Source organism: Trichormus sp. NMC-1 (assembly GCF_001858025.1).
Lineage (GTDB): Bacteria > Cyanobacteriota > Cyanobacteriia > Cyanobacteriales > Nostocaceae > Anabaena.
Genome location: NZ_LZQD01000007.1, coordinates 97,879 through 155,549 on the forward strand (window position 1 = coordinate 97,879; position 57,671 = coordinate 155,549).

The following is a 57,671-nucleotide window of genomic DNA, read 5'->3' on the forward strand; positions in this document are numbered from 1 at the left end:
TACGCCCGTACAGGAGTCAGGAGTAAAACTGGCTTTGTGTATAGGTTTCAATTTAGATTTTGTACCTCCTAACTACGCAACCTGCTGTATGTCAACAAGTAGCTTGTGTTCAGCAATTTAAAACTGTTTAACTTCTGGCTTCTTTAAGAAAAATTAACAATTATTCGGGATAATAGCTGTACAGAGAATCGTGAATCCCATACACCATGTCACAAATAGAACGATTGCAAAAAATGGCGGAAGATGAGCTAACTGAGTACAGCACCGATGCCCGGAAGATGGAAAAACTCCGCCGGAAGATCGGTTTGTCAGTCTCATTAGCAGAACAGCGGCAAATTAGGGCTGAATTATTGGCTACCATGCAATCTAGTAAAATTGCAGAAATAGTGGAGGAACAAAGACAAGCAGCAGCTTTACCGTTTTGGGGAATTGCTGGATTGGGTTTGTTATTTGGGATTTCTCTCAATCAACCGATAGGCTTATTAGCAGCGGTATTGGGAACGGTGGTAGCTTTTAGAATTCAGAAATGGGGTTGGCAATTGCAAGCAACTCGTCTATTGTTACGCACATTGGAAGATATTGAAGCACGTATTGCTCAACCAAATAAGTAATGAAATAGATACATACCTGATTTGGTTTACAAAAAAATTTAGTCAACCTGATCTGGAGAATGTCCCGTGGGTTGCTAAACTAACAATTGTTACTTGTGCGTTATCGGTTATTACTAAAAAGCCCTTGATGGAGATAGAAATTATGACAAAGTATGATCAGGTATTTAACTCAAAAGAAACCACGGAAGAATCACTAAGTCCAGAAGAAGCAGTAGCAGCGATCGCAGTTATTACTGCCATAGTTGATTCTTCCATAGAAGACATAGATGCAGACAGTTTAGCCGATATTCTCTGGGAATTCGAGGTTTTCGACGAATACTCAGAAGAGGATATGACAGAGTTAGTTGATAGACTAATAGCGATCGCAGGACAAGAAGGACTCGGACCTCTGTTTAATACCGCTAACGCTAGTCTGGCAGATGATGTAGTACTGGATGGCTTTGCGGCTGGGGTAATTATGCTGTTAGATGAGGATCTGAGTATCCCCACACAAAAACAGTCTTACCTGAAAAAACTACAGATAGCTTTAGAGATGGAAGATGAAGAAGCGGAGGAAATTACCAAAGAGGTGATAGCCGCTATCCAAGAAGCCGAAGAAGACGAAGAATACGGAGAAGACGAATATCAAACAATCATAGTTGATGACCTGGGTCAACAGGTATATGAGTCACCCTTGGGTAATTTTATCGTTCCCATACCGGTTAATCCAGAGCAAGGGGGAAAAATTCAAAGTCAAGAAGGAATAGTTGGCTTTTCTGATGATGTCGGAACTTTGCTGAGAGTTGATTATTATCCTCTTCCTTCAGAATATGTAGAGGAAATCGAGTCTAAAGGACAGGAAAAATATTTGCACTCAATTCTTGTAGATAAGTATTTACCCCAGGCGATTTTTGCCAATGTCCCAGGTGCTGAGGTCAAGTATACCGAATATTTGCAAGATATTGCGGGGGGGTCTTACTATACCTTAGTCGATATGCCTAAAGGTTCAACGATTTCTAAACAAGAAAATAACGGAAATGCCATCAGATTAGATGCTTATCGAGGGCTTTTAGCCTTTGTCAATGGGGAATTTTTGTATATAGTTAGCAGCCAGCGCAGCTTTTTTAATGGCGACACTCCCGGTTCTGTTGAGGAGGAAGCTGAGGACATCAAGCAGCATATTTTAGTGTTTGTGGATACTATCGAGTTTAGTTAATTGGGAATTTTTGCAGTTGTAATTAGGGGTGATGTCTGTGGACAAAACCCTTTTTTAATTTTTTTCAGTGATCCAAATACAGTATCTTTAATCTTTAACCGCTGCTAACCAACCCTGTAAATCAGCCAAACAGGTGAAGTCTAACAGTGCTTCGCTCAAATTTTCTAGCACAGGTAATGGTAAAGCAGAAATTGAAGCGCGTATTTCGACCGATAGTTCTCCAAACCGCTTAGTCAATAGTCGGATAACCAGATTAACTGTTGCTTCTTCTACTCCTTCTTCCCGTCCTTCTTCTTTGATTTCCCGGTAAACTCGCGTTTCTTTGAGTGTAATTCCTAGCATAGATTCTACCTCCCTGCGGCTGAGTTGTTCAAACTTGTACACCATTATCGTCGTGATCATCTCTATTATGGCGCGACTTGATGGCGATGGTATTTCTTCACTGGTTCTTGTTAACAAATACCTTGCTTCTTCTGGTGCTTGACTTTCTTCTAAGGTAGTTAGTACCATCAATGCTACCCATACAGGTAATTGCCGAATATTTCCCAATTCATCTAAATATATTCGATGTACTTGGTCACTATTAAGCAATCCCCGATGAGGATAAATATCACTTTGTTCTGTATTGCGAGATGGATAAATTATCACTGCTTGCCAATCGCTAAATCTGGCACGGTTTCGGTAGAAATATAGTGAAGATTCAGCAAATACTCTTTCATAAAGTATTTCATCTTTTTGGAATTGTACCTCACAAAAATATACAATTCCTGCACCTTCTGTTTCTGGTGGTAAAAATACGCCGTCAATTTCAAATTTAGGTTCTTTGACTGCTACGGAATCAAATCTGTAAGTATCCGCATTGGTGGGAGGATTCGTCAATAGTTCAAATAGCAGGGATGGATATTGTTGGAATAGTTTGTAAAAGATTGAGTCTCGTCGCATAAAGGATTTTGTTTATTTTAAAATTCGTTGATATATTTAATCACACATCCCTTGAAAATTGGATTTTCTGTATATTATTTTCTCATAACTTGTGTAAAGTAAATTGGAAAAGTCTTTATGCAGCGATCTTTTCTATTTACCTCCAATCAAACGATTAAATTGAAGACCCTTAGGAGAGCTAATTTTTAGCATCCTTTCGGGACTGTCATGAGTAACCGTTTTTTCCTCACGCGTTGGTCTCTTATGAATGTTGATATTTCTGATAGTGACGAAGCGATAAACATAACTGTCAAGGAATGTCGGTTGCTCCCAAAACTCTTTGCCAATTTTCTGACAATAGGCGGCAAAACACTTTGCACCCTTAAGTTGCTCAATAATTTTCTTCTCTGTGGTTGTCGTTGTCTTCGCCTTCATCTCAATGCAGAGAATGACCTGTTGCGTATCAGTATCGGCGACGATGACAAAATCGGCACGCTTACACTCACCTTTTGAGCCAATAAACACTGTATCTGGTGACTTAAACTTATCTGCCTTGATAATAATGACATCATTATTATGGGGCATTTCATGAATTGTTACGAAACAGTCGGGGAGATCAGGCTCTATAAGCGTAACTATATTTTTGCCATTTTTCTTTTCTAATGGAACTGTAGCATCTTCCTTAATCATTTTTTTGAGGATAGCAATATCAGACATTAATCCTCACCCCAAACAATTGCTTCCTGAATCCGATTCATTGTTTCAATAGTTGTATCAAAACTGCGGGCTTCAATACCCAATTCTGGGCTAATGTCGGCTGGTATCAGAGTTTGTCCTTTAGTTCTTTTTGTCTTTCCCCCTACTGTTGTTCCTGTTGTATATGCTTCTTCTGCAATGTAGACTTTGATTTTTTCAGAAAAAATTAGTTCTTCTTGTCGATATCCTTCTTGTTCCGCAATTCGCTTGAGATGAGGTTTATCATGATTTAGCATGATCAGCGTATTCAGTTCTTTAATAATGTAATCACTGTGGGTAGTGATAAAAACCTTAATACCCAAGTTAACCAGTCGAGCAAAAAGTCGCGCAACTCGACGCTGATTTTCGGGGTGTAGGTTCAGTTCAGGTTCATCTACCATCAGCAAATCACCAGGCTGGGCTTCGTGTCTTAGGTAAAAGCCGATATCTAGTAAAGAACGCACGGCGCTAGAACTTTCATCCATAGAAAGCTTAACCCGTGTACCCTTCGGCTGATAATAAAGCTCATCGTTACGAGTTACGGTGTACTCACCACCTATAATGTCAGCGAAATCTGCCAGTACATCAGGGTGGTTCTCAGCAATGAAACTACTTTTTTTGACAATGCTTTCAAGTTGCCGGATAAAATCTACATTTGTTTTTATTGGCAGGGCATAATCTCCATAATCTTTAAGTAGAAGTTCCATTCGATCAATATTTTGTCCAGCCTGACCTATTTCTTCAAACAAGCGATTGCGATCAAAATTCAAATCTTTGCGAAAAATGGCCGCACCGGTTCGCTCACTACTGGCGATGAAAGGGTGAGGGAAAAGCGGATCGAAAATGATATCTTTGAGAGCGTCGGCAATGATACGCTCGATGATTTTAGTGGGGATTTTTATCTTATCTTTTTCAACCAGCAAAGTGACAACTAATTCTGCGCTTTCTTCACTTTTAGTAATCGAAAAAAGTGATACTTCGCCAGAGCCAATTTCCGAATCAAATCTCCTTGCTAAACGTATATTTTTCGTGTCCAGGATTACTTGAAATTCTGATTCCTTAAATCGTTCAGCCGATGCTGCAAAAATCTTTGGTAATTCCTGGGTATATGCCTGACAACCTTGAGTCACAATCTGCTCAACCTGATTAACATATTCTTGTATATCAAGACAAATTACACCGTCAGCAAGCAGTTGCTCAATCTTGTCGTCGTTGATTTTAATAGAAAACATCTTGCGCCAAGTATATAAAAAGCCGAACAGCGCGTAAGTTGCATAAGTTTTTCCAGTATTGTTGTATCCACAAATGATCGTTAGGTCGCCAAGTGTGAATTCGGCTTGTTTTAAAGCACCAAGATTTTTGACTTTAATTTTCATTGGCTTATAAGTAATTTATCTACGTTACAAAATGTAATTTTTAGCATTTGATTCCCTGATATACAGTATTTATTATAGTTACAGCACTTTTCTTTTTAAATTACCACACCTAAATATCCAAAAGGTTTATGAAGCAAGGGTTATAGGATTCCGTTTTGTACCAAATAGTTGAGCAAAGTGCTGTAACATCTTAATAATCTGATTTTTACGCTCTTAAAATTTCACCCGCCGATAAATTTCTGTCATGGAAATTTCTACATTTAAACTATGCAGACGAACTGACTTTTCAATCTGATCATAAACTTGCAATTGCCAAAGATTATTATTTTGCTCTTCCTGTTTATAATAATCCTCAATATAAGGTTCAGTTTGACTGACAAGCACATATTCACAAAAGCTAGAAAGAGAGCGATATTTTCTAAATTTCTCCCCCCTATCATAACCTTCCGTAGAAGGAGAAAGAACTTCAATAATCAGTAAAGGATTGAGAATTTCATCAGTACGATTGCCGTTAAATTCCGGTTCACCATTAATCACCAGAACATCTGCATAAGTTCCATGATTAAAATCAGGAATCCAGATTCTTAAGTCTCCATTATAAGTTTGAAAGTCAGTATCTCTGAGAGCTAAATTGAGCAAAGTAGTAATATTTACGGTAATACGGCTATGAACTTCTGAACCTCCAGGCATAACAATAATTTCTCCATTACAATATTCATGACGTTCTTCTGCGCTTTCCTCCATCACTCGATACTCATCTGGAGTGAAGTCAGTTTTTGTCACCTCTGTTGTAAGGTTTGGCGGGTTGGTTTGAGAAATAACCACAATCACACCTCCTAGAATGATTAGACCTGAAATAATTATGACTTAAATGGAAAAAACAAATATTACAAAATGCCTTTCCCTAATACCCTACGCTTTAATGCTACTATTCGAGGTCTTGCACCCTGACCAGAAAAACCTAAACCTTCTCGGAAAATTTCCGGTATATAAAATCGCGCTATTTTCTCTTGTTCTTTATCTTCATAAATTACCCCCATTTCTTCTAACATTCTTACAGTTTGCTGATCCATATTGAAGTCTTCTACAGCAAAAGGTATTTTTCTTTCAGAAGCAAAAGGAAGTTGTTCATCTACCCATGTTTTAAAAGCCGGATATTCTTCTCTAGCTTCTCTCACTTTTTCGTCACTACATGGTTTTAAAGCGCGGCGAATAGCTTTGGGAGGTAATAGTCGGTTTGTATACCACTTTTCAAATTGTACATCAGCATTATCTAATGTAATCTTAGCTGCATGATACAAAAAGCGGACAATATCTCTAGCCTGAAGTCTACCCTTGAAATCTGTTAAAGCTGCAAATACCCAAGAAGCGGTATATGCTTCTTTAGACCCTAGTCTTTTACCCCATAAATTTTCTAATTCAGTAATCAGATTCTCTTTAGTTAAACTATAAATACTTCCTTTTTTTGCCCCAATAACATTAGATTCACTACAAATCCAATAAACTAACCTCAAGAAAGACTCCTGATTCCAAGATAAATCATAGGAACGGTACAGATTTTCAAATTGTCCTAAATTTTGAGTAATTGTATATCTGAGAAAATCACGACGTAAGAAAATGATTATACCCAGATGAGATTGCCTAATTTCTGATAATTTCTTGGGTAAATCATCAATCAACGCCTTTAAAGCTGTACGCTGTTTTTCATTAGCAGCAATATCAGGGAAAATATCTTCTAATCCATCAAACAAAAAGATAATTTTTAATTCTTTATTTCTTAAATATTGATTTATATTACTCAAAGTAAGAGGACTATCTATATTTTCACTCATACCAATTGATCTAGCAATTTCACCAACCCAGAATTGAGTCCATCTTGGTTCATTCCAATCTTCAGAATCTAGTGTATTCTTTATCCTATCTACATATTCGGAATGTTTAAATTCAGGAACATGATTATCTAATGCTATTCTTACCTCATTTCTGGCTTCACTGATTACAGTATTAGCATTTTTTTGGAGTGTACGGGATTCCAAAAAAGGAAAAATATGTATTTGACTAACAGTTTCATTATTTTTGTCATGAGAAATTTTATTAATTGTATTGATAAAATCTTCCCAATATTTAAACCGTGAAAGTTGAATATAATTAAAAGTTTTTCCCGCCCCTTTAGCTCCAATTGATATTACATGAGGTAATTCATCTTGAAAATTAGTTGCTAAATTTTGCAAAGGTTCTGTAATTAGTAAATCTTCCCCTTCTCCTGATTCAGCATATTCATATTTTTGACATAAATCTCTCAGTCTGGTTACTTCTTGTTGCTTAGGTAATTTTATTTCCTCTATATTTTCTGTAAACGTTGCTTCCTCCTCACCTTTGACTAATTGCTGATTTGCCCAATCTAGAGCATTTCTTATTACCGAAGTTCCAGCTAATTTTGATCGTGCATCTTCCCAATTATTAATATAGAATAATTCCTCGGCAAAATAGGTTTCTTTAATTTCTATTCTTGTCTCATTTAATAATTTATTATCTTGATCTTGCCCATAAGCAGAAACTAATTCTGTTACAGCATTGTTAAAATTTGGTAATTCTTTAAATTCTTCTTTTAACATACTAATGATAATACTTGGATCATGGTATGTCTTATCTTTAAGTTGTGTTTCCAATGGTGCAACTTTACCAATTTGTTTTAAAACCAGACTTGTACCTTGAATAGATTGATCATTAATTGTTGTCACCAAAAAACGCTGTATTCGAGGATCAAAAATTATGGGACTTGAGATTTCACTTAAACCTGCTCTCAAATCAATAAAAATATAATCTACTTCCAAAACTGCACCTAAACTATACAGAGCATTCCCATATTCCCAAACTCCATCAATACCTCTCACCAAATGTTCAGGTAAAATAGGAGTATCTAATAACTCTTCATCTTTCAGAAATGCTGGTAGGAAATATATTGTTGATTTACCTTCATTTTTAGCTGATTTTTGAACTTCACGAGCAAATAATGAAAGTGTTTCTTCTCTTTCAATTGGAGAATAGTGATAAACTTCTAAAAAATCAATAAAAGAAACAGATGCTTGTTGTTTTTCTAAAGCATTCCAGTATGTAAGACCTGGTGCTTCTAAATCTGCATCTATCACAAGGATTTTGATCGGATTATTTAACTCCTTAGCTCTATCTAGTAAGGCGAAAAGATGTGCTGCTAAATTTAAAGTTCTCCCCACACCACCTTTAAAAGAATAGAAAGCTATCAAATTACAGTTATTAGAGGAAATTTCTGGCAGTTTAACAACCTGCTGAATGGCATTTTCTGTTTCTGATTCACTTTTTAAATACGCAATTTCTTCCCAAAAAGGACGAATTTCAACATCAGTTATATAAGGTTCTTCACCAATGATAAATTCTACAGGTAATGTTGCATCACTAATATCTAGAAAAATCACAGATTCTTCTTCTTGATACCAGTCTTTAAACCAATTCTTTAAAGCTATTTTAGCATTATCAATATTTTCGTCTGTAGGAAGATATATCTCTAAAGCATCTGAATAACAATAAATCTTCACTACACCATCTGGTAGATTAGTACCATAATTAGTTTTTGCACGAATAGTTCTTCTAATATCAAGCCACGTTAGGAATTTTTTTGCTGTATTCATAATCTTTCAAGTTCCTTTGCAATCCATTTTGATATTTCTAGCAGTTTATTTTCTATATCTTCATCATTCGCTTCTACTTTGCCATTACCATCTCTATTAACTATAGCAATAACTTTTCCTCCATAACGCCACAGTTCATTAATTTGACCAGGGTTTAATTTCCTCTCTTCTTCATTTTTCCTTGTATCCAATATTTCCTCTATAAATATTTCGTAGGGTAAACTTCGGGAACCTCCTGCACCTAATTTACTTAATAATTTGTTAATATTATGCTTGCATTCGCTAATATCTGTACATAAATCAGTACGATTTGTTTTCTGTCTTTGCATCAATACTGCTTTCAAACCACATTCAACGGCATAAAATAATAGTAAACGATGGGCATTAGTACGGGGTATTTTTTGATAAGCTGATAGATTACCATTCCAAGCTTTCTTCATTTCTTTAACAGTGAAAGGTATTGCCATTAAGTTATTTTTATTCCCTGTAACTAATATTTACTCAGTTATTTTACGTCAAAATTGCTCCACCCATTAACCGCGCATACCTATACTGCAACTCATCCTGCATCAACGGCCAACGCTCTAAATCTACATCCATATCAATCACTTTCTCTGCTGCTTGTCGCGCTAACAGCAAAACATCCTCATCTTCCACTAAACTAGCTAAAGTAAAATCTGCTACACCTGATTGACGAGTTCCCATCACTTCCCCAGGCCCCCGAAAACGCATATCCATTTCCGAGATAAAAAACCCATCTTGAGACTGTTCCAACACCTTTAACCGTTGTTGAGCATCTGCACTTCTGGAACTACTCATTAATAAACAATAAGATTGCGCTGCACCTCGGCCAACACGTCCCCGTAATTGATGCAACTGTGATAAACCAAATCTTTCCGCGTGTTCAATGAGCATCACTGTTGCATTTGGCACGTCTACACCCACTTCCACCACAGTAGTAGAAACTAAAATCTGCGTTTCATTATCGCGGAATTTCGTAATAGCTTCATCTTTCTCTGCGGAAGTCATGCGACCATGTAATAACCCAACTTGAAAGTCAGGAAAAATACTTTCTTGTAACTTTTGATGTTCATCCACCGCAGAACGCAAATCTAATTTTTCTGATTCTTCCACCAACGGTAAAACTACATATATTTGTCTACCTTGAGCAACTTCTCGACGCATTAAATCATAAGCTTGAGGTCTTTGTTGACCAGTTAACAAAGTAGTTTGAATTTGTTGTCTTCCTGGTGGTAATTCATCAATTTGACTAACATCTAAATCACCATGAACTGTTAAAGCTAAAGTTCGAGGAATGGGAGTTGCTGTCATGGTTAAAACATGAGGTTGTTCGCCTTTTTGTTGTAACTTTGCCCTTTGTTCAACCCCAAAACGATGCTGTTCATCAATGACAACTAAACCTAAACTTTGAAAATTGACTTTATCTTGAATTAAGGCATGAGTTCCCACTAACAAAGGTAATTCACCTGTTTCTAATTGAGAGTGAATTTCTCGCCTTTTGGCTATTTTTGTCGAACCTGTTAATAATTCAACGGGCAAATGTAGTAAATTAAACCAACTAACTAATTTGCGATAATGTTGTTCTGCTAATACTTCCGTCGGAGCCATCAACGCTGCTTGATAACCTGATTGAATTGCTGCCAAAATAGCCACAACAGCAACAACGGTTTTACCTGAACCTACATCACCTTGTACTAACCGATTCATGGGTGTAGATTTTTGCAAGTCGTTGAGAATATCGTTGATAACTCTTTGCTGTGCGCCGGTAAGTTGAAAAGGTAGTATTTTGTGGAAATTTTCTAATAGTTGTCCTTTGGGGGCAAGAATGGCGCTAGTTTGAATTTCTTTGGCTTTTTTCTGACGTTGCAATAAGCCTAATTGTAGATAGAAAAATTCATCAAATACCAAACGCCGACGGGCAGTTTTTAAAGCATCGCTATCTTCAGGGAAATGAATATTAGCGATCGCATCCTTCAATTCCATCAAACCATACTTTTCCCGCAAACCTTTAGGTAAGGGGTCTTTCAAATTAACGGCAGCAGGTAAAGCCGTAATTACCGCTTGACGTACCGTATTCGCCACCACTCCCTCAGTCAAAGCATAAATCGGCACTACCCGCCCAATCGTCAGGGAATCAATGGTATCCCCTGGATTTGCCAAAACTTCTAATTCAGGGTTATCCAGCGTTAACCCATATTTACCTCCCTTTACCAACCCACAAGCCGCAATTACACTACCCACCGGATAGCGGCGTTTTAAACCTTCTTGCCAACCACGACTGCTAAAACGCGCCCCCGCATAAAATCGACTAACTTTAATTTGACCTGTATTATCTTTAAGGATTAATTCTAAAATTGATAATTTCTTATTTTTAGGGCTAGTAAAAAAATTACAACGCTTCACCGTGGCTATTATCGTTACTGTTTCACCCCCCTGCAACTCTTGAATATTTACCTGACGCGCATAATCAATATGGTCACGGGGATAGTAAAACAGTAAATCACGCACAGTATGTAAATCCAACCGCCCTAAATTTCCAGCATTTTTGATGCCTATTTCTGGCAACTCACTGAGTTTTTGCTCAATTTTTGGAGCTAGTCGCCGACTAACTTCGGCCACAATTGGAGTTGTGAGATTTATGGTTTTACTTGGATATATTCTCCCCTGCTCCTCTGCTCCCCTGCTTCCCTGCTCCCCCTCCTCCAGTTCTTGCTGTAGTTGGTAGAGATATCTTCGGACTTCGGCAATTAAGTGTTGTCTTGCTTCTACTCCCAAATTTGGATAGCTGGCAAATTGCATCGCTATTTCGTGCCAGCGAAAGCGTTCTTTGGGGGGCAAAGCTTGGGGGAATTTCCCAAAAGTCAAACTCAGAAATTCACTGAAGCGGTATTGCTTACCCAGCAAATCCGCAAAGCCATGTTCAGCCTCTACCGCCAAGGCTTTATGCAATCTTATCCAATCGGGAGTGTCATTAGTCATTGGTCATTAGTCATTGGTCATTGGTCATTGGTCATTGGTCATTACTCTATTCAAACCAACTAGCACGCCATGCAGCTTCAGCTTCTGCAACTTTGAGTTCTCGCTGCTTTTTTTGATAGTCTCTTCCCAGTTTATTAAGCTGTAGTAAAATATTCCGAATTTGCTTGCGCCCTGACAAAAGTGTGGTATCAGCAAATTCAATTTCTCCTAGTCGCAAGTTAATAGTTATGATCTGCGTCAGGCTAGAATCTTCTGATTCTTGATCATTGCTAATTTCAATTACTATGTTCAATAAATTTGGTGGACCTGGCATAACCTCCGCAGACGCTTCAGATGCCGCCGCCGCTGCTAAAATTGGTTCTGGTAATTTTTTGGGTAAAATCCCAGCTTTTTGGAGCAAAAAATTAGCATCATGGGAAACTTTTTTTAGTGTTTCCACAATCGCTTCCTCTAAATCTTGCTGCCATTCTGCCAATTCTATCGGGTTAGATGGATCTAAGTATTTGGGCTTTTGGGTTTTGGATTTTGGATTGTTATCACTCTCGTTAACTTCCTCAACTTCCTCAACTTCCTCAACTTCTTCACCGTGAAGATAATTGAGCAACTGTTCAGCAGCTTTTTGACCTAGTTTGCGGATGCCTTGTTGCAATTGCTGCCGCTGATTCAGTGAAAACCTCAGAAAGTTTTCTGCATATCCCTGAGTACAGAGGTGGTAGGTTGCCAAAATCAACTGTTTCTGTAAGGCTGCTCCTAAAATAGTTAAATAACTGACATAAGCACTGTGAAGTTCTCTAGCGATCGCACTAATCGCTTCTTTCTGCATTGCAATATCCCGCTCTATTCGCTCAATTGCTCTGGCCATATCTTCTCGTTATTTTCCATCTGCACCTTATTTTGGTGCAAATGTACAACATTTGGGGCAAATGATTATTTATAGCAGTCAGCAGTCAGCTTTTTCAAACTCTTGTCTGACAAAGATTCCAGAATTTAAGATTGTCCTCAGCTACCTGGCAACTGCTATAGATAATTAAAAATTATAAATTATATCAAGTCCGGCTAATTGCTGATCAAAAAAGCTCTCCTGCCAATAAAATACAGGTCAGCAAAGCTTGCTAGACCTGTATTTTAACGGCTAACAGCCAACAGTTATCAGTTTCATTGCTGGGCAAAAACCATACCATAAAGCATCAGGACTGTCTACTGTGTAGTGATTTAAGTATTGATTAGTCACAAGTCTATAGTCAATAGCCACTAGTTAATTATATGTTCTTAACAACTGACTACTGACCATTGACTAATGACTAAATTACTTAACGCCCATTTGAGCAGCGACTTCATCAGCAAAGCTAATTTCGTTCTTTTCAATGCCTTCGCCTAGGACATAACGCACAAAGCGATTGACTTGAACTTCTTCACCTATTTTAGACTTAACTTGTTTCACCAAGTCTTCTACCGAGATACTTTGATCACGAATGTAAGGTTGATCCAGCAAAGTCATTTCTTTAAGGCGTTTGTCAATTCGTCCTTGAACAATCTTTTCTTTGATGTTCTCTGGCTTATTGGCTAAGTCATCCTTGCCCATTTCGATCTCTTTTTCTTTTGTGGCAAGTTCGGCAGGAATTTGATCTATGCTGACATACTCGACGTTAGGACAAGCCGCAACTTGCATAGCTGCGTTTTTAGCCAAGCTTTGGAATTCTTCATTACTGGATGCTTCCTTGGTTTGGGTGTTCAGTTGAACCAAAACACCAACTCGGCCACCAGTGTGAATGTAGCTATCTACTACTCCTGGTGTGTCACCAAGAGCAAAATTGACAAAGCGCCGCACCTGAATATTTTCTCCCAGGGTAGCAATAACTTGCTTAATGGCTTCGTCTACGGTAACGTTGGCATCTTCAACATAGGGTTGAGCTAGTAAAGACTCAACAGTATCAGCCGTTGCTGCTTGCTTGGCTAGGCTCTTAACTAAAGCTTTAAAAGCATCGTTACGGGCAACAAAGTCTGTTTGACAGTTGACTTCTATCAGTACACCCACTTGGCCACCTGGCTGAATGTAGGTGTCTACTAGACCTTCTGCCGCAATGCGATCGCTTTTTTTACCCGCAGAAGCGATGCCTTTTTGCCGCAACCAATCCCCGGCTTTTTCTATGTCGCCATCAGTTTCTTTCAGCGCTTTTTTGCAGTCCATCATGCCGGCACCAGTTTTTTGGCGTAGCTCTTGGACGAGTTTTGCAGATATTTCCGCCATGTTGCCTCAATTCCTAACTTGACAAGAAGATTTGTAATCGCTCACGGTGTTGAGTATTTCTATCTTACTCACGACAATACAAAGTATGAGCCATGAATTATGAATTATGAAGGATAAATACCTTGTCCAAATTGGAAAAAGCCTTGATTTGTAGGTTGGGTTGCGCTGTCGCTTAAACCAACCTACAGAAAATGGACAAGGTAAGGTATTGAAGGATGAAATCAGTTTTTTCATCCTGCATCCTTTCTCTACTTATGCTTCCTCTTCTTCGTCGGGAACCACTGCGTCAGCGTACTCACTTTCGTCGTAGTCGTAGTCTTCTTCAGAGTAATCTTCGTAATCTTCTTCCGCTTCCAGTTGACCGTGACGGCCTTCATAAATAGCATCAGCTAATTTGCCGACAATCAGCTTAATCGACCTGATTGCATCATCATTGGCTGGAATGGGAATATCTACTACATCTGGATCACAGTTTGTATCCAACATGGATACAATAGGAATACTTAATTTTTGGCATTCTTGAACTGCGTTATACTCCCGGCGTTGGTCAACAATGATCACAACATCGGGTACTTTTCGCATATTTTTAATACCGCCCAAGTACTTTTGCAGCTTTGTCATTTCCCGACGCAGCATGGAAGCTTCTTTTTTCGGCAACAAATCTAACGCGCCCGTTTCTTCACGGCGTTCTAAATCTTTCAACCTGTCTGCTCTGGTTTTGATTGTCGCCCAGTTGGTGAGCATTCCACCCAACCAACGTTGGTTAATGTAGTGAGAACCACAACGAGCAGCTTCTTGAGCAACAATTCCTGCTGCTTGGCGCTTTGTCCCCACGAACAGGAATTTCTTACCTTGCTCTGATTGGGTTCGCATATAGTTGTATGCATTATCCATCAACTGTGCTGTTTGCACCAAATCGATGATGTGTACACCATTACGAGAGGTGTAGATGTACGGAGACATCTTTGGGTTCCAGCGTCGGGTTTGGTGTCCAAAGTGAACCCCAGACTCCATCATTTGAGCCAATGAAACAACGGGCATTTTTGTAACTCCTATTCGGGTTAAACCTCCACCCAGGCGCATTTCCATTAAGGAAACACCCGAATCCCCGGATGTGCGGAATTTTTAGTCAACTGTTCTAGGGTAGCACAATTGTAGCGAATGTGAAGAAATAGACCAAATTTAACTGTAGATTAACAAAAATTGTTATTTGATGTTAGTAGTTTATAATTACTGTCTATACGTGATTTGGATAATAAAAAGGTATAATATAAGTATAAATGCTATGATACATTAGATTAGGGCTAAGAAATAATTTACATTGTTTTAACCAAATATAACAAATGGAACCAAAACAACAATTAGCAGAATATATTAAAGAATTATGTGAAGAGCTTGATGCTGATATTTTTATTTTCAGTGCATCAATCACAGATTCAAATGCAGATAAAGAATCTTATTTATAACTATCCCTCTCATAGTTTTGTTATAGACTATAAAGAAGCAGAAGAATTGTTTCAATGTGTACGAGAGCCGACGGATTTAGAGTCTAATATAGAACAATTGATATTTCATCTTGTGCGTAGACCAATAGACATCATAGATAAATTACAAGTAGATGGGAGCGAGGATGATGAAAATGAAGATGGAAATCACAGAAATAACGAAGGACTTGCGGAAGGATCAGTTCAACCAAACAATGGAAAGGATGAAGAGGTTGAGCAGAATAGATTACTCTTTGAAGAAAGAGTGTGAGATTAAAAAATCTACCAAAGAACTCACTGACAAACTATTTGACACTTTAAAGAAGTAGTAAAAACTTCTAAAATTGCTTGATTGTATTAAAACAGGTAACAGTATAACACATACTACTACCTGTTTTTTTATGCAGTTACACTAATGTAACCCTATGCTTGATGTTGCATCTCCTCATAAGCAGCATAAACACCCTTAACATTATACCAATTTAAGAAAATTCGCGCAATTTCCAAAGCCAATTGCGGCTTACCAATATTAATCAACCATTGCAAAAAAGGAGCCATAGTTCTTTCATTCAACAACCCATTTATAGAAAGAATCCCCCATAATAAACGATGAAACCAAGTCATTTGAATCATCATTTTTACTTCCCAAGTAGGATGTTTTTGATAAAACAAAACTCCCATGCGTCCCCGTTGAATTTCTTGATCAATTAACTTAGGAATTTGCTTTAAACTAAAAGGTGGATGCCAATGATAACCAACAGCTTCAGGACATTTAATTAATTGCAAACCTAATTTTTTTAACCTTACACCTAATTCTAAATCTTCCCAACCATAAAGTTGAAAACTATTATCAAATAAACCTGCTGCTTCTAACCAATGTTTGGGAATTGCCACATTACCTGTAGCAAAAAAAGCAGCCGAAAAATCTGTGATTTTATAAGGTTCTGCGGTGGGATTTTCAAAATTGCAAGTATTAATTACAGCACCGTAAGTAAAAAACCTATCGCTTCCTAATTTCTCCCTTTCCTGTACTAAAGCATTTGTATGAGCTTGGAGGAAATTAGGCAAAACCACTAAATCACTATCAATAAAAATAATTGTGTCACCTTGTGCTTTTTCAACCCCCAAATTTCGCGCAGCAGCAGGGCCAGCATGATCTTGTTCAAAACAGCGCACATGGGGAAACTCATCTTTGTGTGCCGCTAACCAGTCCAAAGTACCATCAGTAGAACCATCATCTACCAACACAACCTCATAACCTTTTATGTGTTTTGCGTTGCTTAACTCCTGTCCTTCTAAAGCACGGAGGCACTTTTGCAAAATTGGCAAGCGATTATAAGTTGGAATTACAATACTAAAAAACATAGTTTCACCCATATCACTATTATTCATATTTAGAATATGACAAAGAGAAGATAGTCATGGTTTCTTGAAAAAACATCTGTATAAGTACATCAACTTGAATTTTAAGATACCATATTTGTACGTATAATCCAGCCCCTAAATCAATAAAAAGCTTATAGAGTCAGGTTTTTTTAACTTTTAATTTTTAATTTTTAATTGGATAGCTGTTGCATTAGGAAAATATACGCTGGTTAAGTCAGATATAATAATGACTCATTCTTTGTTTTCCTAAGTGGAGAAACTAATGGGTCGCGCCAAAAAGGTTGTTCTGGCATATTCTGGTGGAGTAGATACTTCTGTTTGCATTCCCTACTTAAAGCAAGAGTGGGGAGTAGAAGAGGTAATTACCCTAGCAGCAGATTTAGGCCAGGGAGATGAATTAGAACCAGTTCGAGAAAAAGCCCTGAAATCGGGTGCAAGTGAATCGCTGGTAGCAGATGTTAAAGATATCTTCATTAAAGATTACGCATTTCCTGCGATTCAAGCCAACGCCCTCTATGAAAATCGTTATCCTCTAGGAACAGCCCTAGCTCGGCCGTTGATTGCTAAAATCCTAGTAGAAGCAGCTGCAAAATATGGTGCTGATGCGATCGCTCACGGTTGCACAGGCAAAGGTAACGACCAAGTACGTTTTGATGTTTCCTGTACAGCCCTCAATCCCAATCTGAAAATCCTCGCACCAGCGAGAGAATGGGGAATGAGTCGGGAAGAAACCATAGCCTATGGTGAGCGATGTGGTATTCCTGCACCGGTGAAAAAATCTTCTCCCTTTAGTATAGATAAAAACTTACTGGGTCGTAGCATCGAAGCTGGTACGTTGGAAGATCCAGCTAACGAACCACCAGAAGAAATCTATGAAATGACCAAGGCCATAGCCGATACTCCCAACGAGCCGGAATATCTAGAAATTGGCTTCCAAAAAGGGCTTCCTACCACAATCAACGGTACATCTAAAAACCCAGTTGAGTTAATCGAACAACTCAATCAGATAGTAGGAAATCACGGTATTGGGCGGATTGACATGATTGAAAACCGCTTAGTAGGCATCAAATCGCGGGAAATTTACGAATCACCCGCAATGGTAGTTTTAATTAACGCCCACCGTGATTTAGAAAGCCTAACTTTGACAGCCGATGTCAGTCAATACAAGCGGGGTATTGAAGAAACCTACACCAAATTGGTATACAACGGACTTTGGTACAGCCCACTTAAAGCCGCATTAGATGCCTTTATTCAACAAACACAAGAACGAGTTTCTGGTGTGGTGCGCTTAAAACTTTTCAAAGGTAACGCCACCATAGTAGGCCGTTGGAGTGATAATTCCCTCTATACTCCCGACTTAGCAACCTACGGAGCCGAAGACCAATTTGATCACAAAGCCGCAGAAGGCTTTATCTACGTTTGGGGTCTACCTACCCGCATTTGGGCGCAAAGCAACAAGTAAGAAGTCAGATCCCCGACTTCTTTAAGAAGTCGGGGATCTTAGTCCCCTACTCTTCCGTTTGATGTTTAACTTCGCGGGACTCCAACCAAATGGGTACAGCAATCACAGCAACTAAGATAAGTAACGCCAAAATTGCAAATTTACTTACCCAAGCAACTAATTGTTCTAGGGAAATAATTCTCCCCGCGAAAAAAGCTAAAGTCACCATCACACTAGCCCAAGTAGTCGCCCCAGCAACGTTATAAATCAGGAATTTGCCAAAGGGCATTTCCGCTATCCCCGCAAGTGGTGAAGCAAAAATTCGCAATAAGGCAAAAAAGCGCCCAAAAAATACAGCTTTAGCGGCATTTTCAGTAAATTGTTCTTTAATACTCAGTAGTCGCGCTTCAGATATGCGGAATATATTCCCCACTTGTAGCAAGAAAGGCCAACCACCAACCCTACCAATCCAATAGCCGCAATTACCGCCAATTACAGCACCTGCAACAGCGTCACCGAGAACCAGCCAGTAATTTAGTTCATCACTGCCAGCCAGAAAACCGCCTACTAAAGTTACGGTTTCACCAGGAAGAGGAATGCCCAAATTCTCTAGCAAAATTCCTAAAAAAATTGCCCAATAACCGTAATTACGAGCAATTTCTTGGATGTTTTCTAGTGAAATTAGCTCAAGAGACATCCAACACCGCCGACTTTACAAATTTTTACTTTTACTATATCTTTGCTTGTTTTTGGTTAGGGTGTCAATGAAAACGCTACAAGAAGTCATCGGTTTTGAGTTTTATTTGCCTTCAGCGGTAGGTTGAGGGTTGAGGGCAGAAGGAAATCTTGAAGAAGAATTCAGGAGTCAGAATTCAGGAGTCAGAATGCAATCAGTGCAGGATTCAGATCCGCCACTGATTGTTCGCCCTTGGCGTTCCCGTTCACGAAGTGTCCCTCCGGGAAGGGTAGACCACCAAATTTTCAATTTGGTGGGGGTCTTAAACCCGTTTATTCATGCGCCAGTCGGACAAAATACCCAACTGACTCCTGACTCCTGAATTCTGTTCGATAAATTTTTAGATCAGCCTACCTGGCTGCAAAAATATTGTTCCCGTTTACTTATCAAAAAAATTATAATAATTCTTACTTTTTATAAAAATTTCGTAACAGATAAATTTGCTACCGAAATTACCAGGATATTATGCTTATATTGAGAGAATCTATCATAAATTATACGAGATAAATACTGTATCAACTTAGATCGACTATAATTGCGATAAGTCCCGAACAATCGGTTTACATCAGTATATTTACTGTTGAGCAAAAACAGTATTAATGAAAACTCCTTTTTTCATAGCGTTTCAACTACACACTTAAATTCATGACTATTACACAAGAACGTCAAGTAATTTTGTTTAAACCCCAAGGAAGTATAGACTTAGAGGGAGGTACAGCCTTAAGCGAACAGATGGCTAGAGTGAATCCCCAGTCTCAGCAACTCTGGGTTATTGATCTAGCAGAAGTGGATTTCATGGATAGTTGTGGGTTAGTCCCCCTTGTTAAAGGGCTGAAAGCTGTGCGTGAAAGTGGTTGTCGCTTAGTTCTTTGCAACGTCAAAGCCCCTGTTAGGTTAATTTTGGAACTCACTCACTTAGATTCAGTGTTTGAGATATTTAACAGTTACGAAGATATATTCTCTGGCGTTAATTAACGGTTAAGTCTGGTACTATTTAGCTAAATCTCAATGTTCTTGACACTCTCCGGGCTAAAGCCACGGAGATTATTTTTGGTTCAACGAATTCACTTACACCATTTTGGATGGTGTAAGATTTGCTGGATAAGGTTTTCTCTCTTGGTATTAGTTTAACTTCCAGAGGCTTATATACCCTAAAGCGAAATCATTGCCCATTCCTAGATATTTCCGTAAGAAAGCGTTTAATTCTGATATGCGTTTTATACCAATTTAATGTGAGCTTGCATAGAATCATGAAACCCATTAACTCTTGTGTATTTATCTGCGTGCATCTGTGGTAGTTGTCCTTGAAACCTTATTCTATGCAGCTTCAGATTAAATTGGTGTTAGTGGAATGGTGTTAAAGAGAATACATTATGCATTCTGGGGAGCGGACATATTACTTTGTCCAGATATAGTACTAGAGAAGTTTGGTAAATCAATACCACTGTGACTTGCGTGACGAGTTTTTAGTGCTAACCTGTAACTCACACTTTGCAGTTCTGCCTGTAGTTGCCTATTTTCTCGTTGGAGAATTCCAACCTTATCTCTCACCGGAGCCATGCGTTCCTCAAATTTACGACGGTAAATTTGGGGCAATTCTTGCACAACTTGCTCTAACATTCGACTACGATCAGTTAGTTCTTGGACTGACTGTCGCAATTGGTGAATTTCGGTATCACGAGATGTAATTTGCTCTTGATAGAACGTTACCTGTTGTTCAACAGCTTGGAGTTGCTCTCTTAACGCCTCTAATTGACTCAAATCGCACTCAGACTCAGACCGTTGAGGGATAAAATTGGTATTACCCTTTACTAGCCGGAATAGTTCTTGAGATAGCTGTTGCACTAATTGATCTCGAAGTTGCAACTCTTGGTGCAACTGGGATATTTCAGTAGATAAAGCTTGGGTGTTGGGTGTGTCAGATTGGCTCACAGTGGATTACATCTTTTAGGTATAACTGCGATAATAGTTCCAAAAAACATAGACAAATATCTCATGCCTTTCGTTTGCCGGGAATAACCCCAACAGGGCGAACTACAACGCCCCCTATCCCTAGACTAAACGCTGTCGGGACTACTTTACGTAAAATATTCAAACTACCACCGCATTAATTTACGAAAAACATATCTCACTTAAGAGAAATTGACAAGTGTTAAAATACACAAATTTCCCTAAAAGTGAATTACACGATAGGACAGGTGTTTTGCCTGTCCTACAATGAATATCTATTCTTTAGCGTTTGATCGGGAAAATCCGGGAGGACTTATCACCAGAAGTTTAAGCGGCGACAGCCTCTGTAGCTGATTCTTCTTCCTTGATTTCTTGCTTAATAGTCAGATAGCGAATCACTTCTTCACTCAACCGCATGGCGCGTTCCAGGGGAGCGATCGCAGTTGCCGGGGCTGAGTAGTTAAATTGGATGTAGATGCCATCACGATGCCTGTTGATTTCATAAGCAAGACGGCGCTTACCACGATTTTGAATTTCTACCTTTTCAGCACCTTGTTCAGTCAACAAGTTCTGGTATTTGGTAACTGCTTGATCTACCTGCTCATCTCCCAAATCAGGACGCAGGATGTACATTGTTTCGTAAACTGTGGTCATATATTTTTGCTCACCTTATGGACAAAAAGGCCGCTAATGATATTTTTATACAAACATAGTAAAATGCTACTGATAAAAATAAACATAAGCAACAAGGAACTATAATCTTACCAGTTTTCAATTTAAATCATTAGCCAAAGAAGCCGAATTTTGGATCTCTAAGGATAATAATCAAGGTTATGGCGCAGCGCTATGTGCGAGTTAAAAGTCAAGAAGGACAAATTTATTATGGGTTGCTGCAATTGTCCCTCAACGTGGAGGTTCTAGACGCTCCACCTTGGTTGGATGGTCAACCCACGGATGTAATCTTGGAACCGGACAAATACCAAATCCTGGCTCCCTGTTCTCCCTCTAAAATTGTGGCCGTAGGCAAGAATTATGCAGACCATGCAGCCGAAATGGGAACTACCGTACCGGTTGAACCGCTGATTTTCCTCAAGCCGCCCACAACTATCATTGCTTCGGAAATAGAAATTAAGTATCCTCACCAGTCACAACGAGTAGACTATGAAGGCGAGTTGGCTTTAGTGATTGGCGATCGCACCTGTGACTGTACACCAGAACAAGCACAAACTAAGATTTGGGGTTACACCATTGCTAATGATGTTACAGCCAGGGATTTACAAAAAAACGACGCTCAATGGACAAGAGCCAAAGGTTTTGATACATTCTGTCCTTTGGGTCCTTGGATTGTCCGAGAATTAAATCCAGGAGCCAGATTACAGACATTTTTGAATGACGATCCCCATCCAGTCCAATCGGCCTGTATTGATCAGATGGTTTTTTCCCCAGATTTTTTAGTGTCTTATATCAGTCAAGTGATGACACTTTTACCTGGAGATATTGTGCTAACAGGTACACCCTTTGGCGTTGGTCCCTTAAATATAGGCGATCGCATCCGGATAGAAATTGAAGGTATTGGTCGCCTAGAAAATACCGTCGTAGCCCGTTAATACCAAGTTTCAGATTTTGGGAACAGCTTATTCTCAAAACTGTGAAGCCAAAATCAAAAATTGGTATTAACCCTAACGCACTTGCATATAAACAGCATCAGAAATGGCTGGTATTTCTGCATAGCGCCCCATCAGAGACTGGAATACAGAATAGACAACGGATGCCACTATACCTAAAAAGATGGTATTGGCTAGAGTTTCTATAGCAAACCCAGCACCAGGAACCGGAGTCAAAATTCGCAGTAGTATGGAACACAAAAATATAACAATATCTAAAAGAATTGCTTGCATTGTGTTGAAACGAATGAAGTGATTGATTTTTTCATTTCTCACCACTAAGATAAACAAAGCGAAAAACACAATTATTTGACCAATTTGCCCTAAACTACCGTAAATAAATAGGACTGGTTGCAGCGGTAGAAGCAAAACTGTGAGTATTGGAAATTGTCTCAACAAAAAGCTACCAAAGACTAAACTGTCAATTAGAGGCAGCAAATAAGGTAAAGAAGCAAAAATTCGGTCGGGAACCGTAGTAGATCCGCGTAAAGACATATAGCGTTATCCTGTAGCTGGAATTTCAATAGCTATTTGAGCCTAGGATAACGCAGCTGCTTGATATTGCTCAAAAATTAGATTATTTTACATTGGCAATCCTAAAACCCATTACACACTCATACTGCTCTGGGTGCTGTTCAGTTAATTGGCGAATCGCTTGACCACAGCGCAGTTGACCCCCACCCCAGCGGGGTTGACCGCTACCATTAGCAAGCAAACAAGACTGGCAAACCTGTTCAGGGGCAAGGATTTGCTCGTCCATTAAAATTACTAACATCTCAATCCCTCCTGTAAATCCTCATTGCTACCCACATTTAACTTCGGAGAGGGTCAACTTTGTAGATACTAAAAGGGTGATGTGCAACAGACCCGCCAAAGTCTACACATTTTACATTTTGATGATTTTCTTTGGTGGAAAATGCCAACTGAGCCGCCTAAATCGCTCTTTTAAGCACAACATGGATGTGGACAGCAGAAAGTTGCTCACCGCACCCTACTTTATTGTATATTATCTATCCTAGAGATTTAGTTTTTTAGTAAAAAGTAATACCAATTCTAATATCAACCTTGATTCGTGCCAAATGATTTAGGATTGCTATATTCAGACTGTTACTTCGATGTTGCTACCAACCAACATCTAGAATTTCACCAATTTGGACAAGGATAGTAAACGTGAATAAGACTAACTCAGACTTACTTAAATCTGCCGATCCTGCTATTAGCGAGTTAATTAACCAAGAACTCCAGCGTCAACGTGACCACTTAGAATTAATCGCCAGTGAAAACTTTACCTCTGCGGCTGTATTAGCGGCTCAAGGTTCTGTTCTCACCAATAAATATGCGGAAGGCTTGCCAGGTAAACGTTATTATGGCGGTTGTGAATTTGTTGACAAAATTGAACAAATAGCCATTGACCGTGCTAAACAGCTATTTGGTGCTGCTCATGCCAATGTACAACCCCATTCGGGCGCACAAGCCAATTTTGCAGTTTTCCTGACCCTACTAGAACCAGGGGACACAATTATGGGCATGGATTTGTCTCACGGGGGACATCTCACCCACGGTTCACCAGTGAATGTATCGGGTAAGTGGTTCCAAGTCCGTCACTATGGCGTGAGTCAGCAAACAGAACAATTAGATTATGACCAAATCCGCGACTTGGCTTTGAAAGAACGTCCTAAACTGCTGATTTGTGGTTATTCTGCTTATCCCCGCGTGATTGATTTTGCAAAATTCCGCAGCATTGCTGATGAAATCGGTGCTTACCTATTAGCAGATATTGCTCACATTGCTGGTTTAGTTGCCACTGGTCATCATCCTAATCCCCTGTCTTATTGTGATGTAGTCACAACCACTACCCACAAAACTTTGCGTGGTCCAAGAGGTGGTTTAATTTTGACCCGTGATGCAGAACTTGGTAAAAAACTGGATAAATCAGTTTTCCCTGGAACTCAAGGCGGACCACTAGAACACGTAATTGCTGGCAAAGCAGTAGCTTTTGGTGAAGCATTGAAGCCAGAGTTTACAACCTATTCTGGTCAAGTAATTGAAAATGCTAGTGCTTTGGCTAATCAATTACAAAAGCGAGGATTGAAATTAGTATCTAATGGTACAGATAATCATTTAATGCTAGTAGATTTACAGTCTATCGGCATGACAGGTAAAAAAGCAGATCAACTAGTTAGCACTGTCAATATTACTGCTAACAAAAATACAGTTCCTTTTGATCCACAATCACCTTTTGTTACTAGTGGTCTCAGGTTAGGTTCTCCGGCCATGACTACAAGAGGCTTGGGTGTGGCAGAATTTACAGAAATTGGCAATATTATTAGCGATCGCTTGTTATCTCCAGATTCCGATACAGTGACTCTAGAATGTCGGCAACGGGTGGCAGCATTGTGCGATCGCTTCCCATTGTATCCACACCTCGAAATTCCTGTTCCAGTTCTAGCCTAAGCGATTTTAGATTTCGGATTTTGGATTTTCATCTAAAACGTAAGTTGCTACTTAGGGAAAAGGTGAGTCTGTGCGGTCTTGGGGAGCCAGTCCGTAGGGGTTTCTCCTGCCCGTAGGAGGTGACTCTTGACCGGAAGACAACAGCGTTTAATCAGCAATTTTACCAATTACCTTTTTCCCTGCCTAAACTAGATAACTAGCAACTTGGGTTAAAATCTAAAATTCCATGAGTGCAGAAATTATTTGTGTTGGTACTGAATTATTGCTAGGTGATATCCTCAACAGTAATGCTCAATATCTAGCCCAGCAGTTAGCAAAATTAGGCATTCCCCATTATTATCAAACTGTGGTAGGGGATAATCCGGAAAGACTCAAGCAAGTGATAGAAATTGCCGCTGCTAGGGTGCAAATTCTGATTTTCACAGGTGGACTTGGCCCCACACCTGATGACCTGACTTGTGAAACTATCGCTGATTTTTTTGGCGTTCCCTTGGTAGAAGATCCAGAAATTATTGAAGATATAACTGATAAATTTACCCAACGTGGGCGTGTGATGTCTCCAAGCAACCGCAAACAAGCTTTAATTCCCCAAGGTGCCAAAGTTTTACCCAATCCTACAGGCACAGCACCCGGTATTATTTGGCAACCCCGTCCAGGTTTAACTATTTTCACTTTCCCCGGTGTTCCTAGTGAACTTTACCCAATGTGGCAAGAAACAGCCGTACCTTTTCTCAAAAGTCAGGGTTGGGGTAAGGAAATCATTCATAGCCGCAGTTTAAGATTTTGGGGAATTGGTGAATCAACTTTAGCGGAAAAAGTTTCAGACTACTTGAATTTACTTAACCCGACAGTAGCAACCTATGCAGGTAAAGGGGAGGTGAGATTGCGAGTTTCGGCAAAAGCAAGTTCAGAAACTGCTGCGAAGGCTTTAATTGCACCAATTGAGCAGCAACTGATAGAGATTGCTGGCTTAGATTATTACGGTGCTGATGATGACAACTTGGCTTCTGTGGTGGGTAAGTTGTTGCGGGAGTCGGGGGAAACTCTCTCAGTGGCTGAATCTTGCACCGGTGGTGGCTTGGGACAAATGTTAACGGATATTTCTGGTAGTTCTGATTACTTTTGGGGTGGGGTAATTTCTTATGATAATTCGGTCAAGGTTGGGCTGTTGGGGGTTAACCCAGAAGATTTAGATCAATTTGGTGCTGTGAGTAAAACTGTAGCGGCACAAATGGCTCTTGGTGTGAAAAATCGCTTAGGTACTACTTGGGGTTTAAGTATTACGGGAATTGCCGGTCCGACTGGGGGAACTAATGACAAGCCGGTAGGTTTGGTGTATATAGGTTTAGCCGGACCAGGATCTGAGGTGACAAGTTTTGAACATCGGTTTGGGACTATTCGTGGTCGGTCTTTAATTCGTCATGTGAGTGCAAATGCCGCGTTGGACAATTTACGGCGCAAGTTGTTGACGATGTAGGGGAAGCTTTAGGGAGATATTGCGGGAGTAAAGAGGATTTTAGCCTAGTTTCTCTATCTTTTAAATAGGTTGGTTTTTTGCGCTAATCTAGTTAGTTTGTTTGTTTGAGGAGTCAGACAAGGCACAAATAATACGCGGGAACTTTTATATCTCTTTGTGTTCTTGTATAAGTAAGCTCAGGACTTTATAAAGATGAGATGAAGATACTTTTAAGATATGCTTATTCTTTCAGGATTTTTTTATCATTACCTCTTATGTTTGTGTTGTAGTGAACAATTTAGTGCATACTAGTTTGGATAAATCACATCGTATAATTTTTTAAAAAGGAGCTTTCATTTAGGAAAATACCTATGAGATACTTAGTAATTTTAGACACGCAAAAGATACGCGATAGTAATTATCCTATTATCATTTACAATGTAAGCGTTTGATAATAGGTAATAAAAGATTCAAGAAATAACAGATCGGGATTTCAAAAATTTTTTTCCGAATCATCGCTGTCAATATTAAGGAGGTAGGCAATATCCATCTATGTTTAGTTTTGTAACTTTGCGAGAACTCATACAAAATGGGTACTGGAGTCAGATTTACAGACCTTTACATAACTTGGTTGTTCAAAGCCTACTTACCTGTGAGCATAAAAATTTTCTACGGGAAACTACACTCATGGCATTCTGGCCGAAAAAGTCAACCACTTCTGATCAAAAAACATCCCACAATCAAAATTTTAAAAATGATAAAAATTTACTAATAAAAAAGAAAGCAGATATTGACATCAAGAGACTTTACAACGAAAAGAGTGTGACGACATCAGCATTATCGTCGGCAGAGCTATCTGAGCCTACCGAAGCAGGGGAAAACTTGTATAATCAATTACTAAAAATATCTGTAACCTCTGAATTTTTCCCGCCTGACTATGCTGCAACCGGACAGCTGATAGAAGAACTGGTAAAACAGCTAGAGCAGCAAGGTGTAAATATTGAAGTATTTACAGGGCAGCCAGGGTATGCATTTTCAACTGATAAGGCTCCGGCAGTTGAACACTCAGGTGGTATACGCATTCAACGATCACGCTCTACCCAAGTCTGGTCTGGAAGGATTCGTGGCAAAGCAGTCAATGGTGTCCTCTTCACCTTACGTGCTTTTATCCATTTGGTAAAAAATTTCCGCAGGCATAATGTATTTCTGCTGACTTCAGCGCCGCCTTTTTTACCCATTGCCGGATATTTAGCTCACCTGTGTTTTAGAGTATCTTACGTTTGCTTACTCTATGATCTTTATCCAGATATTGCGATCGCACTGGGAGTAGTATCTAGAAATCACCCTCTTACAGGGTTTTGGCGGGAACTGAACCGTAAAATTTGGCGAAAATCAAAAGGGATTGTGGTTCTGAGTCCTGATATGAAGGAAAGAATAATCACAATCTGTCCAGATGTAGCGGATAAAGTATCTGTGATTCATAGTTGGGGAGATCCTGACTTAATTGTGCCAATGGCAAAAGAAAATAATTGGTTTGCCAAAAAACATAATTTAGTCAATAAATTCACAGTCCTCTATTCTGGTAATATGGGCAGGTGTCACGACATAGACACCATTCTAGAAACTGCCAAACAACTACAAGATGAACCTATTCAATTTGTTTGTATTGGCGACGGAGCAAAACGAGAACGTTTGATCCAAGAAGTCAATCAGTTAGGCCTAACCAATTTCCTATTTTTACCCTATCAGGATAAGCAAGTACTACCTTACTCTCTGACAGCTTGCGATCTATCTCTAGTGAGTGTCGAAGCAGGTATGGAAAGCCTCGTTGCCCCTAGCAAGCTTTACCCGGCTTTAGCCACCGGAAGACCAGTAGCAGTGATTTGTTCAAAGTACTCTTATTTGCGACAACTAATTACTGATGGTAAATGCGGTAAAGCTGTTGAGAATGGAGACAGTTTGGCTCTAGCAGAGTTTATTCGTCGGCTGAATAGCGATCGCAAACTAGCAGAACGCATGGGCAAGGCATCACGGCAGTATTTGCAGTCAAACTTTACGCCGCAAATCATCGCTAAACAATATCTCAGCGTCCTACGACAGTCTAATTTGTAATCAGTTAGCTGCACTATTTATGAGTAATCACCGTTCATGTGCTAAGATGTCACACTGACAAAACTTAGCTTTTAAAATTGAATACATCAACTTTAAAATTAGGAGTTGGGCTTTGATGGTCTTTTTGATCTCAGTCCCTCCCATGCAACCTTCTTGTGATATTTTTGTATCAAACTGATGCAGGAGGCCAAAGTGCAGAGAAGGTGTGACCGAAATCGGAATCGTTCTAAACGTCGAGCTATCTACTGTCCTGTACATGGCTGCGATATGAATAGCATGAGTCAAAAATATGGGCTGTTTGCTGAACGAGCCGGACAACTACAGCAAAGAGGGATGAGACGAAAACAAGCTCTGATGTTAGTAGCAGCAAAAACCGCAGTTGCTATAGAAGGAGAGTGGTTAGAGGCTTTTTGGTGTGATAACTGCCAAGAAACGAAGTGGTATCACGTTTGTAAGCATCAATCAGTATATGAGTTGTCATTAGCACCTGCAGAACTTTGGCAGCAGGCAACAGGAGTAATTAATCCACATAGAAATCCTTCTGTAGGAGAGTTTACCTTCAGGCAATCCCATGTCATTGGTGGCAACAGTATCAAGGATTTTTGGGTGATCAACTGAGGTAATTTTCAGGCATTTGCATCCTTGTATTTAGATTAGCCTAAATTTTCGATATGAAAGACACCATTTCTCCACCAGAATTACTGATTGAAGCAGGGCGGACAGAACAACAATATTGGAGAGACCTCTGGCGCTATCGGGAACTATTTTATTTCCTAGCATGGCGAGATATTTTAGTCCGGTACAAGCAAACAGCAATCGGCATGGCTTGGGCTTTGATTCGTCCATTTCTAACCATGGTGGTGTTTACAGTCGTGTTTGGGCAGTTAGCAAAATTGCCATCCCAGGGTGTACCTTATCCTATCCTTGTCTTTGCCGGAATGTTACCCTGGCAGTTTTTCGGCAATTCCCTCACGGAGTGCAGCAATAGTTTGATTAGCAATTCAAACCTAATTTCCAAAGTCTATTTTCCTCGCTTGATAGTTCCTACAAGTGCAGTGGTAGTAAGCTTTGTAGATTTTTTGATTTCAGGAATGATCTTATTGGCGCTCATGGCATGGTACAATTTCGTTCCTAGTTGGCGCATTTTGACTCTACCCTTATTTATTAGTATTGCTTTTGCCGCTTCCATGGGAGCAGGCTTATGGTTGGCTTCTTTGAATGTCCAGTATCGAGATTTTCGGTATATAGTGCCGTTTATTGTGCAGTTTGGTCTATATATCTCACCAGTAGGCTTTAGTAGCAGCCTGGTTCCCGAAAAGTGGCGATTTATCTACTCATTAAACCCGATGGTTGGGGTAATTGATGGTTTTCGCTGGGCAATTTTAGGCGGTGAGTCGCATTTATATTTACCAGGGTTTTTTCTATCCTTTGCACTTGTAATCTCACTCTTATTCAGTGGTGTTTGGTATTTCCGCAAGATGGAAAAGAAATTTGCCGATGTAATTTAGATTAGCTGATCAAATTAAAAAGTCATGAGAGCTAATCGTTTATTTCTGAGTTATATCTCTAATAACAAGATTTTTTGGCTGGTTTATCAGCAATCAGCCTGAGTTAAATGAAGTGTAGCCGCCATTGAGAGCCACAAATTAAATCAAATTCCTGTGTGATTGAGACCGTTTGTTTGCTAGAATTTTGCTAGAGAATTTTGTCGTATTTTTTCAGTCCCATTAGCAATGAGGCTGCTTATAGTATCGAAACTTAAAAAATACTAAAAACTAGATTACAACTACATTAATAATGAATGATACCGTTATTCGCGTTGAGAACCTAAGTAAAAAATATATTATTGGACACCAAAAACAAGAACGCAATACCGCGTTGCGGGATGTGATAGCTAATCAGGTTAAGTCTATTGGTAGTTTAATAAATCCCAAAGCAAAAACAGAAAACCCTCAATTTGAAGAATTTTGGGCGCTGAATGATGTTGGGTTTGAGGTTAACCAGGGTGATAGAGTTGGGATTATTGGTCGTAATGGGGCAGGAAAATCAACGCTTTTGAAGATTTTAAGCCGAATTACTGAACCCACCCAAGGAAGAATCAAAATTAAGGGAAGAGTTGCTAGTTTATTGGAGGTAGGTACTGGTTTTCATGGTGAGTTAACTGGAAGAGAGAATATCTTTCTCAACGGTGCCATTCTGGGGATGAGTAAGGTAGAAATTAAACGTAAATTTGATGAAATTGTGGCGTTTTCTGAGGTAGAGAAATTTCTAGATACGCCAGTGAAGCGTTATTCTTCGGGAATGTATGTAAGACTGGCTTTTGCAGTAGCGGCACATTTAGAACCAGAGATTTTGATTGTAGATGAGGTTCTAGCAGTGGGAGATGCAGCCTTTCAGCAAAAATGTTTAGGAAAAATGGAAGAAGTCGGAAGAGAAGGCAGAACAGTTTTGTTTGTAAGTCATAATATGGGAACTATTGAAAAACTATGTAATAGAGGGATTTATTTAAAATCAGGGCAGATTAACTGCAACGGGAAAATAGAAAATTGTTTAAACTCCTATTGGCAAAGCTTAGAAAACAGTGTTTTTTACCAACCTGGCACAATTTTTAAATTAGAAAATAGAGAAAATCTAAATAAATTTTCTATTCTAGAAATTACTCTTTTAGATGAAAAAGAATCTAATAAAGCAGTCGTCAGAACATGGGATTACTTGCGTATCAGAATTCGGTTCTTTTGCCCTGAAGATATCCCTAAAGGTGGCGTAGATTTATGTATTCATACATTTTCTGGAAATAAGCTAATGCATTATTCAACTAAACCATTAAGTGGGTTAGATATGTCACTTACAGAAGGAGATTCATACACTGATTGCATTATCCCTTGTCTTCCACTAGCATCTGGTAATTATAGACTGAGTGTAGGGTTATCTATCCCCAGAAGTAAGTGGTTGTGTTGGGAAGAAGGTATAGCCACGTTAGAGGTAAAAGAAAAAGATGTCTATAATTCTCTTGTACCTCCTGATCAGAACAGAACGCCTATAGCCATAGAACATTATTGGGAAATTCCTGCAACAGTTAAATAATGATGACAAATGATCAAACGGTTTATCCTTTAACATCTTTGCCTCAACCAGAAACAGAGCTAAATAATAGCTTAGGGAACAAAGAAATTCAAATCCCAGAACCAACTCAGGCTAGATCTGAACTTCCTCGAATTAGTATTATTACACCCAGTTATAATCAAGGGCATTTTATTGAACAAACTATCCGCTCAATATTATTACAGGGGTATCCCAATTTAGAATATATAATTATTGACGGTGGTAGCACAGATAATACAGTTGAGATTATCAAACAATATGAACCCTGGATAACCTATTGGATAAGTGAGCCAGATAATGGTCAAACTCATGCTATTAATAAAGGTATTGCCCAAGCAACTGGGGAAATCATAGCTTATCTAAACAGTGATGACTATTATTTACCAGGAACACTGTTTAAAGTTGCTGAATATTTTCGCCAATTTCCTGACACAGACTTACTGCATGGAATTTGTCGTTATGTAAATGAGGAAGGGGAAAAAATTGGTGAACAATTTGCCAATATACAAACTCTAGCAGAGATTTTAGATTTATGGGATGTATGGTGGAAAAAACGCCAGTTTGTACAGCCAGAAGTTTTCTGGACAAGACGCATTACTGAAAAAGTTGGCTTCTTTAAAGAAGACCTAAACTATGTGATGGATTATGAATACTGGTGTAGAATTTTGCTAGAAAATAGTATCGTTGGCAAAATTGATAGTGAATTATCTTGCTTTAGATTTACTAGTAATCAAAAATCGACTCATAAAACAAAAGTTGCCCAGGAACTGCTTAAGGTTGTATTTCCTCTGATTTGGAGCGACTCCAACAAATTAAAACTCAAAAGTCGTATGACTTTACAAGGCAAATGGTTGTATCATGTTGTTCTCGATCAAGAAGTTCAAAAATCATTGAACGCAGGAGAGAAAAAATATTTTCGATTCATAAAAATGTTAATTATCGTCTTTAGGAATCCCCAAATTTTATTAGTATCAAACCTTCAAGATAGAATTAAAAGATTTGTATTTCAGTCTAATGAAAGCTAAATAAAGCAATTATAAAGTAAAAAAGGGTTGCTTAAACAAGAAACTATATTTTTTAAATTATTTTATAAACCATGAAAATTGCGATTTTTGGATATTACAATGCCCTTAATGCTGGAGATGACCGCATTCAATACTGCATTACTAAATTACTTCAAGGTAACAATATTGTTTTTCTACCTCATTATCTATCTCCACCACAAGAATACCTTGAGAGTTTCGATTGGATATTAATTGGTGGAGGTGGACTGGTATTTGAAAGGGTAGGAATATGGGTTAATATAAAGCAATGGATTACAAGATGTAAGGCTAAAATTGGTGTCTTTGGTTTAGGAGTCAATCGAGTTTCTCAAGATTTACTACCAGAATTGTTGGCTTTAATCGAAAAATCTGATTTTTTTTATGTGAGAGATGAAATAAGTAAGTCATTGCTCAACCATCATCCTAAAGTAGAAGTCCATCCAGATTTAACTTGGTGTTTTCCTTTTCCACCAGTTGAACCAAATACCTCTAGTACCAACAATAAAATTGCTATTAATTTAGCACCATGTCACTGGAAAGATTTTGAGCCGGAAATGTGGATTAAAGCATTATCTCAATTTCAACTTAATCCTTTTCCTTTGAATTTTAATGTGAATAGAGATTTTGATTTACTGGAAAAATACTTAGGAAAAATACCTTTTCAAGAATTTTCATTGCAACCACTAATTGATAGTGAAATACTGGTTGCTAGTAGATATCATGCCATCATTTTTGCAATGCAAATGGGAAAACCTTTTATAGCTATCAATTATGATGATAAAGTAGAACGATTACTAAAAGAAAGTAATCTTTCAGACTGTTGCTTAGAAACTACAGAATATGCTGTTTTAGTAGAAAAAATAAATTTTATCCGTGAAAATCAGGGAGAAATTGAGAAAAAAATAAATGCATTTGCAGCTTTACAACAAGAACGATCAATATACTTAAAACAAGCTATTCAAAATCATCTTGCAAATAAAGAAAAAAGCGCAAGTAATTCATTTGCTACTTTGAAAGCAAGTGTCAAAAAAATCCTGATGAGGAGTTGAAAGAGTTATGTCTATTGGTTCAATAATTTATCAGATCCGCAAAAAGTATGAGCATGGACTGCCCACAGCTTACTACAGGGATTCAGTTAGAAAAAGTATATTGAGTTCCAAACCGATTACTAACACATCTGATACTAGTTGTGAAATTCATGTTTTTACTTCTGCCAATGATTGGCTAAATTTAGTCTGGGCATTAAAGTCTTTTTATCATTTTTCTCAGCGTCATTATGGTTTGTGTATTCATGATGATGGAACTCTGACTGATGAAAATCTAGCAACTTTGCAGCATCACTTTCCCAATGCTCGCATTATTGACAAAAAACAGGCTGATGAAAAGGTTTTAGCCTCTCTAGCATCCTATCCTCGCTGTTTAGAGTTTCGCAAAACAAATCTCCTCTCCCCTAAGGTGTTTGACTTTGCTTTATATTTGCAGTGCGATCGCTTATTACTGTTAGATAGCGATATCCTGTTTTTTACAGCACCTACAGAACTTCTGAACCGCATCGACAATCCAGATTATCAACTAAATACACTCAATGGTGATGTGGAAAGTGCCTACACAGTTGAAGCGGATGTAGTGAAAAATCATCTTGGTTTTGATTTGTCCGGGCGAGTAAATTCAGGATTGGGACTAATTCACAAGCGATCGCTTAATTTAGATTGGATAGAAGAATTTCTGGCGCTACCAAATATTATTGGACATTTCTGGCGGATTGAGCAAACTATCTATGCTTTATGTAGCTCCAAGTTTGGAGTAGAACTGTTACCACCTGCTTATGACGTACATTTAGAAGGAGGTATCAACGGTTCTCCATCTCGTCACTATGTCGGCAAAATTCGACACTTAATGTATAGCGAAGGAATTCGCCATTTAGTGCAGAATGGATTCCTCAAGGATTTACAGCGATGAATTCTGGTAATTCGTCAGATAAAACTTTGAGGGTTTTAATGATGCCAGATTACCGCATTATTAACCCCTATCAAACACTGTTATCTCAAGCCTTAGAGAATCAAGGAGTAGAAGTTTTATTTCCCTGTGGTTATCGTCGAGTATTTCCGATATACAGAGAAATTAAAGCTAGTACAAATAAAATAGATATTTTACATTTACACTGGACAACTCCCTATACCAAGGGGAAAAATCTAGTAATTAGATTGGTCTATACCATCAAATTATTAGTTGACATTGTGTTAACTAAATTAGCAGGTGTGAAAGTAGTTTGGACAAATCATGATCACATCGCTCATGATTCTCAGTTCCCATTTCTAGAACATTGGCTGAAACAAAATTTGCTCAAACTAGCCGATAAAATTATTGTTCACCATGCTTCATCTGTTCAGGACATTGGGCAAACCTATAAGGTAGAAAGTGACAAATTTGAGGTTATTCCTCACGGACACTATCGAGAAGTTTATAGTAGAGCAATTTCTCAAGTTCAAGCCAGAAAAGTTTTAGAAATACCATTATCTGGACGTGTTTACCTTAACTTAGGTATGTTACGCCCTTATAAGGGAATTGAAGGCTTACTAAAAGTTTTCGAGGGAAATCAGGAATTTCTAAAAGAAAGTATCCTATTAATAGCAGGAAAAGCATTAGATCAAGCCTATGGTCAAAAACTCAAAGAACAAGCTGCTAAAATACAGGGAGTTTTCCTTCATGATCAGTTTGTAGAAGATAGCAAAATACATCTTTTTTTTAGTGCAGCCGATGTCGTAGTTCTGCCTTTTAAAAGTATTTTAACTTCAGGTAGTCTGATTCTGGCAATGTCATACAATAAACCAATTATTGCTCCTCGCAGTAAAAGTATTATGGAAACATTGGATAGAGCAGATTGGTTGCTGTATGATCCAGAAGATGAGCAGGGATTATTACAGGCTTTGAAAGTTAGTACTCAGCTTGATTTACACAAATTGGGTTATTTAGTTGAGGAGTCATGCGATCGCTTGAGTTGGGAATATATAGGAATACAAACTCAAAAATTATATCAAAACCTAATTAATTGATTAATAGCTAAAAATTTACATATTCAAATTTAATGGCTCGATTCAATCAATAGAAATTATGTTTTCAAATTAAAACTAAATCAAATTATGCTACCAAAAGTTAGTATTTTAATTCCCTGCTACAATGCAGAACAATGGATTGCACAAGCTATAGAAAGCTGTTTAAATCAGAGTTATCCTCACAAAGAAGTAATTGTTGTTGATGATGGCTCTACAGATGGAAGTTTAGAAAAAATTAAAAGTTTTGGTAATTCCATTCACTGGGAAACAGGAGAAAATCGCGGGGGGAATGTTGCTCGTAATCGTTTATTAGAACTAAGTACAGGAGAATGGTTACAATATCTAGACGCAGATGATTACTTACTTCCTACCAAGATTGAACAACAAGTCAAATTTTTGGATCAGGTTCCCAGTATAGATATAATTTACAGTCCCAGTATTTTTGAATATTGGCAAAAAGATATATCTAAACAAGAAATTTTACCTATTCCTGAACCTCACGATGCCTGGATTTTACTAGCTCGTTGGTACTTACCTCAAACAGGTAGTCCCCTTTGGAGAAAACAGGCTCTTGTCGATGTGGGAGCGTGGAAAGCTAGTCAATCTTGCTGTCAAGAACATGAATTGTATTTACGACTGTTAAAAGCAGGAAAACAATTTGAGTATTTTGCCGAATCCGGTTCAGTTTATAGACAATGGAGTGAGTCAACAGTTTGCAAAAAAGATAAATCAAAAAATTATCGTGAACGCTTAAATATTACAGATCAACTAGAAGAATTTCTCGAATCTATTGGTGAATTAACAGAGTCAAGACAATTAGCAATTAATCAAGCAAGGTTTGAGTGCGCTCGAATTATTTGGTTATCTAATCCAGATTGGGCAAATAAAGTTATTCACCAAATTAAAATGAAGCAAAAAAACTTTATACCTCAAGGTAATTATGCTCCTCAAACTTATAGGTTAACTTACAAAATTTTTGGCTTTTCTGTAGCCGAAAAAATGGCAGATTGGAAAAGAAAATTTCAAACCAAATTTATGACATGATGGCTAACTGTGAGAAATGACATATTTCATTAGAAGATTAAAAGCTTGGCTACCATCCATTCTGTCTTGGCAGAAAATGTGAGGTAAATAAAAAATCAGCATATTTAAAGGATAACTTATGTCAAATAATGATTTTAAAATTCACTCAATTTGTTTAGTTAAAAACGAAGTCGATATTATTGGATACTGCTTAGAACAAGCTTCTCAATGGTCAGATTATATCTACGTTTATGATGGTGCAAGCACAGACGGAACCTGGGAAAAAGTCCTGTCTATGCAAAGCGAGAAAATTATTCCCTGGAAACAAGATGGTAAAGTGTTCCAGGAATCTCTACGAGGTGAAGTATTCAATGCTTTTAAGCATCAAGCCAAACCAGGTGATTGGTGGTGTCATCTCGATGCTGATGAATTTTATAGTCCATCTCCGCGTGAATTTCTCTCAAAAATTAGTCAGTTTAATCACGTTGTCTGGGGAATTCCTATTGAATACTATCTAACAACTAAAGATATAGATTTAATAGATTTCAATCAACCCATATCGGAAATATTATCATCCCTAAAGTTTTACAAAATCGAAAATTCTGAACCAAGATTTTTCCGACATCGTGATGGATTAATTTGGGATACTGGTTCCTGGCCACAGCACATGGGCGTAGTTAATAAAGAACGGATTTTATATAAACACTACAAGTACAGAACTCCTGAACAAATTCAGAAAAGACTAGATACTCGTCGTGTAGCTAGAGAACGAGGTTTTCCTGGATGGGATCATGCTGTAGAACAAGATTGGCGAGAAAAAATTGCCAATCCTGAACAATTAAATTACGATGGTCTAGATGGAAATTATGTGATTAATACAGATAATATTCCTAATCATTTAGAGTCTTTCGCTCGCAGAATCATGAAAAGATTTATGCATGGTGTTGGTATCTGGACTTAGTTATCATTTTAAAATTTATAACTGAGGAATAAAAATGAAATTATACTATGCCAACAAAACCAGAAGTTATGTTCCCTTTGCTAACTTTGGAGATGATCTCAATGGCTGGCTTTGGCCACAACTTTTACCAGGAGTCTTTAACGATAGTACTTCTGAGGCAGCATTTGTCGGATTTGGCACATTGTTAAATGAAAATTTGCCTAAATTTAAGCAAACTATTATTTTTGGTACAGGCCATGGATTTGGTAATCTTCCCCAGATAGATGATACATGGACAATATATTGCGTCAGAGGACCTCTAACTGCTTCTGCTTTAAACATCCCACCAGAGTTGGGAATTGCTGATACTGCTATTTTAGTTAACCGAGTTTATCGTCCTACTGATACGAAGAAAAAGTATAAATTGGCTTTCATTCCCTATGCATGGGAGATGGAAAGTAGCCCAGAAATATTTTTAGAAGTTTGTCGGCAATTAGATTACATTTGTATTGATCCACGCTGGGAGGTAGAAAAAGTTCTTCAGGAAATTAGCAAATCCGAACTTGTCGTCAGTGCAGCCATGCATGGTGCAATAGTCGCTGACGCACTACGTGTACCTTGGATTTCTCTAAAATCTAATGCGGGTATCCCTGATTTTAAATGGACTGACTTCTGTCAATCATTAAATCTGGAGTACAAAGTCAATCGATTTTATCGATTTAATAGTATTAGTGAAAAAATTCCCGGATTAAAATTTCTTGAAATCAAACGCATGGTTTCTTATATTCGTCAACTTGTTCACAAATCTCAGTTTCAGTTAAGTAAAGATCATGTTATGGAAAATAAATTGGATCAATTAGATGAAAAACTAGATCTGTTTAAACAAGACTTGAAAGCCGGGAAATTTAAATAAATAATTGATATTAACTTAATTAAATATGGTATTCTTCTCCGTTGTTATTCCTGTTTTCAATAGAGTGAGTATTATCAAAGCAACAATAGACTCTGTATTTAACCAAGATTTTGATGATTATGAAGTGATTGTTGTCGATGATGGTTCCACAGACAATACTATTGATGTATTAGCACAATATGGACAAAATATAAAAATTCTCCAACAGAACAACCAAGGCCCCGGAAAAGCCAGAAATATGGCTATTCAAATCTCTCAAGGAGAATATATTGCTTTCCTGGATAGCGATGATATATGGTTTCCTTGGACTTTAGGAGTGTACGCAGCAGTCATTAGAGAAACAAATAAGCCTGCTTTTTTGGCAGGTAAATCTATATTTTTTAGTAATGAAAATGAGTTAAATTTTGACCAAGTTTCACAACTTAACTATACTGCCTACAAAGATTTGTATGCATCAAATGAAAATGCTAATTCATTTCTCACTAGTTCCGTTACCATTCGGCGAGATATTCTCCAAGAAATAGGTAGTTTTACAGATAAATGGATTAATTCTGAAGACAATGATTTGTGGTTGAGATTAGGAACAGCAACGGGATTTATTTACATTAATTCTCCTTCTGTATTAGCCTATCGTCAGCATTCTAATAGTGCAATTGCTATCACCACCAAAACTTATGAAGGAACTTGCTACCTCATACAACAAGAAAAAAGCAATCAATATCCCGGTGGAAAAATACGAGAGAGAGAAAGACTAGAAATATTGACAAGACATATTAGACCGGTAAGTTTAGAGTGTCTACGTGAAGGTGAAATTAAAAAAGGTTGGGAATTATATCAAGCAACATTTTCATGGCATCTTTGGTTAGGACGGTTTCGTTATTTAATCGGGTTTTTCTGGCTGTTTTCACTAGCAAGACTGAGTGATAGCCGTAAATAAAATTAGCTAAGTTACACTCATCAAATCCTGACAAGATGTTTGACATAAATGATTAACAATTCATATAATGAATACTTGTAAAGTTACTGCAATAATTCCCACGTATAATCGATTATCCCAACTTGTAGAAACATTGGAGAAAATTTTAGAATGTAATCCTTGTCCCGATGAAATCATTATTCATATCGATGGTAATGACACCACAACTGAGCCAGGACTCAAAAACTTAAATTTGCCGTCTATCAAAATTATTAAGAGTTCTGTTCAAGTCGGTCCAGGTGGTGGGAGGAATATAGCCATCGCTCATGCAAATAACCCAATTGTAGCCAGTTTTGATGATGATTCTTATCCTCTAGATACAGACTACTTTGAACGCTTAACAAATCTTTTTAATTCTTTTCCCACAGCAGCAGTTATAGCAGCTAATATATTCCATATTCATGAAACAATTACACCAGCACAATTGACTGGTACATGGGGATCTAATTTTATCGGCTGTGGATGCGCTTATCGGAAAGAAGTATTTCAACAAACTACTGGATATGTTAATTTGCCAGTTGCTTATGGAATGGAAGAAGTTGATTTATCTCTGCGACTTCATGATATGGGGTGGGGTATTCTCGAAAGTTCATGGTTGAGAGTATTTCATAACACCCAATTAGAACACCATAACAACCCACGCATTACTGCTGCAAGCATCGCTAATCAGATGTTGTTAGCTTATTTGCGGTATCCTATCCTCTTCTTTTGGTTAGGCATTGGACAGTGTATGAGCCGTATTTTCTGGTTAATCAGGCACGGAAGAACGTCTGGCATTGTAGAAGGTTTGTTTCTTATCCCTAAACTGATTAGACAATATCATCAACAACGTCAACCGATTTCCGCCAAATCATTACTTTCTTATCTACATTTACGTAGAAATACTCTTCCTGTATCATCAGAGAAGATATTACTGTCATGAAATTATTACCTCAATATAATTTCCATGAATTTCAATAATCATAAGTTATACTCAATCAACAAAGTCAGTAGTTTAAGTAGACATTGGTAGATTTTTTGCAACTTTGCCGATGTGTAGTTTATACTGAATGAGTCTTAGCTCACAAGTTAAAATTCAGGTGATGATATTTTTTTAGATCCTCACCAAAGAGTAGCAAAATTGAGTTAAGTTCTAGACCTAGATCACAACAAGGAGTCTCTCGAATATGGCAATATCTAACATCTTTAACATCTTTAACGGCTATTACACTCTAAATGGAGTTAGATTTGAAAATCCTACCAATGCAACGATTATCGGTACAGGCGTTGACGATCTCTTTGTTACTTCTCGTCCCGATGTCACTAACGTTAAAATCAAAGCTGGAGCGGGAGATGATATTTTAAAAGGAGCAGCCGGTGCAAGACTCGAAGGCGAAGCCGGTAATGACATTTTTGATCTCACCGCTGGCTCAGGTGTTTATATAGGTGGTGCAGGAGACGATCTTTATAAGATTTATGATTTTGCATACACAGATTTAAAGATCGATGAAACAGGTGGTGGAATAGATACCGTCTTTTCACAGCAAAATTTTTCTTTGTCAACTGGTACAACCGGAGTTTCATTACTTGTAAGCGCAAATCTGATCGAGAACCTGACTCTTGATGCTTTCAGCGCAGCCATTACAGGTGAAGGCAATAACCTTGATAATCTGATTATCGGCAATCGGCAAGACAATATCTTAACTGGATTAGCTGGTGCTGATACCATTTATGGCAGTTTCGGCGACGATACAATCGATGGCGGTGCTGGTAATGATCAATTATTCGGTAATCAAGGCAATGACATCTTAATTGCTGGAACAGGCACAGATACCTTGACTGGTGGAGTTGATGATGATAGATACATTATCGATTCTCTTGACCTTGTAGTAGAGCTTGCTGGTGAAGGCACTGATACTGTTGATGTTACTCCTGCTGTTGTTGGCAGTACTTGGGCTACAAGTGCAGAGGTTGAATTCATTAATATTGGTGGAAATGTTGCTGCCAATGTCACACAGTCCAACGCTGTTAACACCACTATAATTGGCAACTCTGCTGCTAACACTCTTACAGGTGGCGCGGGCAATGACACCCTGAAAGGAAAAGCTGGCAATGATACTCTTGTCGGTAGTGCAGGTGATGACACTTTTGAATTTGGTGGTAATGCTTTAGCGTTAGATCCTGTAACCGGATTTTTAGGCGAAACAGGGACACTTTTAGGGTTAACAGGGACAGTAACTAATACCATCGGCAAGGATACAATTACAGGCTTCGTGTCTGGAACAGATGATATTACCCTAGATGTTAGCACCTTTACAGCTGTAGCTGGTTCTGTGGGGTTAGATTTATCAGCAGTTGCTGCTAATGGTTTTACCGTAGTCAACCAAGCTACCAATGCTGGTATTGATGCTCAAAACTTTTACTTTGTTTATAATCAAGGCACTGGAGACTTGTTCTACAATGCAAACTTGTCGGCTTTTGGTTCTGGTGGAGGCGGAATCTTCGCTAACTTGGGAGTCGGTACCACATTAGTAGCGACCGACATATCACTCATCGCTTAATAGCCATGCTTGACTAATAGTTAAGCGTCTTTCAAAAGTAAAAGTTAATATTTACTATTTCAGATCCCCGATTTCTTTGAGAAGTTGGGGATCTCATTTTTCAATAACCTCTGATTGCAACAGTCGAAAAAATAGTAATGTCATGGTCAATGAAATGAAGAATAACCCCAGATGTCAGAGGATGTCTAAAAAATCAGGTCGTATATAATAGAGTCTATATTAGGCTTAATAATTACAATTATCGTATAAACGCTTATATGTCTAAAAAAATATATCTATTTTGTCCAGAGGTTAGATGACGCGAAATAGGAAAAGATCATTTATAAGCTTGCATATGCATCATTTGTTTTTGTATATGCAATATTTAGTTTGTTAAACAACAAGTATGGTACACTCTCAGATGTAAAACCGAATCAGTACTCCAACAGGATTTTAAATTCAAATTAAGCTAGGGATATTTTTTTTTATCCTGAGCATGAGTACCAAAGTCGAATTAAGTTTTACACCTAGATAACAAAAGGATTCTTCCGAATATGCCAATATTCAATATTTTTGACGGATATTACACTGTCGATGGTACTGTAGTTCCCAACCTTAGCAATGCAACGGTGATCGGTACAAGCAGTAACGATGTGTTTGCCAGTTTTACCACTAACACGAAGGTTAAAGCTGGAGCAGGGGATGATATTTTAAGTGGAGCAGAGGGTGCAAGACTTGAAGGGGAAGCCGGCAATGACACTTTTAACCTTATTAGTGCTTCTGGTGTCTATATAGGCGGTGCCGGAGACGACTATTATCAAATTTTAGATATTACCTACACAGGCTTGTTTATCAACGAAACAGGTGGTGGAAACGATACCGTTTTTTCTACCCGTGACTTTTCTTTGTCAACAGGTGCGCCTGGAGTCACATTGATAAGTGGAACTCAGATTGAGAACCTGACTCTTGGTGGAGGCGCTGTAGCCGGGGAAGGCAATAACTTAGCCAATGTTATTACTGGCAACGGCAGCGATAATATCTTATTTGGATTAGCTGGTAACGATACCATTTATGGCGGTTTCGGCAACGACATCATTTTGGGCGGTGCTGGTAATGATCAATTATTCGGTAATCAGGGAGATGACATCTTAATTGGTGGAACAGGCGCAGATATCCTCAGTGGTGGACTCGGTGATGATAGCTATATCATTGATTCTCTTGATAATGTAGTAGAGATTCCCGGTGAAGGTATTGATAGTGTTGACGTTACCGTTCTTACTGCTGGCGGTACTTGGACTAATATGGGTAGTGAAATTGAATTTATCAATATCGCTGGAACCAATCTTGCCAATGTCAGACAGAATAGCAATGTTGATACCGTTATACTAGGAAATTCTGCTGCTAATACTATCACTGGTGGCGCGGGCGATGACACCCTGAATGGAAAAGCGGGTAATGATACTCTCATCGGTGGTGCTGGCGCTGATATTTTTGAATTTGGTGGTCAAGCTCTAGCTGTAGATCCAGTAACAGGGTTTTTAGAAGAAACAGGGGTTACTTTAGGGTTGATCGGACCTACGACTACTACTGTCGGTAAGGATACAATTACAGGCTTCGTTTCTGGAATAGATGGAATTGATTTGCAGGTTGACACCTTTGCAGCTGTAGCGGCTTCTGTGGGGTTAGATTTGTCAGCGGTTGCTAATGGTTTTATCTCAGTCAACCAAGCTAACAACTCTGGTATTGATGCTCAAAACTTTTACTTTGTTTATAATCAAGGAACCGGAGACTTGTTCTACAATGAAAACTTGTCGGCTTTTGGAACTGGAGTAGGCGGAGTCTTCGCTAATTTGGGAATCGGTACCGTATTAGCTGCAACAGACATATCACTCATCGGTTAATAGCCATGCTTGACTTATAGTTAAGCATCTTTCAAAAGTAAAAGTTAATATTCAGTTTTTAGATCCTCGACTTCTTTAAGAAGTGGAGGATCTCATTTTATTATTAGAAATAAATTCCTCATCCATGCCTACAGCACCTTATAATTGGATATCTTGCCAGATTGGAGCGCGTGAGCATTACACCATACCCAGAGCTTTACATCAGCAGGGACAGCTTGCTCACTTGATTACAGATGCTTGGGTATCACCTCAGTCTCCACTAAATTTTTTACCTAAATCTGTCTTAGCTAATTTACGGGAAAGATACCACCCAGACTTGGAACTAGCATCTGTTAGCGCTTTCACTAGTTCTTTAATTCGATTTGAATTAACTCAACGTCTACAAAAAAACACAGGATGGAATCGAGTTATTGCTCGTAATCAATGGTTTCAGCAACAGACAATCAAGACCTTAACAAGGCTATCTGACCAGATTACACATCCTCCCATACTATTTTCTTACAGCTATGCCGCTTTAGAGATTTTTCGATTTGCAAAACAACAGGGATGGTATACAATACTAGGTCAAATTGACCCAGGTTTGTGGGAAGAAAAAATTGTCACTCAAGAGTATCAACGATATCCTCAGTATCGTGCAGATTGGCAACCAGCACCTCCTGAATATTGGCAAAGCTGGAGAGAAGAATGTACTCTAGCTGATGCTATTGTGGTCAATTCTAATTGGTCGCGTCAACTCTTAGAAAAAACTGGTATTGAGCCTAAAAAAATTCATATCATTCCATTAGTATATACTCCACCACAAGCAGCTAGTAACTTTGTCCGCACTTCTCCAGAATTATTTTCTCAAGAGCGTCCTTTAAGGGTATTATTTTTGGGACAGGTAATTTTGCGAAAAGGAATTGCGGCTGTATTAGATGCTGTCCAACAGCTTGAGGGATATCCTGTTGAATTCTTGATTGTCGGCTCTGTGCAAATTGAGATTCCATCTCATTTCCAAAACCATCCGCAAATTCGTTGGTTAGGTCATGTTAATAGGAGTGAAACAGCACAATATTACCAGATGGCAGATGTGTTTTTGTTCCCGACTATTTCCGATGGGTTTGGATTAACGCAACTGGAAGCGCAAGCTTGGAAATTACCTATTATTGCTTCTCGTTCCTGTGGTGAAGTGGTTGTAGATGGTGAGAATGGTTGGATTTTGGAGGAAGTTAGTGGTAATAAAATTGCTGATTTGATACAGTCTATTTTGAGATGTCCCAAATCTTTAGAATATCTGACAAGCCACTCTCCTTATAGTTTAAGTTCTTTATCAGAACATACTTTGATAGAAAAGCTTTTTGAAAATTTATTATCATGTATGATATAAATATTTAATACTTAAGGAAATGTTTACTATGTTCAAATTTATTAAATTCTTGCTTGGTCGTAAAGTTGCACAAATACAAAGGAATTTTCCTTGGCCTATCAAGCAAGAAATTCTCAAAATGCCTCCTATTGAAACACGAAAGCAAGAAACCAATCTAGTTGTTTTGGTTCAACACAAGACCTTTATTGAGGGATTATGGACAGCATGGAGTTGGCTATATTTTTTAAATAATTATCTGGATATAACTTTTGTAATAGATGGTGAAGTAACAGAAAAAGAGCTTAATATTTTTATGCGCCTTTTCCCTAATGGTACAATTGTTAGTCTCAAATCTCAAATAAATAATTGTTTTTTATCAAATGAATTTATTAATCAATTTTATAATCAACATCCATATGGCAAAGTTTTTTTGCTGAAACTATCATTGCAGGAAAAATTTAATGTTCTTTTCTCCGATCCAGATATACTAGTTTTCTCTGATCCTGTTGAGATTCGAGAAAGGTTAAAAATTCAACAGGGCTTCTACTGTACTGAACCTGGTTGTTATTCTTTTGATCAAAGGATATTTGATCGAGCTAAATCTTTAGATATACAGCCAATTCGAGATTTTAATTCAGGGTTACTATACATTCCGAAAAATCATTTGTCTAGCACTCTTTGCTACGAATTAATGAAAGGGTGGACTTTAGCAGATTATCACCATTTCACGGAACAGACTATTTTGGATGTAATGATGAGTTCCTCTGGTGCTACAGCTTTACCTGTTAGCAAGTACGTTGTGAATAGTCAGGGAATGTGGTTTTGGCAGCAAGACATGGACTATACAGGAGTTAAAGTCAGACATTTTGTTGGTAACGTTCGCCATCGTATGTACTTATACGGCTATCCAACAATTACAAAAACATTGTTTAAAAATGTCCCAACTAAATAGAGAAACAATTCAAAAAATAAAGGTTATTTGCTATTCTATTCTGCCATCTCCTTATCAAAGAGACTTATTCTTTGAAATTTCTCGGTGTTCACAAGTAGACCTCACTGTATATTATCTAGAACCTGCTTGTGCCGATTCTCCTTGGCCAGAAAAACCCTTGCAACCTTATGAACACATATTACCAGGGTTTCATTTAGCTTGGGGTTTATCCCGATTTCATTTTAACTGGCATTTGCCATCAACGACTGAAGTTGATGTGGTGGTGCTAAATGGCTATATGAATGTAACTACTCAATTGTTACTCAGATTGCAAGCTCAAAAAATTCCTTGTATTTTTTGGGGTGAAAAAATGGTGGGTAGTTCACAGGGAATTAAAGGAAAATTACAAAAATACTTAGCCGATAGTTTAAAATATTGTCGAGCGATAGCTGCCATTGGCACTAAAGCACAAGAAGACTATCAACAACGTTTTCCTGATAAACCTATTTTTAATATTCCTTACTATTGCGATTTAACTACTTTTAGCCAAGATTTACCCCAGCGTCCACGCAATCCCATTACTATTCTATTTTGTGGTCAGATGATTGCCCGCAAAGGAGTGGATGTTCTGATTCAAGGATTTGATCATCTGATTCAAGCTGGTTTAAATGCTCGTTTACTGCTGGTGGGAAGAGAAGCAGAACTTCCTCAATTGTTAGAAGTATTACCCATTATGACTCGGCAAAAAATTGAATATGCAGGATTTCAAGCTCCTGAAAATTTGCCGCATTTTTTTCGAGAAGCTGATATATTTGTCTTACCTAGTCGATATGATGGTTGGGGAGTAGTTGTTAATCAAGCTCTTGGGGCTGGATTACCTATTATTTGTTCTGATACAGTTGGTGCTGCTTATGATTTAGTTGAACCTGGTAAAAATGGCTTTCTATTTCCATCAGGTGATGTTGTTAGTCTGACTGAAATTTTAATAAATTATTTAAACAATCCAGAAACAATTGCAGCCGCAAGCGAAGAATCACTCAAAAAATCAATTAATTTTTCGCTCCAAGCCGGTGCAGAAAGTTGGGTTGAAGTGTTTAAAAAAGTTGCTCGGTAGTTTGTTTGGTTGATTGATGTTAGAGATTGTTCAAAAATTAATTATCACAATTTAATGCGAATCTTATTTGTTAGCAGCAGTTCTGGGTCACGAGGTGGAGGTGAACTCTATTTAATTTATCTGGGGCAAGAATTAGCAAACCGGGGCTATTCTGTGGGCTTATGGTGTTCTCAACATCCAATCATGGATGAACTTGCTAGTTCATTTAGTCGGTTTGGAGAAGTATTGCGATCGCCCTACATCAATACATATAATCGTAAATTGCGCTCCTTTTCCGATGTTTTCCCTCGCTCTAATCATGCTTGTATCTCAGATTGGCAAGCTTTTCAACCTGATATTATTCATCTCAACAAGCAAAACTTAGAAGATGGGTTGGATTTATTAACATGGTCTGATTCTCTACAAATACCGAGATTAGCAACTATCCATATTACCCAAACTCAGGCCAGTTTAGGAGCAGTTTTAGGCACATGGCGGGACAAAATAGCTAAAAGAGCATTAAATAATTTTAGCGGTTCACTTCTAGCCATTTCCGAAAATCGTGGTAGAGAATTAAAAAAGTTTCTCCCTTCTTTTGAGCAGCAAATAACAGTCATTGACAATGGAGTTTGCATTCCTGAAGATACAGAACGTTTGACAAAGCGTCAAGCTGCTCGTTCACAACTAGGAGTCCATGCAGATGAATTACTAATAGTAGCAGTGGGAAGAATGGAAGCACAAAAGCAACCGCTGCTATTTTTACAATGGGCTACTCACCTCAAGCGGAACCTTCCGGCTGCGCGTTTTTTATGGGTTGGAGATGGGCGTTTAACTCCCATGTGGGATCAATTGGTTGTCGAATATAATGCCCAAGAATACATTCAACGCTTGGGTTGGCAAAAAGACGTGACACCATTTTTAGCAGCAGCAGATGGATTTTTTCATCCTGCTCAGTTTGAGGGATTACCATTTGCTTTGTTGGAGGCAATGGCTTGGTCTTTGCCATGTATGATTAGTTCATCTCTAGCCGATGAGCTAAAGTTTCCCTCAGAAGTTTGTTTGATAGCTTCTGGAAAAGACAACTTGACTGGGTTAGACGCTTTTGTTAATCCAGATTTACGGGATTCTGTGGCTAGTGCAGGTTATCAATTAATCAAAGAGCGATTTTCTTTAGCAAATATGGTAGATAGTTATGAATCTCTTTATCAAAGCCTCAGTCGTACCATATCTGGCAAATCACCCATAATGTAGAGATGTTGTATGCAATGTCTATTAATTCGCAGATTCACAGTTTTTTATCACTGATTTAACTGATTTAAGGATTTTACGGAATGAAGGATATGACAGTCAATGAAAGGGTTTAATACCCCTACCTCTACAGGTAGCAAGTTTTTTGTTGGGGTTAAATCCCCATTCCAAAACTTAATTACGAATTACGAATTATGAATTATTTATTGGACATGATATCAATCTCATGAACATCTCCAGCAATCCCTACTATCCACCTATCGTCAAAAAACGCATCACAAAGGCAACATTTTTGGGAACAGTTGCCTTGATATCTAGCTTAGTCATAGCATTTGTAAACATTAGTCTAGAGCAAACTCCTAGCTTCATGGCTAATCAGGTAGCTATTACTGTAATAATAGGAATAGCGCTCAGTATCTGGAGTGACAGTCGTCGCGGGTTGGGAAATTTGTTTCGAGCCGATTTAGCTTGTATCGTAGCTCTGTATTTTTTAACACTGATTGAGTTTCTATATCCACAGACAAAGTTTGATCAACTTTTGACATCTGAGCAAACATCCCATGCTCTCTACGCTCTTTTGGTTGGGTTTGGTGGACTAGGAATAGGTCGCCACATAACTTTGTTTAAGCCAGCACCTCCCAGTTTGTTAGATTTCGGTAATATTCCTGATAAAGCGTTGTTTCGGATCTTTTGCATATCAGCCTTTCTCGCATACTTGTATGTTTTTATGTCAGTTGAGTTTAATCCTATCAAGCTAATGGAAGCTCAACTTGGTCCCCGGTTTGCTGTGCCGTGGGGACGAGGGCGTTTAGGCGACTGGCGAGTATTTTTATCGGAACTGAAGCTATTTTCTTACGCCATACCACCCTTAGCAGGTATTATCTGGAATCGTCGTCAATCTTTTCGCAGTTGGCAGATATTTTTGGTTGGTATCGTCTTTGCGTTCACTTTTTTTGATGGATTTGCCGGCGGAACACGCAATATCTTTGGTGCCTATATTGCCACATTCTTGGGTGGCTATTTACTCACATTACAGCGTCCTAATCTGTTCAATGTCACTGCGCCTATTGCTGTAATGGCATATGCCATGTTGTTTGCCACCCGTCATATGCTGGGGTTTAGAGAGATGGGCATCAGCCGATATTTAGCAACCGCAGCCTACGCTTCTCAAAAAGTGCAAGGAACTCTAGCAGTGGACTACAACCTGCATAGCATCGGTTTATTAGTCGATGCCTTCCCGATTAAGCATGATTTTCTGGGACTAGAATTGTTATTTGTATTTGCCACTAAACCCATACCTAGAGTATTGTGGCCTGATAAACCGGAAGGTTTAAGTATATCCATTGAGGAAGTGGTGGGTGCTGATGGTTGGACAGTAGCTTCAACTTATGTCGGCGAAAGCTACATGATGGGGGGTCTGTTGGCAGTGTTATTAATATCTCTGTGCATAGGTATATTAGCAACTTGGTGGTCTCGGACAGCCGCATTTCATACTACTGGTTACGGTCTAGTAGTCAACGCTTTAGGCTTTTTTACAGCAGCAATTTCTATGCGAAGTCTGATTATCTTTACAACTTCACTCCTACCAATTGTGGGGCTAATTTTCTTTGCCAAGACTTTTCCTCGTTTATTGGGTATTAAACGCTTACCTAAGCTGTATCCGCGAAGTTAATTACAGTGAGATATATTATACAATGAAAGTTTTACACGTAATTCCTTCTATCAGCCCTAAGCTAGGGGGTCCCACTCAGGTAGTTCTCAATTTGGTACGAGCCTTGAGAGCAGAAGGAATAAATGCAGAGATTGCAACTACTAATGATGATGAGGGAATGCTGCTGGATGTGCCATTATTTGAGCGAGTGGAATACCAAGGACTACCAGTTTGGTTTTTTCCCCCTGCGGCTCGCATCAAAGCATTTCTACCTTCACCCGGATTTACGCAGTGGCTATGGCAAAATATCAAAAATTACGACATTTTAGATAATCACTATTTATTTTCATACCTTCCTAGCTGTGCGGCTATTTTTGCCCAATGGCAACAAGTTCCATACACGGTGAGAATCATGGGACAATTAACACCTTGGGCATTGGCGCAAAGCCAGTTAAAAAAGCAAGTTTACAGCACTTTAATTGAGCGACGTAATTTAAATAATGCTGGGGCTATCCACTGTACATCTGTGGGTGAAATGGAAGATGCACTGCGGTTTGAGGTTAAGCCACCTAAAATAGTTTTGCCTTTGGGAGTGAATCCACCTGTATTGATTCCTGATGCTAAATACAAATTGCGCGATCGCTATCATATCTCTATTGAAGTTCCCATTGTGCTGTTTCTTTCCCGTCTACACTATAAGAAACGTCCTGAATTGTTGATTCAAGCACTGGGTGAGTTAGTAAAAAAAGAACAGAAGTTTCACTTACTTATTGCCGGTTCTGGAGAAGATTTATACGTTAAATCTTTACAGCAAATAGTGGCATCCTTGAATCTCACAGAGCAAACTTCATTTGTCGGGTTTGTCAGTGGATATGATAAAGATTTGCTATTGCAAGGTTCGGATTTGTTTGTACTGCCCACTTATTCCGAAAATTTTGGTATTGCTCTAGCAGAGGCGATGGTGTCGGGTTTACCAATTATTACAACGCCGGGTGTGCAAATTGCGCCGGAAATCGCTGAAGCTCAAGCTGGAATTATTGTAGAAGGAGAAATAGAAGCTTTGCAAGGAGCGATCGCTAATTTTTTAAATTCTCCCCAATTGCGGGAACAAATGGGTCAAAATGGACGTTCATTTGCTTTAGAACGCTATTCATGGGAGACAATTGCTAAACAGTTAGCCACTGCGTATCAAAAAATTATTAATCAATAACAGCTGTTAAATTGTATGATGCTAGTGTGATCAGGGTGGGCGAATTCATGTTTCTTGTGTACGCTTTGTGGAAGACAGTCCAAATAAACCAACTGAAAACACATTGATTTTACTCATGAAGTGGTTATATCGCCAATTCAAAAAATATTGGGTTTTAAGTTTAGTCGGCTTGATCCTGGTGCTTCTCAGTGTTATTCCGATCAGAATAGCGATCGCTTCCTATCAAGCACCCCATCCCCAAGCTATCCTTACCCTTGGTGGTGGTCCAGAGCGAGAAGAATTTACTGCCGAATTTGCTCAAAATCATCCCCATCTAGACATCTGGGTTTCTAGTGGTATACTCCCAGCCCAAGCCTTGGCTATTTTCGGGGCTGTGGCTATTCCCACCAATCGCATTCACCTTGACTATCGTGCTGTTGACACAGTTACTAATTTTACTACCCTGGTTGACGATTTCCGACAACGTCATATTCAGCACGTCTACCTGATCACTTCCGATTTTCATCTACCGAGGGCAACAACTATAGCCACCCTAGTTTTAGGTAGCCAAGGCATGACTTTTACCCCTATTTCTATTCCCTCCAAACGACCTAGCGAATCAGTTGTCCGTATTATCCGCGATAGTGGACGTTCTCTATTGTGGATTGTATCAGGTCGTACTGGAGCCAGTTTCAACCCTCGTTTTCGTCCCCCAGTTTATGCGTCTAGATAATTACACTGTCGGCAATTATACTCCAGGTGCGCCCTACCTTCAGCAACTTTTGTGGTACTTTCTCGGTTCACCTTTAGTTGAAAGTTATTTGCTACCGATATCATCAGTAAAAATTGGTGTTCTCCGGATTTTTGGTGCAAATATCGGTAAAGGAGTCCGCATAAAACCGGGGGTGCGAATCAAATTTCCCTGGCGTTTGAGTATTGGTAACTATGTTTGGATTGGAGAAAATACCTGGATTGACAACCTTGCACCTGTCGTGATAGAAAATCATGTCTGTCTGTCCCAAGGGGTTTATCTATGTACTGGTAATCATGACTGGAATCATCCAGAATTTCAATTGATTCCTGCTCCCATTCATATTGAAGAGAGTAGTTGGATATCAGCAAAATCCGTAATTGGTCCAGGAGTCACAATCGGACAGGGCGCAGTTTTAACTCTAGGTAGTGTAACTGGAAAATCCTTAGAGTCAATGATGATTTATGCAGGTAATCCTGCTCAACCCATTAAGAAAAGGAAAATGGGACAACAAGCTGAAGTATCTTTTCCTATTCCAGCAAAAGATGAATAGTTCCCCCATATCAAAATCTACATATTCTTGAAGAATTACGCAAATTATATAGTAGGATTCCTATTTGATTTTTTTGTATCCCTTACGGAAGCTAGAGCAAAAGTCGCCTAGCGCTTAAAAAACTCAGTACCTTTCTTGCCTTTTAAGAGTTAAGATTATCCATAACGGATAAGTAACTATGACTACTACACCATGCACGTTATTCAGTAATCAAACCGGATTGCTATATCATCAACAAAACACACAACAGAGAAGCTAGGGTGTAGAATGTAAACAAATTTTTTTTATCTTCCCATGATGATACAATTCACACAAGACTATAATGGTAGAAAATTGACTCAGGGATAAAAAATGCTATTACGTAAAGATACTGAAAAAGAAAACAAAGAAGGCCTCTACGGAGTGGGTAATTTTGATAAGTTTAAAATTTTAAGTTTACTCATTGGGCATTTTAAAAATTAGTTCGGTACAACTGAGACCGAAGAATCATAAAATATTTACCTAGATAATTCAACGATAAAAATCCATGATAAATCATAATTCTAATCTAGTCTCAAATGCTCATGAAAATGGAAAGGTAACTGTTGCACCAGCATTATTGCCATTTCAGCCTTTTTCACCTTTGGAAACCGAGGATGAAGATTGGAATCCAAGAGAATTATTGGGGGTTCTGCAACGACGAGCCTTAGTGATATCAGTGGTTGTTGTATCTGTTATGGGTGTTGTTGCTTATTCAACATTGAACCAAGAAAAGATATATCAAGGCAATTTTCAGCTTTTAGTTGAACCTGTAACAGGAGACAACACTTTACAAGCACTCGATCTTCCAGACTCGGTAGGTACTAAATCAGGACTAGATTACGACAGTCAAATTCAGGTTTTGAAAAGTCAGGAAGTCATAAAAAATGTTATCAATGAGTTGCCCCCTAAATCTCCATCTACAGATATTACTTATAATCCTAAGAAGATTACTTATGAGTACTTGATCAGAAATTTAACTATCCGTCGATTAGGTTCCACAAAACTTATAGAAGTGAGCTATAAAAGCAAATATCCTCAGGAAATTAAAAGAGTATTAGATACAATTTCTGAATATTATTTAAAGAACAGTTTGGAAAAGCGTCAAACGAAGTTACGTCAGGGGCTTGAGTTTATAAAAAAACAACGGCCCATACGTCAAAATATTGTCACTCAGTTAGAACGAAAACTGGAAATTTTCCGACAAAGATACGAGTTTATTGATCCAGAAAGCAAATCTACTTCAGTTGCTCAACAAATGCAAACCTTGGATCAGCAACGACTAGATGTTAATCAACAGTTAGCCACAGCGCGTGCTGCTTATATCAGTTTATCAACACGAGAAGGAAAACTAGCAACATTAAATAACGCACCTATATATGGGCAGTTAGTAGTCCAATTACGCCAATTGGAAACTCAACTATCTGGAGAATTAGTTCGTTTTCAACCTGACAGCCCAATCATAGAATCACTACAGGAGAAAAGACGAAATCTTCTGCCTCTTCTGGAAGAGGAGGCAAATCGGTTTTTAGGTCTAAGAGTAGCAGAAGCGACTACTCAGATTCAGAAACTAGAGGTAGAAAGCCAAGAACTGGCTAAGGTTGAACAGCAATTAAAGCGCAGATTTCAGGAGTTACCAATTTTAGCTAGAGAATACAGCGAAATTCAAAGGGAATTGCAAGTCGCAAATGATGCCCTGAATAAGTTTTTAACTACCGAACAAGAACTTTCAATTGGAGTAGCACAAACAGAAGTTCCTTGGGAATTAATACAATCACCCTCTCAGGGTGAATTGCCTATATCTCCAGATATTCCACGTAGTTTATTGTTGGGATTAATGACCAGTTTGGCTGCGGGAATTGGTATTGGCTTGCTCTTAGAAAAAATGGACAACACCTATCATAGCGTCGAGAGCATGAAAGAGAAATTAAAACTCCCATTTTTGGGATCTCTTCCTCTTGATAAACAAATTTCCACTAATCCATTATCTAATCCTAACAACGGCGTTGCCGGAAAAGAAAATTTGTTAGATAAACTTTCCCAAAATATAGGTTGGTTTTCTAATCTCTTCCGTAATCGCAAAGCAGGTGATGGCTATTATGGACAAGGAATATTTTGGGAATCTTTACAGGTTCTTTATTCCAATATTCAACTACTCAATTCTGATCAACCAATTCATGCCTTAGTTGTTTCCTCTGCTATGCCCGGAGATGGAAAAACTACAGTTTCATTCCATATCGCCCAAATAGCCGCCGCCTTGGGAAAACGAGTACTACTTGTAGATGCGGATCTCCGCCGCCCCCAGGTTCACAAAGTATCAAATTTACATAATCTATCGGGATTGAGTAATTTAATATCTAAAGATATGCCAGTTGAGGACTTAATTCAGAAAATGACTTCCATGCCTCTATTATCTGTGATTACTGCAGGACCTACACCGCCTGATCCTGCCCGGTTGCTCTCATCAGAGAAGATGAAGAACCTGATGGAATATTTTAAGGAAAACTTTGATTTGGTGATTTATGATGCCCCTCCAATGCTGGGATTAGTTGATGCCAGACTCCTAGCACCGCAAACTGATGGTATGATACTGGTGGCAAGGATCGACAAAACAGATAAATCGGCATTGATACAACTTCAGGATACTCTCAGAACTTCTCCCATCAACGTCTTAGGTGTTGTTGCTAACGGGGATAATAAGAAATTAAGTGGTTACAATAATTACTATTACACTAAGAGAAAAAAAGCGCTAGTTGGTTAGAGATCGGTAGTTCAGGATGCTTGGCGGTGTAAGTGTAGCCAGCCCCAGGCATCGCTCCACTAACTTCAATATTTTGTTTAATATTTTGTTTGTCGAGTAGGGTGCGTATAGCCCTTCGGGCATGGCTAAGTGCAAAGCACACGCTGTGCGAACGCTAGAGCAGTAGTTAGTGTAACGTACCAATTTATTGATTTCAGCAATAACTAAACTTAATAGACAGAACACTGATGTTGGGTTTAGTACCTTAACCTCACTTCACGGACGGAAAAGACCAAACTTTAACAGCTTTGTCAATCTCAACTTTCACGGAAAAGTTGTAACATCCGACACATTTATATATCAACCATCAGTTATCCTGCACACAGCTATCAGAACATTAAATCTGGGGATCGCTTGCACAATTGTTGACAATTTGTTACAAAAGTACAAAGAACTTCTAGAGACCCAGAACCTAATGTTAGGCGGACTTACTGGTTTAACAGATCCCAAAGGCAGCGATTGGGGAGAGCGAATGCTCAACACAGTCGCCAGCCAAACGATTCGCCACCTGTTTAGCATGAGCGAGTCAGTAGAAGTCTTTGTGCGCTGCTATCCCTCCAGCAAACTGTTGCAAGGCAGCATTGATAGCTTTAAAATGAGCGGTCGTGGCTTAGTAATTCGTAAAGACTTCGCAGTTGAAGAAATGTCTTTTGAAACCGATGCAGTCTCCATTGACTTCGGCTCGGTTTTGAGTGGCAAACTCAGCCTTAAGCAACCCACCCAAGCGGTAGCGCAGGTAGTACTATCAGAAACAGGCATCAACGAAGCCTTTAAGGCAGAACTGGTTAAAAAGCGCCTGCTCAACCTTTCTGAACCAACTTTAATGGCAATATCTGGTGGGGAACCAGTTTCGTTTACGGAAGTCCAAATACAGCTATTACCGGGAAATCGGTTACATCTTGTAGCTAAAGCCGATTTAAACAACGGCGAAATCATACCCCTGAGTATGACCATAGGTATCGGGATTGAAAGACGACGACGGGTTTCTTTTAAAGATCCGAAAATTGAACTTGAGCAAGTTCCAGAACCGCAGCGAGAAATTTCCCAAACTTTAAGTATGGCGTTGGTAGAAATTTTGGATAACATGGTCGATTTAGATCGCTTTGACCTTGATGGGGTAAAAATGCGACTTAACCGTTTAGAAACTGAAGGTCAAAGGTTAATTTTTAGCGGTTATGCAGAAATAGAACGTATCCCTCGTAGTCCTTGAAATGGAAAAAAAATTAAATGCCGCCTAGTCTACTCTGGGCGGCGATGTCATTAAAAATTAAAAAACACAAGTTGCATAAATTTTTTAATTTTTAATTTTTAATTTTTAATTTTTAATTTTTTATCGTCCCACACCTACATATTGAAACCCAGCCCTGACCATTCTTTCGGGGTCTAAGAAGTTACGACCATCAATCATCACGGCGTGACTCATCAATTTTGCCATCTTCGCATAATCTAAAGTGCTGAACTGTTGCCATTCAGTGACGAGTACCAAAGCATCACAGCCATCAGCTAGTCTTTCAGCATCAGTTTCTACCAAGACACCAGAAAGACCATGACGCAAACCAGTTTGGGAAACTATGGGGTCATAAGCTTTAACTTTAGCTCCCAGTCGGTTGAGTTGCTCAATTAAGTTGAGCGCAGGTGCATCACGTAAATCGTCCGTATCTGGCTTGAACGTAAGGCCAAGAAGTCCCACAGTTTTACCTTTGAGGATTTTCAGGACTTGCTGGAGTTTTTCCAAAGCAATCAAACGTTGGCGTTCATTCACACTCACAGCGGCTTTCATGAGTTGGGCTTCATAGCCATAATCATCGGCTGTATGAATCAGCGCCGAGACATCTTTAGGGAAGCAGGAACCACCCCAACCAATCCCAGCTTGTAAGAACTTGTTACCAATCCGGGAATCTAAGCCGATACCTTTGGCTACTTGGGTAACATCTGCACCAACGCGATCGCAAATATTAGCAACTTCGTTAATAAAACTAATCTTGGTTGCCAAAAAAGCATTAGCAGCGTATTTGATCATTTCTGCGGAACTCAGGTCTGTAACCAGTACTGGTACAGGGGGTAAAGACTGGTCAGCAGCAAACTTGCGTTCCACAATTGGGGCATATAGTTCTTTCATCATCCCCACTGCTTGTTGACTATTGCCCCCTAAGACAATCCGATCCGGGTTAAAGGTGTCATAAACTGC

At 38.7% G+C, this 57,671-nt stretch carries 52 protein-coding genes (1 of these 52 running past the window's edge); 35 read left to right on the top strand and 17 right to left on the bottom strand.

The window, feature by feature from the left end; translation table 11 throughout:
• Positions 1 to 206 precede the first annotated feature (206 nt).
• Positions 207 to 611, top strand: coding sequence for a hypothetical protein (locus A9Y75_RS20130; RefSeq protein ID WP_071191318.1), 405 nt, complete (start codon positions 207 to 209; stop codon positions 609 to 611).
• 142 nt (positions 612 to 753) lie between these two features.
• The gene (locus A9Y75_RS20135; protein ID WP_071191463.1) at positions 754 to 1,806 is read left to right on the top strand and encodes a hypothetical protein; all 1,053 of its coding nucleotides are present in this window, start codon (positions 754 to 756) and stop codon (positions 1,804 to 1,806) included.
• An 87-nt stretch (positions 1,807 to 1,893) separates the two neighbouring features.
• Here the strand turns inward: A9Y75_RS20135 and A9Y75_RS20140 are convergent, their stop codons facing one another.
• The 10 genes from A9Y75_RS20140 to rpsB form a co-directional block, all read right to left on the bottom strand.
• A complete protein-coding gene (locus A9Y75_RS20140) occupies positions 1,894 to 2,748 on the bottom strand; it encodes an Rpn family recombination-promoting nuclease/putative transposase (RefSeq protein WP_071191319.1) in 855 nt (284 codons plus the stop codon).
• Positions 2,749 to 2,880: 132 nt separating this feature from the next.
• Positions 2,881 to 3,444: a hypothetical protein gene (locus A9Y75_RS20145; protein WP_071191320.1), complete on the bottom strand. Its 564-nt coding sequence runs from the start codon at positions 3,442 to 3,444 to the stop codon at positions 2,881 to 2,883.
• Positions 3,444 to 4,838, bottom strand: coding sequence for an AAA family ATPase (locus A9Y75_RS20150; RefSeq protein ID WP_071191321.1), 1,395 nt, complete (start codon positions 4,836 to 4,838; stop codon positions 3,444 to 3,446). Before A9Y75_RS20150 ends, A9Y75_RS20145 begins: the two co-directional genes overlap by 1 nt.
• 213 nt (positions 4,839 to 5,051) lie before the next feature.
• Positions 5,052 to 5,663, bottom strand: coding sequence for a Uma2 family endonuclease (locus A9Y75_RS20155; protein WP_071191322.1), 612 nt, complete (start codon positions 5,661 to 5,663; stop codon positions 5,052 to 5,054).
• A 62-nt stretch (positions 5,664 to 5,725) separates the two neighbouring features.
• Positions 5,726 to 8,503 (bottom strand): hypothetical protein, encoded by a 2,778-nt coding sequence (locus tag A9Y75_RS20160; protein WP_071191323.1) that lies wholly within the window; start codon positions 8,501 to 8,503, stop codon positions 5,726 to 5,728.
• Positions 8,500 to 8,970, bottom strand: coding sequence for a hypothetical protein (locus A9Y75_RS20165; protein ID WP_071191324.1), 471 nt, complete (start codon positions 8,968 to 8,970; stop codon positions 8,500 to 8,502). The genes A9Y75_RS20160 and A9Y75_RS20165 overlap by 4 nt, the downstream gene beginning before the upstream one ends.
• 43 nt (positions 8,971 to 9,013) lie before the next feature.
• Positions 9,014 to 11,503, bottom strand: coding sequence for an ATP-dependent DNA helicase RecG (gene recG, locus A9Y75_RS20170; RefSeq protein ID WP_071191325.1), 2,490 nt, complete (start codon positions 11,501 to 11,503; stop codon positions 9,014 to 9,016).
• 46 nt (positions 11,504 to 11,549) lie between these two features.
• Positions 11,550 to 12,365, bottom strand: coding sequence for a hypothetical protein (locus tag A9Y75_RS20175; RefSeq protein ID WP_071191326.1), 816 nt, complete (start codon positions 12,363 to 12,365; stop codon positions 11,550 to 11,552).
• Positions 12,366 to 12,809: 444 nt separating this feature from the next.
• On the bottom strand, positions 12,810 to 13,751 hold the full coding sequence (gene tsf, locus A9Y75_RS20180; protein WP_071191327.1) for a translation elongation factor Ts: 942 nt from the start codon (positions 13,749 to 13,751) through the stop codon (positions 12,810 to 12,812).
• A 252-nt stretch (positions 13,752 to 14,003) separates the two neighbouring features.
• Complete coding sequence (gene rpsB, locus A9Y75_RS20185; RefSeq protein ID WP_071191464.1) at positions 14,004 to 14,792, bottom strand: 30S ribosomal protein S2; 789 nt, start codon at positions 14,790 to 14,792, stop codon at positions 14,004 to 14,006.
• Positions 14,793 to 15,094: 302 nt separating this feature from the next.
• Here rpsB and A9Y75_RS30255 point away from each other — a divergent pair, with 302 nt between their 5' ends.
• Positions 15,095 to 15,217: a hypothetical protein gene (locus tag A9Y75_RS30255; protein ID WP_269086319.1), complete on the top strand. Its 123-nt coding sequence runs from the start codon at positions 15,095 to 15,097 to the stop codon at positions 15,215 to 15,217.
• Positions 15,192 to 15,506: a hypothetical protein gene (locus A9Y75_RS20190; RefSeq protein WP_071191328.1), complete on the top strand. Its 315-nt coding sequence runs from the start codon at positions 15,192 to 15,194 to the stop codon at positions 15,504 to 15,506. Before A9Y75_RS30255 ends, A9Y75_RS20190 begins: the two co-directional genes overlap by 26 nt.
• A 152-nt stretch (positions 15,507 to 15,658) precedes the next feature.
• Here A9Y75_RS20190 and A9Y75_RS20195 read toward each other — a convergent pair whose 3' ends face one another.
• A complete protein-coding gene (locus A9Y75_RS20195; RefSeq protein WP_071191329.1) occupies positions 15,659 to 16,627 on the bottom strand; it encodes a glycosyltransferase in 969 nt (322 codons plus the stop codon).
• Between the two features lie 256 nt (positions 16,628 to 16,883).
• Here A9Y75_RS20195 and A9Y75_RS20200 point away from each other — a divergent pair, with 256 nt between their 5' ends.
• The gene (locus tag A9Y75_RS20200; RefSeq protein WP_071191330.1) at positions 16,884 to 18,083 is read left to right on the top strand and encodes an argininosuccinate synthase; all 1,200 of its coding nucleotides are present in this window, start codon (positions 16,884 to 16,886) and stop codon (positions 18,081 to 18,083) included.
• Positions 18,084 to 18,129: 46 nt separating this feature from the next.
• On the opposite strand, the gene A9Y75_RS20205 is transcribed toward A9Y75_RS20200, so the two are convergent.
• Positions 18,130 to 18,759, bottom strand: a complete 630-nt coding sequence (locus A9Y75_RS20205) for a DedA family protein (protein WP_071191331.1) — start codon at positions 18,757 to 18,759, stop codon at positions 18,130 to 18,132.
• Positions 18,760 to 18,889: 130 nt separating this feature from the next.
• On the opposite strand from A9Y75_RS20205, the gene A9Y75_RS27835 reads away from it, so the two are divergent.
• Both A9Y75_RS27835 and A9Y75_RS20210 read left to right on the top strand, forming a co-directional pair.
• A complete protein-coding gene (locus A9Y75_RS27835) occupies positions 18,890 to 19,120 on the top strand; it encodes a hypothetical protein (protein WP_143046462.1) in 231 nt (76 codons plus the stop codon).
• Between the two features lie 323 nt (positions 19,121 to 19,443).
• Positions 19,444 to 19,773, top strand: a complete 330-nt coding sequence (locus tag A9Y75_RS20210; protein ID WP_071191332.1) for an STAS domain-containing protein — start codon at positions 19,444 to 19,446, stop codon at positions 19,771 to 19,773.
• Positions 19,774 to 20,169: 396 nt separating this feature from the next.
• Here the strand turns inward: A9Y75_RS20210 and A9Y75_RS20215 are convergent, their stop codons facing one another.
• Positions 20,170 to 20,730: an Npun_F5560 family protein gene (locus tag A9Y75_RS20215; RefSeq protein WP_071191333.1), complete on the bottom strand. Its 561-nt coding sequence runs from the start codon at positions 20,728 to 20,730 to the stop codon at positions 20,170 to 20,172.
• A gap of 345 nt (positions 20,731 to 21,075) precedes the next feature.
• Positions 21,076 to 21,402 (bottom strand): 30S ribosomal protein S6, encoded by a 327-nt coding sequence (rpsF, locus tag A9Y75_RS20220; RefSeq protein ID WP_071191334.1) that lies wholly within the window; start codon positions 21,400 to 21,402, stop codon positions 21,076 to 21,078.
• Between the two features lie 179 nt (positions 21,403 to 21,581).
• Between rpsF and A9Y75_RS20225 the strand changes: the two genes are divergently transcribed.
• The gene (locus A9Y75_RS20225; protein WP_071191335.1) at positions 21,582 to 22,355 is read left to right on the top strand and encodes a fumarylacetoacetate hydrolase family protein; all 774 of its coding nucleotides are present in this window, start codon (positions 21,582 to 21,584) and stop codon (positions 22,353 to 22,355) included.
• Positions 22,356 to 22,427: 72 nt separating this feature from the next.
• Here A9Y75_RS20225 and A9Y75_RS20230 read toward each other — a convergent pair whose 3' ends face one another.
• Positions 22,428 to 22,907 carry a Tic20 family protein gene (locus A9Y75_RS20230; protein ID WP_071191336.1) on the bottom strand — a complete coding sequence of 160 codons (480 nt, stop codon included), beginning with the start codon at positions 22,905 to 22,907 and terminating at the stop codon, positions 22,428 to 22,430.
• A gap of 82 nt (positions 22,908 to 22,989) precedes the next feature.
• Positions 22,990 to 23,187 carry a hypothetical protein gene (locus tag A9Y75_RS20235; protein ID WP_071191337.1) on the bottom strand — a complete coding sequence of 66 codons (198 nt, stop codon included), beginning with the start codon at positions 23,185 to 23,187 and terminating at the stop codon, positions 22,990 to 22,992.
• Between the two features lie 395 nt (positions 23,188 to 23,582).
• Between A9Y75_RS20235 and glyA the strand changes: the two genes are divergently transcribed.
• The 27 genes from glyA to A9Y75_RS20370 all read left to right on the top strand — a co-directional run bounded on the left by glyA (position 23,583) and on the right by A9Y75_RS20370 (position 56,693).
• Positions 23,583 to 24,866: a serine hydroxymethyltransferase gene (gene glyA, locus A9Y75_RS20240; protein WP_071191338.1), complete on the top strand. Its 1,284-nt coding sequence runs from the start codon at positions 23,583 to 23,585 to the stop codon at positions 24,864 to 24,866.
• Between the two features lie 226 nt (positions 24,867 to 25,092).
• The gene (locus A9Y75_RS20245) at positions 25,093 to 26,343 is read left to right on the top strand and encodes a competence/damage-inducible protein A (protein ID WP_071191339.1); all 1,251 of its coding nucleotides are present in this window, start codon (positions 25,093 to 25,095) and stop codon (positions 26,341 to 26,343) included.
• Positions 26,344 to 27,009: 666 nt separating this feature from the next.
• Positions 27,010 to 28,434, top strand: coding sequence for a glycosyltransferase family 4 protein (locus A9Y75_RS20250; RefSeq protein ID WP_071191465.1), 1,425 nt, complete (start codon positions 27,010 to 27,012; stop codon positions 28,432 to 28,434).
• Between the two features lie 192 nt (positions 28,435 to 28,626).
• Positions 28,627 to 29,052, top strand: a complete 426-nt coding sequence (locus A9Y75_RS20255; RefSeq protein WP_071191466.1) for a hypothetical protein — start codon at positions 28,627 to 28,629, stop codon at positions 29,050 to 29,052.
• A 53-nt stretch (positions 29,053 to 29,105) separates the two neighbouring features.
• The gene (locus A9Y75_RS20260; protein ID WP_071191340.1) at positions 29,106 to 29,942 is read left to right on the top strand and encodes an ABC transporter permease; all 837 of its coding nucleotides are present in this window, start codon (positions 29,106 to 29,108) and stop codon (positions 29,940 to 29,942) included.
• Between the two features lie 289 nt (positions 29,943 to 30,231).
• The gene (locus A9Y75_RS20265) at positions 30,232 to 31,518 is read left to right on the top strand and encodes an ABC transporter ATP-binding protein (RefSeq protein WP_071191341.1); all 1,287 of its coding nucleotides are present in this window, start codon (positions 30,232 to 30,234) and stop codon (positions 31,516 to 31,518) included.
• Between the two features lie 2 nt (positions 31,519 to 31,520).
• Complete coding sequence (locus A9Y75_RS20270; RefSeq protein WP_071191342.1) at positions 31,521 to 32,561, top strand: glycosyltransferase family 2 protein; 1,041 nt, start codon at positions 31,521 to 31,523, stop codon at positions 32,559 to 32,561.
• 71 nt (positions 32,562 to 32,632) lie between these two features.
• Positions 32,633 to 33,628 (top strand): polysaccharide pyruvyl transferase family protein, encoded by a 996-nt coding sequence (locus tag A9Y75_RS20275; RefSeq protein ID WP_071191343.1) that lies wholly within the window; start codon positions 32,633 to 32,635, stop codon positions 33,626 to 33,628.
• 7 nt (positions 33,629 to 33,635) lie between these two features.
• Entirely contained in the window at positions 33,636 to 34,538 is a 903-nt protein-coding gene (locus tag A9Y75_RS20280) for a hypothetical protein (RefSeq protein WP_071191344.1), read from the top strand.
• Positions 34,535 to 35,632, top strand: a complete 1,098-nt coding sequence (locus A9Y75_RS20285; protein ID WP_071191345.1) for a glycosyltransferase — start codon at positions 34,535 to 34,537, stop codon at positions 35,630 to 35,632. Before A9Y75_RS20280 ends, A9Y75_RS20285 begins: the two co-directional genes overlap by 4 nt.
• A gap of 87 nt (positions 35,633 to 35,719) precedes the next feature.
• The gene (locus tag A9Y75_RS20290; RefSeq protein WP_071191346.1) at positions 35,720 to 36,676 is read left to right on the top strand and encodes a glycosyltransferase; all 957 of its coding nucleotides are present in this window, start codon (positions 35,720 to 35,722) and stop codon (positions 36,674 to 36,676) included.
• 118 nt (positions 36,677 to 36,794) lie between these two features.
• Positions 36,795 to 37,616, top strand: coding sequence for a glycosyltransferase family 2 protein (locus tag A9Y75_RS20295; RefSeq protein WP_071191347.1), 822 nt, complete (start codon positions 36,795 to 36,797; stop codon positions 37,614 to 37,616).
• A 34-nt stretch (positions 37,617 to 37,650) separates the two neighbouring features.
• Positions 37,651 to 38,508 carry a polysaccharide pyruvyl transferase family protein gene (locus tag A9Y75_RS20300; protein ID WP_071191348.1) on the top strand — a complete coding sequence of 286 codons (858 nt, stop codon included), beginning with the start codon at positions 37,651 to 37,653 and terminating at the stop codon, positions 38,506 to 38,508.
• 25 nt (positions 38,509 to 38,533) lie between these two features.
• Complete coding sequence (locus A9Y75_RS20305) at positions 38,534 to 39,445, top strand: glycosyltransferase family A protein (protein ID WP_071191349.1); 912 nt, start codon at positions 38,534 to 38,536, stop codon at positions 39,443 to 39,445.
• A gap of 67 nt (positions 39,446 to 39,512) precedes the next feature.
• A complete protein-coding gene (locus A9Y75_RS20310) occupies positions 39,513 to 40,406 on the top strand; it encodes a glycosyltransferase family 2 protein (RefSeq protein WP_071191350.1) in 894 nt (297 codons plus the stop codon).
• A 244-nt stretch (positions 40,407 to 40,650) separates the two neighbouring features.
• Positions 40,651 to 42,024, top strand: a complete 1,374-nt coding sequence (locus A9Y75_RS20315; protein WP_236721481.1) for a calcium-binding protein — start codon at positions 40,651 to 40,653, stop codon at positions 42,022 to 42,024.
• Positions 42,025 to 42,557: 533 nt separating this feature from the next.
• Positions 42,558 to 43,904: a calcium-binding protein gene (locus A9Y75_RS20320; RefSeq protein WP_071191351.1), complete on the top strand. Its 1,347-nt coding sequence runs from the start codon at positions 42,558 to 42,560 to the stop codon at positions 43,902 to 43,904.
• 124 nt (positions 43,905 to 44,028) lie between these two features.
• Complete coding sequence (locus A9Y75_RS20325; protein ID WP_071191352.1) at positions 44,029 to 45,270, top strand: glycosyltransferase family 4 protein; 1,242 nt, start codon at positions 44,029 to 44,031, stop codon at positions 45,268 to 45,270.
• Between the two features lie 28 nt (positions 45,271 to 45,298).
• Positions 45,299 to 46,201, top strand: coding sequence for a hypothetical protein (locus A9Y75_RS20330; protein ID WP_071191353.1), 903 nt, complete (start codon positions 45,299 to 45,301; stop codon positions 46,199 to 46,201).
• Positions 46,185 to 47,294, top strand: coding sequence for a glycosyltransferase family 4 protein (locus tag A9Y75_RS20335; protein ID WP_071191354.1), 1,110 nt, complete (start codon positions 46,185 to 46,187; stop codon positions 47,292 to 47,294). Before A9Y75_RS20330 ends, A9Y75_RS20335 begins: the two co-directional genes overlap by 17 nt.
• A 54-nt stretch (positions 47,295 to 47,348) precedes the next feature.
• Positions 47,349 to 48,524, top strand: a complete 1,176-nt coding sequence (locus tag A9Y75_RS20340) for a glycosyltransferase family 4 protein (RefSeq protein WP_071191355.1) — start codon at positions 47,349 to 47,351, stop codon at positions 48,522 to 48,524.
• A gap of 223 nt (positions 48,525 to 48,747) precedes the next feature.
• On the top strand, positions 48,748 to 50,193 hold the full coding sequence (locus A9Y75_RS20345; protein WP_071191356.1) for a hypothetical protein: 1,446 nt from the start codon (positions 48,748 to 48,750) through the stop codon (positions 50,191 to 50,193).
• A gap of 22 nt (positions 50,194 to 50,215) precedes the next feature.
• Complete coding sequence (locus A9Y75_RS20350; RefSeq protein WP_071191357.1) at positions 50,216 to 51,382, top strand: glycosyltransferase; 1,167 nt, start codon at positions 50,216 to 50,218, stop codon at positions 51,380 to 51,382.
• A gap of 115 nt (positions 51,383 to 51,497) precedes the next feature.
• Complete coding sequence (locus A9Y75_RS20355) at positions 51,498 to 52,094, top strand: YdcF family protein (protein WP_071191468.1); 597 nt, start codon at positions 51,498 to 51,500, stop codon at positions 52,092 to 52,094.
• Positions 52,081 to 52,665 carry a WcaF family extracellular polysaccharide biosynthesis acetyltransferase gene (locus A9Y75_RS20360; RefSeq protein WP_071191358.1) on the top strand — a complete coding sequence of 195 codons (585 nt, stop codon included), beginning with the start codon at positions 52,081 to 52,083 and terminating at the stop codon, positions 52,663 to 52,665. Before A9Y75_RS20355 ends, A9Y75_RS20360 begins: the two co-directional genes overlap by 14 nt.
• 526 nt (positions 52,666 to 53,191) lie before the next feature.
• The gene (locus A9Y75_RS20365) at positions 53,192 to 55,444 is read left to right on the top strand and encodes a polysaccharide biosynthesis tyrosine autokinase (RefSeq protein ID WP_071191359.1); all 2,253 of its coding nucleotides are present in this window, start codon (positions 53,192 to 53,194) and stop codon (positions 55,442 to 55,444) included.
• 454 nt (positions 55,445 to 55,898) lie between these two features.
• Positions 55,899 to 56,693 (top strand): DUF2993 domain-containing protein, encoded by a 795-nt coding sequence (locus A9Y75_RS20370; protein ID WP_071191360.1) that lies wholly within the window; start codon positions 55,899 to 55,901, stop codon positions 56,691 to 56,693.
• Positions 56,694 to 56,813: 120 nt separating this feature from the next.
• On the opposite strand, the gene A9Y75_RS20375 is transcribed toward A9Y75_RS20370, so the two are convergent.
• A protein-coding gene (locus tag A9Y75_RS20375) for a UDP-glucose/GDP-mannose dehydrogenase family protein (protein ID WP_071191361.1) crosses the window boundary here: on the bottom strand, positions 56,814 to 57,671 show its 3' portion. 534 nt of this gene lie beyond the right edge of the window; only the last 858 of its 1,392 coding nucleotides appear in the window; its start codon lies off the right edge, out of view; it ends in the stop codon at positions 56,814 to 56,816.

Coding starts and splice junctions, on each gene's coding strand:
- A9Y75_RS20130 (WP_071191318.1), top strand. CDS start 207: ATGTCACAAATAGAACGATTGCAAAAAATGGCGGAAGATGAGCTAACT.
- A9Y75_RS20135 (WP_071191463.1), top strand. CDS start 754: ATGACAAAGTATGATCAGGTATTTAACTCAAAAGAAACCACGGAAGAA.
- A9Y75_RS20140 (WP_071191319.1), bottom strand. CDS start 2,748: ATGCGACGAGACTCAATCTTTTACAAACTATTCCAACAATATCCATCC.
- A9Y75_RS20145 (WP_071191320.1), bottom strand. CDS start 3,444: ATGTCTGATATTGCTATCCTCAAAAAAATGATTAAGGAAGATGCTACA.
- A9Y75_RS20150 (WP_071191321.1), bottom strand. CDS start 4,838: ATGAAAATTAAAGTCAAAAATCTTGGTGCTTTAAAACAAGCCGAATTC.
- A9Y75_RS20160 (WP_071191323.1), bottom strand. CDS start 8,503: ATGAATACAGCAAAAAAATTCCTAACGTGGCTTGATATTAGAAGAACT.
- A9Y75_RS20165 (WP_071191324.1), bottom strand. CDS start 8,970: ATGGCAATACCTTTCACTGTTAAAGAAATGAAGAAAGCTTGGAATGGT.
- recG (WP_071191325.1), bottom strand. CDS start 11,503: ATGACTAATGACACTCCCGATTGGATAAGATTGCATAAAGCCTTGGCG.
- A9Y75_RS20175 (WP_071191326.1), bottom strand. CDS start 12,365: ATGGCCAGAGCAATTGAGCGAATAGAGCGGGATATTGCAATGCAGAAA.
- tsf (WP_071191327.1), bottom strand. CDS start 13,751: ATGGCGGAAATATCTGCAAAACTCGTCCAAGAGCTACGCCAAAAAACT.
- rpsB (WP_071191464.1), bottom strand. CDS start 14,792: ATGCCCGTTGTTTCATTGGCTCAAATGATGGAGTCTGGGGTTCACTTT.
- A9Y75_RS30255 (WP_269086319.1), top strand. CDS start 15,095: ATGGAACCAAAACAACAATTAGCAGAATATATTAAAGAATTATGTGAA.
- A9Y75_RS20190 (WP_071191328.1), top strand. CDS start 15,192: ATGCAGATAAAGAATCTTATTTATAACTATCCCTCTCATAGTTTTGTT.
- A9Y75_RS20195 (WP_071191329.1), bottom strand. CDS start 16,627: ATGAATAATAGTGATATGGGTGAAACTATGTTTTTTAGTATTGTAATT.
- A9Y75_RS20200 (WP_071191330.1), top strand. CDS start 16,884: ATGGGTCGCGCCAAAAAGGTTGTTCTGGCATATTCTGGTGGAGTAGAT.
- A9Y75_RS20205 (WP_071191331.1), bottom strand. CDS start 18,759: ATGTCTCTTGAGCTAATTTCACTAGAAAACATCCAAGAAATTGCTCGT.
- A9Y75_RS20210 (WP_071191332.1), top strand. CDS start 19,444: ATGACTATTACACAAGAACGTCAAGTAATTTTGTTTAAACCCCAAGGA.
- rpsF (WP_071191334.1), bottom strand. CDS start 21,402: ATGACCACAGTTTACGAAACAATGTACATCCTGCGTCCTGATTTGGGA.
- A9Y75_RS20225 (WP_071191335.1), top strand. CDS start 21,582: ATGGCGCAGCGCTATGTGCGAGTTAAAAGTCAAGAAGGACAAATTTAT.
- A9Y75_RS20230 (WP_071191336.1), bottom strand. CDS start 22,907: ATGTCTTTACGCGGATCTACTACGGTTCCCGACCGAATTTTTGCTTCT.
- A9Y75_RS20235 (WP_071191337.1), bottom strand. CDS start 23,187: ATGTTAGTAATTTTAATGGACGAGCAAATCCTTGCCCCTGAACAGGTT.
- A9Y75_RS20245 (WP_071191339.1), top strand. CDS start 25,093: ATGAGTGCAGAAATTATTTGTGTTGGTACTGAATTATTGCTAGGTGAT.
- A9Y75_RS20250 (WP_071191465.1), top strand. CDS start 27,010: ATGGCATTCTGGCCGAAAAAGTCAACCACTTCTGATCAAAAAACATCC.
- A9Y75_RS20260 (WP_071191340.1), top strand. CDS start 29,106: ATGAAAGACACCATTTCTCCACCAGAATTACTGATTGAAGCAGGGCGG.
- A9Y75_RS20265 (WP_071191341.1), top strand. CDS start 30,232: ATGAATGATACCGTTATTCGCGTTGAGAACCTAAGTAAAAAATATATT.
- A9Y75_RS20270 (WP_071191342.1), top strand. CDS start 31,521: ATGACAAATGATCAAACGGTTTATCCTTTAACATCTTTGCCTCAACCA.
- A9Y75_RS20275 (WP_071191343.1), top strand. CDS start 32,633: ATGAAAATTGCGATTTTTGGATATTACAATGCCCTTAATGCTGGAGAT.
- A9Y75_RS20280 (WP_071191344.1), top strand. CDS start 33,636: ATGTCTATTGGTTCAATAATTTATCAGATCCGCAAAAAGTATGAGCAT.
- A9Y75_RS20285 (WP_071191345.1), top strand. CDS start 34,535: ATGAATTCTGGTAATTCGTCAGATAAAACTTTGAGGGTTTTAATGATG.
- A9Y75_RS20290 (WP_071191346.1), top strand. CDS start 35,720: ATGCTACCAAAAGTTAGTATTTTAATTCCCTGCTACAATGCAGAACAA.
- A9Y75_RS20295 (WP_071191347.1), top strand. CDS start 36,795: ATGTCAAATAATGATTTTAAAATTCACTCAATTTGTTTAGTTAAAAAC.
- A9Y75_RS20300 (WP_071191348.1), top strand. CDS start 37,651: ATGAAATTATACTATGCCAACAAAACCAGAAGTTATGTTCCCTTTGCT.
- A9Y75_RS20305 (WP_071191349.1), top strand. CDS start 38,534: ATGGTATTCTTCTCCGTTGTTATTCCTGTTTTCAATAGAGTGAGTATT.
- A9Y75_RS20310 (WP_071191350.1), top strand. CDS start 39,513: ATGAATACTTGTAAAGTTACTGCAATAATTCCCACGTATAATCGATTA.
- A9Y75_RS20315 (WP_236721481.1), top strand. CDS start 40,651: ATGGCAATATCTAACATCTTTAACATCTTTAACGGCTATTACACTCTA.
- A9Y75_RS20320 (WP_071191351.1), top strand. CDS start 42,558: ATGCCAATATTCAATATTTTTGACGGATATTACACTGTCGATGGTACT.
- A9Y75_RS20325 (WP_071191352.1), top strand. CDS start 44,029: ATGCCTACAGCACCTTATAATTGGATATCTTGCCAGATTGGAGCGCGT.
- A9Y75_RS20330 (WP_071191353.1), top strand. CDS start 45,299: ATGTTCAAATTTATTAAATTCTTGCTTGGTCGTAAAGTTGCACAAATA.
- A9Y75_RS20335 (WP_071191354.1), top strand. CDS start 46,185: ATGTCCCAACTAAATAGAGAAACAATTCAAAAAATAAAGGTTATTTGC.
- A9Y75_RS20340 (WP_071191355.1), top strand. CDS start 47,349: ATGCGAATCTTATTTGTTAGCAGCAGTTCTGGGTCACGAGGTGGAGGT.
- A9Y75_RS20345 (WP_071191356.1), top strand. CDS start 48,748: ATGAACATCTCCAGCAATCCCTACTATCCACCTATCGTCAAAAAACGC.
- A9Y75_RS20350 (WP_071191357.1), top strand. CDS start 50,216: ATGAAAGTTTTACACGTAATTCCTTCTATCAGCCCTAAGCTAGGGGGT.
- A9Y75_RS20355 (WP_071191468.1), top strand. CDS start 51,498: ATGAAGTGGTTATATCGCCAATTCAAAAAATATTGGGTTTTAAGTTTA.
- A9Y75_RS20360 (WP_071191358.1), top strand. CDS start 52,081: ATGCGTCTAGATAATTACACTGTCGGCAATTATACTCCAGGTGCGCCC.
- A9Y75_RS20365 (WP_071191359.1), top strand. CDS start 53,192: ATGATAAATCATAATTCTAATCTAGTCTCAAATGCTCATGAAAATGGA.
- A9Y75_RS20370 (WP_071191360.1), top strand. CDS start 55,899: ATGTTAGGCGGACTTACTGGTTTAACAGATCCCAAAGGCAGCGATTGG.